Annotated in this window: 49 protein-coding genes, 3 tRNA genes and 1 pseudogene (1 of these 53 running past the window's edge); 14 read left to right on the top strand and 39 right to left on the bottom strand. The window is 40.0% G+C overall.

Going from position 1 to position 57,671, the window contains the following annotated elements:
• Both EAH57_RS07290 and EAH57_RS07285 read right to left on the bottom strand, forming a co-directional pair.
• On the bottom strand, nucleotides 1–6,402 hold the 5' portion of the coding sequence (locus EAH57_RS07290; RefSeq protein ID WP_121929485.1) for a DUF637 domain-containing protein. The gene continues 729 nt to the left of window position 1, outside the view; 6,402 of the gene's 7,131 nt are visible here — the first part of the coding sequence; the start codon lies at nucleotides 6,400–6,402; its stop codon lies off the left edge, out of view.
• 45 nt (nucleotides 6,403–6,447) lie between these two features.
• Complete coding sequence (locus EAH57_RS07285; RefSeq protein WP_121929484.1) at nucleotides 6,448–8,211, bottom strand: ShlB/FhaC/HecB family hemolysin secretion/activation protein; 1,764 nt, start codon at nucleotides 8,209–8,211, stop codon at nucleotides 6,448–6,450.
• A 369-nt stretch (nucleotides 8,212–8,580) separates the two neighbouring features.
• Between EAH57_RS07285 and EAH57_RS07280 the strand changes: the two genes are divergently transcribed.
• Nucleotides 8,581–10,770 (top strand): TonB-dependent siderophore receptor, encoded by a 2,190-nt coding sequence (locus EAH57_RS07280; protein ID WP_121929483.1) that lies wholly within the window; start codon nucleotides 8,581–8,583, stop codon nucleotides 10,768–10,770.
• A gap of 45 nt (nucleotides 10,771–10,815) precedes the next feature.
• Here the strand turns inward: EAH57_RS07280 and glpD are convergent, their stop codons facing one another.
• From glpD to glpK, 3 genes are all read right to left on the bottom strand, one after another.
• Nucleotides 10,816–12,336 carry a glycerol-3-phosphate dehydrogenase gene (gene glpD / locus EAH57_RS07275; RefSeq protein WP_121929482.1) on the bottom strand — a complete coding sequence of 507 codons (1,521 nt, stop codon included), beginning with the start codon at nucleotides 12,334–12,336 and terminating at the stop codon, nucleotides 10,816–10,818.
• Nucleotides 12,337–12,595: 259 nt separating this feature from the next.
• Nucleotides 12,596–13,354 (bottom strand): DeoR/GlpR family DNA-binding transcription regulator, encoded by a 759-nt coding sequence (locus EAH57_RS07270; RefSeq protein WP_004670322.1) that lies wholly within the window; start codon nucleotides 13,352–13,354, stop codon nucleotides 12,596–12,598.
• 53 nt (nucleotides 13,355–13,407) lie between these two features.
• Nucleotides 13,408–14,922, bottom strand: coding sequence for a glycerol kinase GlpK (gene glpK, locus EAH57_RS07265; protein ID WP_121929481.1), 1,515 nt, complete (start codon nucleotides 14,920–14,922; stop codon nucleotides 13,408–13,410).
• A 261-nt stretch (nucleotides 14,923–15,183) separates the two neighbouring features.
• Between glpK and EAH57_RS07260 the strand changes: the two genes are divergently transcribed.
• Nucleotides 15,184–15,606, top strand: a complete 423-nt coding sequence (locus EAH57_RS07260; protein ID WP_121929480.1) for a hypothetical protein — start codon at nucleotides 15,184–15,186, stop codon at nucleotides 15,604–15,606.
• Between the two features lie 58 nt (nucleotides 15,607–15,664).
• On the opposite strand, the gene EAH57_RS07255 is transcribed toward EAH57_RS07260, so the two are convergent.
• The 3 genes from EAH57_RS07255 to folD all read right to left on the bottom strand — a co-directional run bounded on the left by EAH57_RS07255 (nucleotide 15,665) and on the right by folD (nucleotide 17,683).
• Nucleotides 15,665–15,949: a GNAT family N-acetyltransferase gene (locus EAH57_RS07255; protein WP_121929479.1), complete on the bottom strand. Its 285-nt coding sequence runs from the start codon at nucleotides 15,947–15,949 to the stop codon at nucleotides 15,665–15,667.
• Nucleotides 15,950–16,106: 157 nt separating this feature from the next.
• Nucleotides 16,107–16,775 carry a class I SAM-dependent methyltransferase gene (locus tag EAH57_RS07250; protein ID WP_121929478.1) on the bottom strand — a complete coding sequence of 223 codons (669 nt, stop codon included), beginning with the start codon at nucleotides 16,773–16,775 and terminating at the stop codon, nucleotides 16,107–16,109.
• Between the two features lie 59 nt (nucleotides 16,776–16,834).
• Entirely contained in the window at nucleotides 16,835–17,683 is an 849-nt protein-coding gene (gene folD, locus EAH57_RS07245) for a bifunctional methylenetetrahydrofolate dehydrogenase/methenyltetrahydrofolate cyclohydrolase FolD (protein WP_121929477.1), read from the bottom strand.
• Nucleotides 17,684–17,835: 152 nt separating this feature from the next.
• Between folD and EAH57_RS07240 the strand changes: the two genes are divergently transcribed.
• Both EAH57_RS07240 and EAH57_RS07235 read left to right on the top strand, forming a co-directional pair.
• Nucleotides 17,836–17,909 (top strand) — tRNA-Cys (locus EAH57_RS07240).
• Between the two features lie 8 nt (nucleotides 17,910–17,917).
• Nucleotides 17,918–18,003, top strand: a tRNA-Leu gene (locus tag EAH57_RS07235).
• Nucleotides 18,004–18,125: 122 nt separating this feature from the next.
• On the opposite strand, the gene EAH57_RS07230 is transcribed toward EAH57_RS07235, so the two are convergent.
• On the bottom strand, nucleotides 18,126–19,889 hold the full coding sequence (locus tag EAH57_RS07230; protein ID WP_121929476.1) for an alkaline phosphatase D family protein: 1,764 nt from the start codon (nucleotides 19,887–19,889) through the stop codon (nucleotides 18,126–18,128).
• A 208-nt stretch (nucleotides 19,890–20,097) separates the two neighbouring features.
• Between EAH57_RS07230 and EAH57_RS07225 the strand changes: the two genes are divergently transcribed.
• A tRNA-Leu gene (locus EAH57_RS07225) sits at nucleotides 20,098–20,183 on the top strand.
• Nucleotides 20,184–20,258: 75 nt separating this feature from the next.
• Here EAH57_RS07225 and EAH57_RS07220 read toward each other — a convergent pair.
• The 4 genes from EAH57_RS07220 to EAH57_RS07205 all read right to left on the bottom strand — a co-directional run bounded on the left by EAH57_RS07220 (nucleotide 20,259) and on the right by EAH57_RS07205 (nucleotide 23,060).
• Nucleotides 20,259–20,654: a hypothetical protein gene (locus EAH57_RS07220; RefSeq protein WP_121929475.1), complete on the bottom strand. Its 396-nt coding sequence runs from the start codon at nucleotides 20,652–20,654 to the stop codon at nucleotides 20,259–20,261.
• Between the two features lie 369 nt (nucleotides 20,655–21,023).
• The gene (locus EAH57_RS07215; protein WP_121929474.1) at nucleotides 21,024–21,365 is read right to left on the bottom strand and encodes an FKBP-type peptidyl-prolyl cis-trans isomerase; all 342 of its coding nucleotides are present in this window, start codon (nucleotides 21,363–21,365) and stop codon (nucleotides 21,024–21,026) included.
• Between the two features lie 92 nt (nucleotides 21,366–21,457).
• The gene (locus EAH57_RS07210) at nucleotides 21,458–21,988 is read right to left on the bottom strand and encodes a YaeQ family protein (RefSeq protein WP_121929473.1); all 531 of its coding nucleotides are present in this window, start codon (nucleotides 21,986–21,988) and stop codon (nucleotides 21,458–21,460) included.
• Between the two features lie 67 nt (nucleotides 21,989–22,055).
• Nucleotides 22,056–23,060: a CobW family GTP-binding protein gene (locus EAH57_RS07205; protein WP_121929472.1), complete on the bottom strand. Its 1,005-nt coding sequence runs from the start codon at nucleotides 23,058–23,060 to the stop codon at nucleotides 22,056–22,058.
• A 471-nt stretch (nucleotides 23,061–23,531) separates the two neighbouring features.
• Here EAH57_RS07205 and EAH57_RS07200 point away from each other — a divergent pair, with 471 nt between their 5' ends.
• Nucleotides 23,532–23,720 carry a hypothetical protein gene (locus EAH57_RS07200; protein WP_121929471.1) on the top strand — a complete coding sequence of 63 codons (189 nt, stop codon included), beginning with the start codon at nucleotides 23,532–23,534 and terminating at the stop codon, nucleotides 23,718–23,720.
• 126 nt (nucleotides 23,721–23,846) lie between these two features.
• On the opposite strand, the gene EAH57_RS07195 is transcribed toward EAH57_RS07200, so the two are convergent.
• From EAH57_RS07195 to EAH57_RS07175, 4 genes are all read right to left on the bottom strand, one after another.
• Entirely contained in the window at nucleotides 23,847–24,362 is a 516-nt protein-coding gene (locus EAH57_RS07195; protein WP_121929470.1) for an acyl-CoA thioesterase, read from the bottom strand.
• A gap of 132 nt (nucleotides 24,363–24,494) precedes the next feature.
• A complete protein-coding gene (locus EAH57_RS07190) occupies nucleotides 24,495–25,118 on the bottom strand; it encodes a MarC family protein (RefSeq protein ID WP_121929469.1) in 624 nt (207 codons plus the stop codon).
• Between the two features lie 643 nt (nucleotides 25,119–25,761).
• On the bottom strand, nucleotides 25,762–27,462 hold the full coding sequence (locus EAH57_RS07180) for an NAD-dependent malic enzyme (RefSeq protein ID WP_121929467.1): 1,701 nt from the start codon (nucleotides 27,460–27,462) through the stop codon (nucleotides 25,762–25,764).
• 350 nt (nucleotides 27,463–27,812) lie between these two features.
• Nucleotides 27,813–28,865: a fatty acid desaturase gene (locus tag EAH57_RS07175; protein ID WP_121929466.1), complete on the bottom strand. Its 1,053-nt coding sequence runs from the start codon at nucleotides 28,863–28,865 to the stop codon at nucleotides 27,813–27,815.
• Between the two features lie 188 nt (nucleotides 28,866–29,053).
• On the opposite strand from EAH57_RS07175, the gene EAH57_RS07170 reads away from it, so the two are divergent.
• Complete coding sequence (locus tag EAH57_RS07170) at nucleotides 29,054–30,073, top strand: AraC family transcriptional regulator (RefSeq protein WP_121929465.1); 1,020 nt, start codon at nucleotides 29,054–29,056, stop codon at nucleotides 30,071–30,073.
• Between the two features lie 61 nt (nucleotides 30,074–30,134).
• Here the strand turns inward: EAH57_RS07170 and EAH57_RS07165 are convergent, their stop codons facing one another.
• From EAH57_RS07165 to EAH57_RS07120, 10 genes are all read right to left on the bottom strand, one after another.
• Nucleotides 30,135–31,508, bottom strand: coding sequence for an amidohydrolase (locus tag EAH57_RS07165; RefSeq protein ID WP_121929464.1), 1,374 nt, complete (start codon nucleotides 31,506–31,508; stop codon nucleotides 30,135–30,137).
• A gap of 27 nt (nucleotides 31,509–31,535) precedes the next feature.
• Nucleotides 31,536–32,432, bottom strand: coding sequence for a bile acid:sodium symporter family protein (locus EAH57_RS07160; protein WP_121929463.1), 897 nt, complete (start codon nucleotides 32,430–32,432; stop codon nucleotides 31,536–31,538).
• Nucleotides 32,433–32,475: 43 nt separating this feature from the next.
• Complete coding sequence (locus tag EAH57_RS07155; protein WP_121929462.1) at nucleotides 32,476–33,858, bottom strand: long-chain fatty acid transporter; 1,383 nt, start codon at nucleotides 33,856–33,858, stop codon at nucleotides 32,476–32,478.
• A 239-nt stretch (nucleotides 33,859–34,097) separates the two neighbouring features.
• The gene (locus tag EAH57_RS07150; protein WP_121929461.1) at nucleotides 34,098–35,582 is read right to left on the bottom strand and encodes an amino acid permease; all 1,485 of its coding nucleotides are present in this window, start codon (nucleotides 35,580–35,582) and stop codon (nucleotides 34,098–34,100) included.
• Nucleotides 35,583–35,754: 172 nt separating this feature from the next.
• Nucleotides 35,755–36,729, bottom strand: coding sequence for a succinylglutamate desuccinylase (gene astE / locus EAH57_RS07145; RefSeq protein ID WP_121929460.1), 975 nt, complete (start codon nucleotides 36,727–36,729; stop codon nucleotides 35,755–35,757).
• 91 nt (nucleotides 36,730–36,820) lie between these two features.
• Nucleotides 36,821–38,161, bottom strand: a complete 1,341-nt coding sequence (gene astB / locus EAH57_RS07140) for an N-succinylarginine dihydrolase (protein WP_121929459.1) — start codon at nucleotides 38,159–38,161, stop codon at nucleotides 36,821–36,823.
• A gap of 33 nt (nucleotides 38,162–38,194) precedes the next feature.
• Complete coding sequence (gene astD, locus EAH57_RS07135; protein ID WP_121929458.1) at nucleotides 38,195–39,664, bottom strand: succinylglutamate-semialdehyde dehydrogenase; 1,470 nt, start codon at nucleotides 39,662–39,664, stop codon at nucleotides 38,195–38,197.
• A complete protein-coding gene (gene astA / locus EAH57_RS07130; protein WP_121929457.1) occupies nucleotides 39,661–40,707 on the bottom strand; it encodes an arginine N-succinyltransferase in 1,047 nt (348 codons plus the stop codon). The genes astD and astA overlap by 4 nt, the downstream gene beginning before the upstream one ends.
• A gap of 21 nt (nucleotides 40,708–40,728) precedes the next feature.
• On the bottom strand, nucleotides 40,729–41,934 hold the full coding sequence (locus tag EAH57_RS07125) for an aspartate aminotransferase family protein (protein WP_121929456.1): 1,206 nt from the start codon (nucleotides 41,932–41,934) through the stop codon (nucleotides 40,729–40,731).
• Nucleotides 41,935–42,037: 103 nt separating this feature from the next.
• Entirely contained in the window at nucleotides 42,038–43,312 is a 1,275-nt protein-coding gene (locus EAH57_RS07120) for a Glu/Leu/Phe/Val family dehydrogenase (protein WP_171407409.1), read from the bottom strand.
• Nucleotides 43,313–43,538: 226 nt separating this feature from the next.
• Between EAH57_RS07120 and EAH57_RS07115 the strand changes: the two genes are divergently transcribed.
• On the top strand, nucleotides 43,539–43,961 hold the full coding sequence (locus tag EAH57_RS07115) for an Lrp/AsnC family transcriptional regulator (protein WP_004670267.1): 423 nt from the start codon (nucleotides 43,539–43,541) through the stop codon (nucleotides 43,959–43,961).
• Here the strand turns inward: EAH57_RS07115 and EAH57_RS07110 are convergent.
• The 5 genes from EAH57_RS07110 to EAH57_RS07090 form a co-directional block, all read right to left on the bottom strand.
• Complete coding sequence (locus EAH57_RS07110; protein ID WP_121929454.1) at nucleotides 43,958–44,650, bottom strand: oxidoreductase; 693 nt, start codon at nucleotides 44,648–44,650, stop codon at nucleotides 43,958–43,960. The genes EAH57_RS07115 and EAH57_RS07110 overlap by 4 nt on opposite strands.
• Nucleotide 44,651: 1 nt before the next feature.
• Entirely contained in the window at nucleotides 44,652–45,392 is a 741-nt protein-coding gene (locus tag EAH57_RS07105; protein WP_121929453.1) for an SDR family NAD(P)-dependent oxidoreductase, read from the bottom strand.
• A complete protein-coding gene (locus EAH57_RS07100; RefSeq protein WP_121929452.1) occupies nucleotides 45,389–46,072 on the bottom strand; it encodes a glutathione S-transferase family protein in 684 nt (227 codons plus the stop codon). Before EAH57_RS07100 ends, EAH57_RS07105 begins: the two co-directional genes overlap by 4 nt.
• Before the next feature lie 120 nt (nucleotides 46,073–46,192).
• Entirely contained in the window at nucleotides 46,193–46,630 is a 438-nt protein-coding gene (locus EAH57_RS07095; RefSeq protein ID WP_121929451.1) for a PaaI family thioesterase, read from the bottom strand.
• Nucleotides 46,631–46,668: 38 nt separating this feature from the next.
• The gene (locus EAH57_RS07090) at nucleotides 46,669–47,535 is read right to left on the bottom strand and encodes a metal-dependent hydrolase (RefSeq protein WP_121929450.1); all 867 of its coding nucleotides are present in this window, start codon (nucleotides 47,533–47,535) and stop codon (nucleotides 46,669–46,671) included.
• Between the two features lie 167 nt (nucleotides 47,536–47,702).
• Between EAH57_RS07090 and EAH57_RS07085 the strand changes: the two genes are divergently transcribed.
• The gene (locus EAH57_RS07085; RefSeq protein ID WP_121929449.1) at nucleotides 47,703–48,173 is read left to right on the top strand and encodes a winged helix-turn-helix transcriptional regulator; all 471 of its coding nucleotides are present in this window, start codon (nucleotides 47,703–47,705) and stop codon (nucleotides 48,171–48,173) included.
• 163 nt (nucleotides 48,174–48,336) lie between these two features.
• Here the strand turns inward: EAH57_RS07085 and EAH57_RS07080 are convergent, their stop codons facing one another.
• Nucleotides 48,337–49,554, bottom strand: a complete 1,218-nt coding sequence (locus EAH57_RS07080; protein ID WP_121929448.1) for an alpha/beta fold hydrolase — start codon at nucleotides 49,552–49,554, stop codon at nucleotides 48,337–48,339.
• Between the two features lie 102 nt (nucleotides 49,555–49,656).
• Between EAH57_RS07080 and EAH57_RS07075 the strand changes: the two genes are divergently transcribed.
• From EAH57_RS07075 to EAH57_RS07055, 5 genes are all read left to right on the top strand, one after another.
• Nucleotides 49,657–50,505 carry a LysR family transcriptional regulator gene (locus EAH57_RS07075; protein ID WP_121929447.1) on the top strand — a complete coding sequence of 283 codons (849 nt, stop codon included), beginning with the start codon at nucleotides 49,657–49,659 and terminating at the stop codon, nucleotides 50,503–50,505.
• Between the two features lie 209 nt (nucleotides 50,506–50,714).
• Nucleotides 50,715–51,533, top strand: coding sequence for an isocitrate lyase/PEP mutase family protein (locus EAH57_RS07070; protein WP_121929446.1), 819 nt, complete (start codon nucleotides 50,715–50,717; stop codon nucleotides 51,531–51,533).
• A 519-nt stretch (nucleotides 51,534–52,052) separates the two neighbouring features.
• A complete protein-coding gene (locus tag EAH57_RS07065) occupies nucleotides 52,053–52,697 on the top strand; it encodes an SOS response-associated peptidase (protein WP_121929445.1) in 645 nt (214 codons plus the stop codon).
• A 110-nt stretch (nucleotides 52,698–52,807) separates the two neighbouring features.
• Complete coding sequence (locus EAH57_RS07060) at nucleotides 52,808–54,100, top strand: Y-family DNA polymerase (protein ID WP_121929444.1); 1,293 nt, start codon at nucleotides 52,808–52,810, stop codon at nucleotides 54,098–54,100.
• 36 nt (nucleotides 54,101–54,136) lie between these two features.
• Nucleotides 54,137–54,556 carry a hypothetical protein gene (locus EAH57_RS07055; protein ID WP_121929443.1) on the top strand — a complete coding sequence of 140 codons (420 nt, stop codon included), beginning with the start codon at nucleotides 54,137–54,139 and terminating at the stop codon, nucleotides 54,554–54,556.
• 9 nt (nucleotides 54,557–54,565) lie between these two features.
• Here the strand turns inward: EAH57_RS07055 and EAH57_RS07050 are convergent, their stop codons facing one another.
• From EAH57_RS07050 to EAH57_RS15940, 6 genes and pseudogenes are all read right to left on the bottom strand, one after another.
• A complete protein-coding gene (locus EAH57_RS07050; RefSeq protein WP_322899085.1) occupies nucleotides 54,566–54,703 on the bottom strand; it encodes a hypothetical protein in 138 nt (45 codons plus the stop codon).
• A gap of 1 nt (nucleotide 54,704) precedes the next feature.
• Nucleotides 54,705–55,073: a hypothetical protein gene (locus EAH57_RS07045; RefSeq protein ID WP_121929441.1), complete on the bottom strand. Its 369-nt coding sequence runs from the start codon at nucleotides 55,071–55,073 to the stop codon at nucleotides 54,705–54,707.
• On the bottom strand, nucleotides 55,073–55,624 hold the full coding sequence (locus EAH57_RS07040) for a glycoside hydrolase family protein (RefSeq protein ID WP_121929440.1): 552 nt from the start codon (nucleotides 55,622–55,624) through the stop codon (nucleotides 55,073–55,075). Before EAH57_RS07040 ends, EAH57_RS07045 begins: the two co-directional genes overlap by 1 nt.
• Entirely contained in the window at nucleotides 55,614–55,880 is a 267-nt protein-coding gene (locus EAH57_RS07035; RefSeq protein ID WP_121929439.1) for a holin, read from the bottom strand. Before EAH57_RS07035 ends, EAH57_RS07040 begins: the two co-directional genes overlap by 11 nt.
• A gap of 56 nt (nucleotides 55,881–55,936) precedes the next feature.
• Nucleotides 55,937–56,113 (bottom strand): hypothetical protein, encoded by a 177-nt coding sequence (locus tag EAH57_RS15945; protein ID WP_171407408.1) that lies wholly within the window; start codon nucleotides 56,111–56,113, stop codon nucleotides 55,937–55,939.
• Nucleotides 56,113–57,671: pseudogene (locus tag EAH57_RS15940) on the bottom strand (phage tail protein); the annotation flags it as partial. The pseudogene EAH57_RS15940 and the gene EAH57_RS15945, both read right to left, overlap by 1 nt.

The raw sequence follows: 57,671 nt of genomic DNA, 5'->3' as shown, positions 1-57,671 counted from the left end.
ATCTTCTTTTATTGCATTACTGATTTTACCCAGTGCATTTTCACTACTGATCACATCTTTGAGTGCTTTATACGTTTCTATTGGGCTGAGGGCCATTTGGACTAATCCGACCACCGACTCTACAACAGATACAGGAATACCAGCAGCAAAGCCTGCTGCATAGCTCGCATCTTGTCCTGCATCAATCGCCGCCCATTTGACGATTAACCCACCACAAGTCACGACATTACAATTATTCAGCTCCTGTTTCTTTAGTTTTTCTTGTGCATGACTCAGATAGTTGTTTTTAACTGCCGTTTCAGCAGCATTGGCAGCAGCAGTCACATCGTTACCAGTGTAGGCAGCAACAATCCCTGTCGTTAGTTTACTAATATTAAGAATTTTTTGTTCTTCTGCCGCTGTATATTCAACACCATTCGCTGGCTTAAACATATTTTCTGCAATAACTTCACCCAAAGCCGCACCAAGTGCTCGTGATTGACACTCTTTATCAACCAGACCTGTAGCGCAACCTGCTGCTGCATGAGCTGCGATGGCAACAACTTTGCTCACAAATGCATTATTACTCATGCCCAATGTATCGCCAATTGTACCTGCTAATGGAGCTTGCAATGAATTTGCTAATCCTGATAACAAGGCTTTTTCCAACCCTTCACTCAGACTTGTACCATTAACAGTAGAGTCAATGAGCGTACTACCTACGCCTTGTATCATGCCATTTGCCATTCTGTTAGCAACGTCATTGATCGCCGCATTGCTGCTAATATTTAAGTTAGTCGCAACTCCATGCAACAATCCCGCAGTCACCACACTTGTTGCCAAACTTTTAACAGAATCTTTGCTGCCCAGATCTTTCAAGGTCTGACTTAGATCACCACCATTGTTTATGGTACTAATACTTGCTTGTGTCAGTAATGAAGTAACAGCAGCATTTGCCATTGCACCCAGTGCGGATACACTGACAGTGGTTACTCCCGCAACAGTGGTCGTTGTGATACCTGCCGCACCAATCATACTAGCACCTAAACCAACAGTCGTTCCGCCTGCGGCAGCCCCTCCTGCTGCTCCAGCCGCAGCTGCAGTACCTGTCCCCATAGTCGCTATCGTTACAATAATCACAATGAGCGCAGCTCCAGCACCTGTCAACCCTTGAGACTTATAATCCCAACTCTCTTGTGCCAGCTTAACCGCTTCCCAATTCACATCTTTACGGTTAACCAAATCTTTTAGGTAAGCATTGCCAGGTTGGTTCGCAAGTTTTAAAACTTCTGCTCGGACATCATTATCTTTACCTGATACAACTGGAACTTGAACAGTTAAGCCACCTTTTGCTTCAAACTTCGGTGCAACAGGTCCATTAAAGGTAGGTAACTTTGATGTTTCAGTAATCGAACCTTGGTCTTGCATTGATTGCCAAACCACACTATTACTTGTTTTATTCAGTGTTTCTTCTACAAGTTCCGATGCACCAAGGAGATAAATTTCCTGACCAGCCTTTATATCTGCACCTTCCAAATAATTAAACTCAGTACCTTTTAAAACAATATTGCCATCGGCTTGAGCACCGATATAACTTGCTTCTAAAACAGCAGGTAACTCTGATTTGATATTTCGTGTGCTGGTATATTTGGACTTATTAAGTTTAATACCGATCCATGAACTACTCTTACTGATATCAAGGGTATTATTAGAGATATTATCAGCAGTTAAAAGGTTGATATCACCGCCCGCTAAAATCGTAACTTTACCACCATGTGCCGTTAACTGACTTGAATACATATCGATACTGGTACGATGTGGTCCAGTTTCTTTATCATCAGCCTTTTTCGGCTCTCCACTTTTGACATTGATGTTTTTTGCATCAATATCGACCGATACACCACCAACACGTTCAGCCGTTTTTATCGTGGTTGTGGTCTTTTTCTTCCCATACCATTTTCGTTTGGTTTCTGTTTTCTTACTCTTATCGTAGCTATTTTCAACAGCCACATCAAAAATAATATTTTTATAGGCTTCAATATCGACATTACCATTATTCGATGTGATTCCTACGCCTTGTAAGATCAAATTATCTGTGGCACTTTTGCCAGTGGCTTTGATTGTAACGCCTTTATCGCCGTTGATTGTGGTCGCATTTACAGGGCTACGCCAATTATAATTATCATTAGTCACCTGACCAATTTCATAGGAGTCTTGGGTGGCATCGATAATGATGCTTCCCTTAATTTTTCCTTGTTTGACACTATTTTTTATATTGCTCTTAAATTCACCTTGAATTAAATACTCCTCATCAGCCAATGTACCTGCTGCTTCAAGAAGAACCGAACCCTTTTTAGCATCAATAGTTGAACCACTAATACTTAGACCTTGTTTAGAGATCAAATTAATATTGCCCGTATTACTCGTCAGGGTTGCACCTTGATGCTCGTAGCCATTTAAGTTCTTACTTAAAATTGCAATTGTCTGTTTGGTATCATCAGACTCTTGCGTATATGGTTGAGCAACGGTCACATCAGTATAATATCTTGTCCCTGTTGAAGCACTATACTTCGTAGTAAGACCATCGCCATAAGGTGTCACCGTAATTTGATACTTTTCGTTTAATTTTCCTACCAACAATTTTATTTCGTTTAATGCACCAATCACTCCATTTTTTGTGGTGTAATTATGATTTACTAAATACATCATTCTTTTATAATTTTCATCGTTAATCAATGCAGCATATTCTTGGTCTAAATAAATCTTTCTCGTATTTAAATCATTGATATGTTTTGTTGATGGTTGATTTATCAACGTATTCCTCACACCATCCACAATTAAATCACCACCATTTGATACAATCGAAATATCTTTAGCCGCAGTTAATTGTGTTCCCTGTAACTCCACTTTTTGACCAACAAGCTTAATCCCACCAGTGGTTGTGTCGAGCTTAACGACTTGCTCACTGCCGTAGCCAGTTAAGTTTTTGCTTAAAGTTGTTATTGTCTGTTTGGTATTATCTGACTCTTGCGTATATGGTTGAGCAACGGTCACATCAGCATAATACCTCGTCCCTGTTGAAAAATCAGACTTCGTAGTAAACCCGTCACCATAAGGTGTAACCGTAATTTGGTACCTTTCGTTTAATTTTTCTACCAACAATTTTATTTCGTTTAATGCACCAATGACTCCATTTTTTGTAGTGTAATTATGATTCACCAAATACATCATTCTTTTATAATTTTCATCGTTAAGCAACGCAGCATATTCTTGGTCTAGATAATCCTTTCTTGCATGTAAATCATTGATATCTTTTATCAGCTTATTCTCTACGCTATCCAAAATTAAACCACCGCCATTCGATATAATCGAAATATCTTTAGTAGCGTTTAATCGTGTTCCTTGCAACTCTACTGATTTACCTGCAAGACTGATTCCACCATTGGCGGTGTTAAGCTTAACCACTTGCTCACTACCACTCCCTTTGGTTTCACCATAACCAATAAGTTTTAAGTCACCATTTTCACTCATCAGATCATAATCACCCACCGCACTCAGTGTCAGTAACTTAGGATCGATGGTTAAATTATTGTTGGTTTGAATACTTAAATTACCATTAAGTTTGTTTAAGTCCTTGTCATTATTCAATAGCGGCGAACCTGTAGCTGTCACCTTGACATTCTTATTCACATCAAAGCCAGCACCGCTTTCAATCAGTACAGCCCCACCTTTAATATCTGTATTTTGTAGATACTGACCAGCACCACTGACCAATGAAAGCACACCATCAGCTTGTAGCTTGACAGTATTACCCACCCCCCAGTTTGTCGTACCATCTGCTACTACAATACTCGAACTCAAGTGCAGCCTATCTTTAGTGCTCAATGCTGTATGCCCAGCAGACTGAGCTGTAACATGATGCAAGGTTTGACGACCATCAGCATGTAAAGTTGTGTTTGCACCACTCTTAAGGTTCATACCATATAAGAACTGTGTGCCTTTTGCTTGCGCTTGGATGTTCCCTGTGGCGTTTAAATTACCCCAATTTAGGCTATTATTCGCACCACCATTGATCAGGATATTTTTACCGTTTAACTCACTCCATAAATAAGTTTTGTTAGGACTAAAACTTCCATCTGCCTTTTGTTGTTGGGTAATTACATCTGAGCGTACTAAACTAATATTGCCTTTTGCATCTAACTGAATATCACCATTTTTAGCATCTAAATTAATGGTATTTAAACGTAGATATCCGTTATCAATTGATGCGATCTGAATACCTTTCTCTGCTGTGATTTTACTTGGAGTATAGGTGACATTTTTGGCATCTGTGCCCGTTACAACAGTTTCAACTTTGTTTGCAGCTAAGATGACATTTTTACTGGCTAATAACGATGCTTTACCTAAAGTCGTCGCTTGCAAGCTATTTGCAGTAATACTGCCATTTGAAGCATTAACGTTGATATTGCCTGTATTTGCCCATAACCCCGTACCTTGATCTAACAGGATATTGCCACCATTACTCACAATATCGAGATCATTAGCACTTGAACCCGCAAGTTGGATATTTTTAGTGGTTACACTTTTACCGGATAGACTCAATCCACCGCCACCTTTTAAGGTTGAACGCGTACCTGTCCCTTGTACGGTAAGGGCATTTCCCGCCCCAAGTTGAATCTTCCCTGCGGTATATGGAAATAGTTGATTCGCAGTAGTAAAGCTTAAGTTACCCCCTGCATAAACATTCAAGCTGTTGATCTGTGCCAAAGTACTATTGGTTTTCTTTACAAAATCAATGTTATTTAGAATAACGTCTTTATCTGCATAAATTGCAAGCTCTTTTGCTGCGCTAACACTTCCACCTTGAACCGTGATTTTATTTAACGCCGTTTCTTTTGAGCTGGACTGTAATTGGATATTGCCTGTTGATGCATGTAAGCGTGTATCGGTAAGATTGAGGTGATTATTCGCACTGACCGTCAAATCTTTAGCCGCAACCAATCCTGCTTTGTTTGAAGTGAAGTCCTTTTGTGCTTGGATGTGTGCTGATCCTCGATTACTTCTCAATTCGGCATTTGCAGCTAAATTGATATTTGTAGCATCAATATAGAGGTCGCCAGTTGCCCCCATATTTCTGATCTTGGCTGAATCAGCTAGGTTGACATTGCCTTTGGCACTGATGATCAAAGGTGAAGATGCAACACCTTCATAATTCAAAGTCACATCTTTAGCTTTAATATTGATATCATTTCCAGAGTCTAGACTTAGCAAACCAAAGCTACTAATCGTCCCTGCTGAATTAATATCAGCGGCTGTCCCCGTGCCTGTAGTCGAGACACTGACCAAACCTTGAGTTTTACTGGTTGAGCTGATGCTTCCTGTATGCTCAATCTTTCCTGCACTGGTGACCACAAGATTATTTACCGCTTGTAGGGTGCCCGCATTATTAACCCCTAGTCCTTTTTCTGTACCTACAAGATAGATGTTATTGGCATACATGCCACCCAATGCTTTGACATCGATGGCAACGGTTGGTGCCGCCGCAGTTGAGGTTTTATCCTGAATTTGTGTGAGATCTGCACTAATGGTATTAGCACCTGTCACCACCTGAATGTCTTGTTCAGCATGGAGTTGTGCATTGAGTTCTAAAGCTCTGGTATAAATATCAAGATAGTTGGCGTTGTTATTTGCCCCACCCAAGCCGAACTGTGAGCCTGTATTTGCAGAAATGGTGATCTTACCCTGGTCGATCACAAATTGTTTGATCGAACCATCCGCATTGAACTGCGGCTTACCAGTCGTTAAAGTGGCTCGATTGGCATTAATAAAACCACCACCTTTAACATTGATCCCCGATGGGTTTGCAATAATCAAATCAGCGCGTTGACCTGCAATTTCAAGGTTACCTTCAAATTGGCTCGCTCGTGCTGAATTGACTTCATTTAAAATTAGACGAGCTTCACCTGTTTGTAAGTATGGATTAGCTCCTACACTGCCAACGATACTTGAGGCAGCACCTGTACGACTGTTATTGAGTACTGCCCCCTGCGTTGGGACATCAAACTCTTTATAAATGTTGTGTGATACACCGCTTTTATTCGGTGTTTGAATATTAATGACAGGTACATTTTGTTTTTGTGAGTTTTGTCCAACCCCAATTACAGGTCGATTTGCAGCCGGTGCGCCAGTGTCTGCCACCATGCCTGCATAAACCGTTGAAAGTGGCATCCACATACTCATACTGGCAACCAAGGCCTTGACGTGCCAAAGCTGATGGAATGATTCATCATCAGCACTGGTCGTTGCTGTGGTTGAACCACTACTTTGACCTGATGCTTTACTTTGGCTTTTTGCATTTTCTGCAACAGCCATAAACATTTGACGAGCTTTGTTATAAATAATACGGTAACGATTCTTGTTCATATCGGTTCTGCTATAAGTTGAATATTCAAAAATTAAAAATATGGTTTAGTACGAATAACTGAGGCTAAAGCCTGTAACCCAATCTTTTTCTAAGGTTTTTGGTGCAACTAGCCCATGTCCTGCAAAGGCATCTAAATACACCCCTCGGGAATAGCTACGCAGTCCAAATACACTGCCTATGAGGTGTCGTTTACTGGCAATGCTATTGCGTCCGTTGACCCAGCCTTGATCAATACCCAAATAAAATTGGGTATTAGGGATCGCTGTTCCAAAGCTCATTTCCTGTTGTAGGTAATGTCCGTTATCTCCTGAGAGCATGACATCACCATCAAAGCCTCTAACACTGTATCGACCACCAATATAGAAGCGATCCTGGGGGACTAAAATCTTAGGCGCATATTGCCCTTTCCAGCTCAAACGGTATTGGGCGGGATGTTCTAAAATCAGTAAGGGATAGTTAAGGCGTAGGTCCGCACTCCACAATGGTGCTCTTGAATACCCTTCTGAAGGAAGCAATACACCATTGACGCGGATTTGTTCTTCTGAGGCGAGTTTGGCATTAAAAGCACCAGTTCCATGTCGATAGTCCAGCCCTACATCTACAGTGCCATCCCCCACATATTGACGGTGTTGTAATCCTGCATTCCAACCTGAAGTTTGACGTCGTTGTACGCCTACCTCAATGTCGTCAATAAAGTTTTGGCTACGCTTATGATAGACTTTGCTATATACACTGGTCTTATAGTGACTACCACGGCTTAAAAGACGTGAAATGGTCAAATTACTTTGTTGGTTTTTACCGCTATATAAAATTGGTTCGTTATAGCCTGCAACATATTGTTCGTATTCTGACTGGTTAAAGCTAATACTCAGATCATAGTTACGAAATGGGAGTTGATAGCTCGCAAAGTAATTTTGGTTACGATCACGATGCAAGTTATCTAATGAATGACTAAAGTTTAGATTGAATGCATCGTTAAGATGAAATGGGCTATTTACCCCAATCCCGACATTGCCAATATATTTCCCCGTACTTTTACTGCCCGAGTCATCAACGCCAACATTGAAATTCAGCTTTTGTAAGGATTCAGCAGAAATCAATACATCACTATAGCCGCGATGTTCATGGTGCTCATCAGTTGTTGGTACTATTTGAAGGTCTAAACGTCGATTGGTTGCTCGTTTTAAATTTTCTAAGCCTTGATCAAACTGCCGCAGATTAAGGACATCATTTTCCTTAAAAGGTAACGCAGCCGAAAGTTCTAATTGCGAGGGTTCTGCTTTTTGCCGAATCACTTGATGCAATCGCCCTAGTTCAAGCTGTAATTCTAAAATGCCCGTATTTAAGTCTTGTTGAGGAGCAATGACTTGCGTTGTGAGGTAGCCTTTCTTAAGCACTTCATTCTGTGCAAATTTCACCAAGTTTTGTAGGCTTTGCGTGCCAATACATTGCCCCAAAATTCCTTTTTTGGGATCACTTAATGCTTTGATGACAAAGTCGAAGTCTTTTGAGCTGTATCTCTGATCCTGATTGTTTGTAATATCTAAACTGAGTTGGTTGATTTTAAAACATGGGTTTTCTGCAACAACAATCGATTGTAAGCTTTGATGATCCTTGGCTGGTTTTGGTGTGAGCTGAATGTTTTGCTCAAGTAATTGTTGCTTTAATTCATTTAAACGCTGGTCCTGCCGAACGACTTCCAATGTAGAGATTTGTTCTGGACTCGGGGGAGACTTTAAGTCAGCAGCGATCGCAGAGAGAGGGATAGATGCTACACATGCAGCATAAAAACGAATTGTTTTATTCATATTCAAATATACAGAATGTTATGTGATGTTACAAACTGAAACGGAATATACATTATTCACTCAACCTTAACAAGAATTGTTATCATCAATATATTTAAAAAATTAATAATAAATTCTAATTTGCTGATTATTATATTTATTTAATTTTTTAAGCATCCCTCATATTGTTAAGACATATTTAATATTAATTACTTATATTTAACTTTTAATAAAAATTAATATCATGTATTCAACTTTTCCATCTTCTATATCTTGTAAATCCCAACTTAATATTTAGATTTCACCCGTGTATCCCAAAACTTCATAACAAAAAAATTGCAAAACAAAACATTTTTAACGATAATTGTAATAATAATATTTCTCATTTACATGGTTGTAAATATGAGCTCGACTCTCTCCTTCAAACGAAACTCACTTTTTCTTGCACTATCAAGCTTAGTCAGCATTAGCCCCTATAGCTTTGCAGCAGAAGAAGTGTCACAGCAACTCCCAACCATTCAAGTCAAAGCGACTCAGAATGAAATTTCAGATTCTGAAAGCACCAAAGCCTATACGATTAAAAATAGCTCAAGTGCGACCAAGCTCAATATCGAAGCCAAAGAAACCCCTCAAACTATCAATGTTGTGACACGCCAACAGATCGAAGACTTTGGTTTAACCTCAACACGAGATATTTTAAATAATACCCCTGGCGTGACAGTCAATGCGCTTGAAACGGAACGAGCCGTATATATGGCACGTGGATTTGAAATTTCTAACATATTAATTGATGGTGTGGGATTTCCACTAACCAATTGGAATACCACAGATATCAATCCTGACAGCTATTTTTATGATCGAGTTGAAGTCGTAAAAGGTGCAAATGCATTAACCAATGCCTTTGGTGATCCAAGTGCAACCATCAATTATGTTCGGAAACGTCCAACAAAAGAATTTCAAGCCAGCAGCTCTCTTAGCTATGGTTCGTGGGACACGCAACGCTATGAAGCGGATGCTTCTGGTCGTTTAAATGATCGTATACGTGCAAGATTGGCTGGCTTCCAACAAACAGGTGACTCACATCTCGATCGTTATTCCTCAGAAAAAAATGGAATTGTAGGCGTTATAGAAGCAGATATTACTGACTCTACCCTTCTCACCATTGGTGCCAGTCAAGAAAAAAATAAGCCAAATGCCAACAACTGGGGTGCGATTCCACTCATGGATAGTTCTGGCAAACAACTCAGTTATGATCGCTCATTTAACCCCAATCCAGATTGGGCATATTGGGACAACACTTCTAGAAATGCATTTATTGAACTAAAACAAAAATTCCTAGATACATGGTCTGCTAACCTAAGCTATAACTACAATGAAAAAGATCGTGAAAGCCAGCTTTTATACTATTACGGCTATCCAAACGCAGACGGCTCAGGAGTTTCATTAACACCAAATGGTTATTTAGAGAATAATAAACTACACACTGCTGATTTTAATCTTCAAGGCAAATTTGACCTATTTAATCGAGAGCATGAAGCAATCATTGGTTATACCTTTTCTAAAAGTGATCAAGTTGACCACCAAAAGCAAGGTACGCTACATGACAGCAATATCAATCATGTAAGCTCTGAATACAACGGACAAATCTCAGTTACACCTTATACAACCAATTGGGCAAGCTGGACACCAAAGCATGTCACTTGGTCAGATTTCGTCAAACAAGCTGACTACAGCCAACGTAATGAATCTATTTATGCCGCCACACGTCTTCACCTCAATGATGATCTCAAAGTGACACTTGGCGCCAACTACGTTAAAGCAAAAAGTGAGGGTTATAGCTACACTTCACCAATGAATTACGATGAAAGTAAGCTTTCGCCTTATGCAGGGATTAGCTATAACTTTAGCCCTGAATATATAGGTTATATGAGTTACACCTCGATCTTTCGCCCTCAAACTTCTGTGAATGAAGCCACAGGAAAAGTTGCCGATCCAATCGAAGGTAAAAGCTATGAGGTTGGGATTAAAAGTGCTTGGTTAGATGACAAACTAACAGGAACCTTGGCAATCTTTAGAACAGAAGAAAATAATTATCCTCTGCGCTCAAGTGACGGACATCCTTTAAATCGAAAAGTTGGCATTAGTGATTTACGCTCACAAGGTGTCGAAGTTGGTTTGGCAGGACAATTAACCGATCAAGTCAACGTCTCTCTTGGTTATGCTCAATTTAGTTTACAAGATCTAAAAAATGGTGGGGCTGCGAGAACTTATAATCCGACTCAAACCTTTAATCTACTGACCACCTATACACCTGCTCAACTACCAAAACTCAAAGTTGGCGCAGGACTGCAATGGCAAGGGAAAACCTCGATTTTTGACAATGTGAAATCGGCGTATTTGAAACAAAGTGATTATGCTTTACTTAATCTAATGGCAAGCTATGAAGTGAACCAACATTTCACCGTTCAGGCCAATGCAAATAATGTCACCGATAAAAATTATTTAAATAGCTTCACTTATAGTCAAGCATTCTACGGAGAACCTGCAAACTATAGCGTTGCGCTTAAGTTTAAATATTAATAAATTTAACCCCTTATCTTAATACTAGGATAAGGGGTCAATATTTTAAGCTGCGTTAGGTGCCTGATTTTTAGTTTTTAAATATACATCCAATGATGCGACCTCATCATTACTCATGCCTAAACCAAGCTTAGAGCGTCTCCAAAGAAGATCTTCACTGGTCGTTACCCATTCGAAACGCCACAAATAGTCCACTTCTCTGACATATAAGCCCTGACCAAAATGCTGCCCAAGCTGCGCGACAGAAGTGGCTTCCCCCAGAATATTCCACACACGTGTACCATAAGCAGATGCCCAACGTTTAGCTAAGGACTCTGGTGCATCAGTCACTTGTAGAAGAATTTCCTGAACCAACTGCTCAACAGTATCCATCTTCTCACCACCTGGCAAGACTTCTTTTGCCGTCCAGCGTCCCTGCATTTCTGGGAAGAATGCTTTGAGCTGCTGCATCGCAGATTCGGCCAACTTACGGTAAGTTGTTAATTTTCCGCCAAATACAGAAAGCAATGGTGCTTCGCCGACTGCTTGCTTTGACAATGCCAAGGTATAATCACGTGTCACCGCAGAAGGATTATCCGACTCGTCATCACACAACGGACGCACACCAGCAAAAGTCGAAATAATTTGGTCTTGAGTTAATTGCTTTTTAAAATGTTCATTACTCACCTTAACCAAATAGTCAATTTCCCCTTGAGTAATTTTCACCTGAGCTGGATCACCTTTGTATTCATGATCCGTTGTTCCAATCATGGTGTATTGATCCAAATAAGGAATCGCAAACACGATACGACGGTCATCATTTTGCATAATAAAGGCCTTATCACCTTCATAAAGCTTCGGCACAATAATATGACTGCCTTGAATTAAACGGATCCCATACGGTGATTTAAGTTGTAAATCTTGTTTGATAAACTGAGCAACCCATGGACCTGCGGCATTGACCAAAGCCTTCGCTTTGATTTGAAATGCCCCCTGTGCATTTTCCAAATCAACTATCCAGTACTCCCCGTCACGCTTGGCGGATAAGCAACGGGTCCGTGTCACAATATCAGCACCTTTTTCACGCGCATGCATCGCATTCAGCACCACTAAACGTGAGTCATCTACCGCACAATCAGAATATTCAAAACCACGGGTAATCGCCGAGTTTAATGGGCTATCTTCTTTAAAATAAACGTTATTTGAACCCAGTAATTTCTCGCGCTTTCCAAGGTGATCATAGAAAAATAGTCCTGTACGAATCAGCCAAGCTGGGCGTAAATGTGGACGATGTGGCATGATGAAGCGCATCGGACGAATAATATGTGGCGCTTTATTCAATAACACTTCACGCTCAGCCAACGCCTCTCGCACTAAGCGAAACTCTTTGTGTTCTAAATAGCGCAAACCACCATGAATGAGCTTACTGCTTGCGGAAGAAGTATGACTCGCTAAATCATCCTTTTCACATAAAAACACCGATAATCCGCGACCAGCCGCATCGACTGCGATACCTACACCATTGATACCACCACCAATGATCGCAAGATCATAAATTTTATTCGTTAGCTGAGGAGAATTTGGCATACATCACCGCAAATTTTCGATATTGTTCAATAATGAAAATTTAAACATATAAAATGAAAATAGACAATAAAAATACACGATAAAAATGTCAATTTATCGACATTTTTAGACTGATGGTAAAAAACTGAAAGAAAGGGGGAAATAATGATAAGCTTATTAAATACAATATTTATAAAGAATAAAAAATAATTTTATATAAAGTGAACGAAGCAAAAAACAGCTCATTCAAAAAAAGTAACATATTTTCGAAAATGAATATTTATTTTGCAACGATCAATCCAATATCCAAATCTCGTATGGTTTTCATATATTGATCATTGGGTTGTTGGTCAGTAAAAATACAATCCACTTGTTTAAGCGAACCTAAACGAATCATCGCATTACGCCCAAACTTACTGCTATCAGCCGCTAAAAAAACCTGACGTGCACTAGAAATAATTTCTTGGGAAACACAAACCTCTTGAAAATCGAAATCCAATAACGTGCCATCTTCGTCGATACCACTAATCCCAACCAACGCATAATCTGCTTTAAATTGCTTAAAGAAATCAGCCGTTGCCTGCCCGATCACCCCACCATCAGGGCGAACGCGTCCACTGGCGATCAGTACTTCAAAATCTTCTTTGGTACTCAAAATTTTAGCAACATTTAAATTATTGGTAATAATTTTTAGGCCCGTATGATTTAACAAGGCATGCGCGATAGCTTCAGTTGAAGTACCGATATTGATGAACAATGAAGCATGATCAGGTACTGCTGCGGCAACAGCTTCCGCAATAGAACGCTTTTGTTCAAGCATGTGGCCGACACGCATTGTGTACTCTGTGTTTTCAACACTCGAATCATGTGCTGCGCCGCCATGATAGCGACGCAATAAGCCTTCATCTGCCAACTGATTAATATCACGTCGAATCGTCTGAGGTGTAACATCAAAATATTGGGCAAGTTCTTCAATACTAATATAGCCACGCTCGCGTACTAATTCGAGGGTCTTTTGTTGGCGTAATATCAAACTCATGCTCATCCATCCTATGTTATTTCAACTCATCCGATACAGGCACTCAGTCGAACTTAATCCTCATCCCAATCCCGAGTACGACCGACCGCTTTTAACCAGCCTTTGTAGAGCTTCTCAGTTCTATCTCGACTACTTTCAGGCGTAAAAGTGCGCTCGATGGTCATTCTACTCTTCAATTCATTCAGATCCGACCAAAAACCGACAGCCAAACCAGCAAGAAATGCCGCACCCATACCTGTGGTTTCTTTCATTGCAGGACGTTCAACTGAAGTACCTAAGATATCAGCTTGGAACTGCATCAAGAAATTATTGGCTGTGACGCCACCATCAACACGGAGCGTACGTAACTTCTCACCTGAATCTTGCTGCATTGCATCTAAAACATCACGCGTTTGATACGCAATCGATTCCAAAGTCGCACGAATAATATGCTCGATACTGACCCCTCTTGTAATTCCCAAGATTGCACCACGTGCGGTCGGGTCCCAATAAGGAGCTCCAAGTCCGGTAAAGGCAGGAACAACATAGACACCATTACTATCTTTGACTTTGGTTGCGTAATATTCAGAATCATGCGAATCATTAATCGCTTTCATTTCATCTCGTAACCATTGCACACACGAGCCGCCATTAAACACAGCACCCTCAAGTGCATAGTTCACTTCGCCTTTTGCACCACATGCGATGGTGGTCAACAAGCCATGGTCCGACTGAACAATGCGCTTTCCTGTATTCATTAACAAGAAACAGCCTGTGCCGTAGGTATTTTTTGCTTGTCCTACTTCAACACACATTTGACCAAATAATGCGGCTTGTTGATCCCCTGCGATACCAGCGATCGGAATGCCTATTTCTTGTCCACTGATAGTATGCGTGTATCCATAAACCTCTGAAGAGCTACGCACTTCAGGCAACATTGCTTTAGGGATGTTTAAAGCTTCAAGTAGCTTATCGTCCCATTCCAATGTTTCAATGTTAAATAACATGGTCCGAGAGGCATTGGTATAATCCGTCACATGAGCTTGACCATTGGTGAGTTTCCAAATAAGCCATGTATCAATTGTACCGAATAGAAGCTCGCCACGTTCAGCGCGCTCACGACTGCCTTCGACCCGATCGAGAATCCATTTAATTTTTGTCGCAGAGAAGTATGGGTCAACCACTAAACCCGTAACTTTTCGCACATAGTCTTGCCAGCCATCTTGACGAAGCTGATTACAAATTTCATTGCTTTGGCGACTTTGCCAAACAATGGCATTGTAAATAGGTTTGCCCGTTTTTTTGTCCCAAATCACCGTAGTTTCGCGTTGGTTGGTAATCCCAATCGCAGCAATTTGATCACTAGAAATACTCGCTTGCGCTAACGCTTCAACCCATACTGCACTTTGGGTCGCCCAGATTTCCATTGGATCATGCTCAACCCAACCTGGTTGTGGGTAAATTTGGGTAAATTCGCGCTGAGCTATGGTGATGACATTCGCATCGTGATCCAATACGATCGCACGTGAACTCGTTGTACCTTGATCAAATGCAACCACATATTTTTTTTGACTATCTGTAGAGATCATGACATACCTATCCAGACTGGCCTGATGTATTAGAGCAATGAATTAAACACCCGAAAAAAACGGAGCGTAATACTGCAATAAAGCAACGACTTCTGTATTAAATTAAAAACTTGGGCGATTATATGCAAAATTGTTCGCAAACGAAAATTCTTTCTTTATTTTTGAATACAAAAGTGACGAAAAAACCATTTTTAAAAGATTACACACAATTCAAAAATCATTTTATGCGATACTTAAAGTATAAATAACAGGATCATTGATATGAAAAAAACCAATTTATTCTTTATTGTAAGCGGTACACTTTTGATTGCTGCATGTCAGACAAGCTCACATCAATATAATGGTGCAAAGGGCTATCAAATTGAAGATAAAACAGCAACTTCGGCGACGATTGCCTATACACTTTCTGCACGTGGCAATGCAAATGTGGATGAGAAAAAATTGCAGCATGCATGTAAACAAGTGCTCGGTGCAGAAAAAAATTATAAAATTTCAATTCTAAGCACCAATGAAATCATGAACCCTGCTACACAAGAAAAATACGGTGTTCAGCTTGGCACCAGTCGCACAACTTTTGGTCTATCCAACTCCCCTGATTTAAATAACAGCGAAGGTTATGCCACTCGTCAAGCACTTGAGACTCGACCAACCACACTTACTGTCGTTCGTTATACATGTTCTTAATCACATAAATATAGAATGGATGTATGCAGATATTGATGATGAATACATCCAACCAAATTTATTTTTTTAGCACATCATGAATGGATGAATCTTTATCAAACACTGATTTTGCAAAAGGACATAAAGGAATCACCTTCACATGACGTTGTCGTACAAATTCAACCAAGGCATCTAATAATTGACGACCAACGCCTTTCCCACGAAATTGATCACTAACATCGGTATGGTCAATAATGAGCATCTCATCTCCAGCCCATGTATAAGCCATTTCGCCTGCCAATACATCACCGTCTAAAAGCTTAAAAGCACCATGTTTGCCATCATCAACGTGTTGAATATTCATATCATATTCCTTTTTTTAGTCAACTTTATTGAACGAAATTTAAATCGATTATCTTTTTATTCCATTGAATGTTTTAACATGATGTTAAACGATGCTGTGTTATGATTTTATATCTTTGAAATAGACAATAAACCTTATTTTTAGACCAGCAAGAGACTTATTTCGTTCGATAGAAACTCACATTTTTAAACTCTTTCGCTTCATCTAAATCAGGCCAAGTTGTTGCACTTCGCTCATCAATCTTTATATATTTTGGGTGGCTAAAATTTTTAACCCGACTGTCAGCAACCCAAACCTCAGGTGCGAATTTCAAAAATTCATCTAAAAAGAAGCGATTGCACTGATCATAAAGTACATCAGCAGCAAGCAAGACATCCACTTGTTCTGATTTATAGAGATCATCGAGATATTCAAGCTCTACATCATTTAAGAGCGCATTTTCACGGCATGATTCAAGACTAATGGGGTCAATATCACAACAAATAACGCGTTTCGCACCTGCCATTTTTGCAGCTATTGCAACCACACCAGAACCAGCACCAAAATCTAGAACAACTTTATCTTTAACATGATGCGGTTCTGCCAATAACCATTGTGCCATTGCTAAGCCAGATGCCCAGCAAAAAATCCAATACGGCGTTTCATTCCAAATACGTCGAATGACTTCATCATCCAAACGATCTGTAGGAAATACTGGCGGTATCAGCCATAAAGAAATCGGCGTTTCAGGTAATTGTTGTGCCAATAAGTCAGTATTTGGAATCACATCATGCAATGCTTTAAGTAACTGTTCAGGCGCTTTAGCAAATTGAAAAGTACAGCTCATATCGTTTCTTTAATTCTTTTAAGTCCCCCTCTTTTATAAAGAGGGGGTTAGGGGGAGATTTAGCCTAATGCTTGTTCAGCAGCTTCAACTGTTTGACGAATCAAAGTGGTAATCGTCATAGGACCTACTCCACCTGGTACTGGTGTGTAGGCAGACGCAATCTCTTCAATACCGACTAATTGGATATCACCAACACCACCGCCATCACGTGGATGGAAACCAGCATCAACCACAACAGCACCTTGCTTAATCCAATCTTTTTGAATCAATTCGGCTTTACCTACTGCACCCACGATAATGTCGGCTTGTTTAACCAACTCAGCAAGATTTTGTGTACGTGAATGACAGATCGTAACGGTTGCATTGGCTTGTAATAGCATCATTGCCATTGGTTTACCTAAAATCGCAGAGCGACCAACCACAACGGCATGTTTGCCTGCAATCTCAATCTTGTTTTCTTGCAAAATGGTCATGATACCTGCTGGAGTCGCTGAACCATAAGCAGACTCGCCCATCGCCATACGACCAAAACCTAAGCAAGTCACACCATCGACATCTTTTGCCAATGAAATTGCATCAAAACAAGCTCTTTCATCAATTTGCTCTGGCACTGGGTGTTGCAACAAAATCCCGTGTACATCAGGATTTGCATTTAACTTTTCAATTTCTGCAAGCAATTGTTCAGTTGTCGTCTCTTTCGGAAGCTCAACTTTAAGCGAATCCATTCCTACACGACGGCAAGCATTACCTTTCATACGCACATAAGTTGCCGATGCACCATCATCACCAACTAAGATTGTCGCCAAAATTGGGGTACGCCCCGATTTTGCTTTTAATGCTTCTACACGTACCAATAAATCTGCTTCGATTTGTGTTGCCAATGCACGACCGTCTAAAACCAATGCCACAGCGCATCTCCAAAATGGGTATGAATCAATTGCGTAAATAATACATGATAATTTGAGCAATATTCTTTTAGATGTTGTTTTTATGTGCATATTCGCGACAAACACTATTGTTTTTTTTCTAAAGATTGCTAATATGTGCATCACCAAGAGATGGCGGGGTGGCAGAGTGGTCATGCAGCGGACTGCAACTCCGTGTACGCCGGTTCGATTCCGACCTCCGCCTCCATTGGTAAAGCCCGAGTGGTGAAATCGGTAGACACAGGGGATTTAAAATCCCCCGCCCACAAAGCGTGCCAGTTCGAGTCTGGCCTCGGGCACCATTTTTCAGCTAATGAAATATGGTGCAAATAAAAATCCAGCGTAAGCTGGTTTTTTTATGTCTGAAATTTAACGAAGCATAAAAAAGCCAAGTACAACGACTTGGCTATATTAAGAGTTTAATTTACGCGACTTGCTGAGCCGTTTTCATAGCTAATAAATTCTTATCTAAAATCAATTGATAACCTCGTGCTTGATCTATCATATATTCAGGCTTCTTAATCGAATCAACGAATACCCATTGAGATTCAACTTGAGTTTCATCAAATTGAACCATCAAATAACCTCGTTGATTCAAATTGCAGTAATTTAATTCATCAATCAACGCCGTAAATGCAAACTCGAATTGTTGAAGCTGTGCCGTAGGGATATTAAGGTATTTTTCCATCCCTGGCGAAGACACTGAACAGGTTGCCAGCTCAACGCCGACAAAAGCACCATCTTTGCTATATAAATTAGACGACCATGCGTTATGCGTATCCCCTGCAAGGACCACGACTTTCTTTTTTAACTGCGCCAAAGTGCCATATAGAATCTCACGTTCAGCAAAATAGCCATCCCAAGCATCTAGGTTATAAGGAGCAACCGTCAGCACACGCGCTTTTTCTTGCTCAGTGAGGCTTGGATCACCTTGTTTAAGACGCATTTTCAGAGTCACTAACTCAGTAATCTGAGTCGTCATTTGATTTAATGTGTCTGTGCTCGGATTGCCTGAAGTAATTTCTGCAAGCGACAATAATAATTCAGCTGGAATTAGCATTTTGGTCATAAGAATCTGCTGACCCAATACATTCCATGTTGCGGTAGATTGTTGTAATTTCCCCAGCAACCAATCACGTTGGGTATAGCCCATCAAAGTGCGTGCAGGATTGGTTAAATCTTGTTGAAACTTTTGAATATCCAAACCTGAAGCAGTCAAATAGTCTGCATAATCAAGTTGTTTATCTCGTGCTAAAATTCGGGTATCCAGCATGGTCAGTTGTACCAGATTGCCAAAATCAAACTGACGATAAATATTTAAATGATCTGTCTCAGATACTGGACGAATCGGCATCCATTCAAAATAGGCTTGTAATGCTGCAAGTTTACGCTCAAGGAAACTACCTTCGTTTTCTTGATGATTCTCCGCACCCTCTTTCCAAGTATCATTGGCCAACTCATGATCATCCCAAACGACAATAAAAGGATGACGTTGATGCAGTGCTTGTAGATCTTTATCGTTACGATACAGCGCATAACGCTTGCGATAATCATCTAATTTAATAATTTCTTGATCATTATCAGCTGCCAAGGTTCTTCCGAGCTTAGCCGCATCTTCTGTGGCATAACCATCCGCACCGTATTCATAAATATAGTCGCCTAAATGAATCACCACATCGACATTTTGCTTTGCGATTTCACGATACACGTAGAAATAGCCAGCGGGATAATTCGAACAAGAACAAACTGCGAAACTGACTTTTGAAGTACTGGTCGGCAGTGTTTTGGTTTGTCCAACAGGAGACTTTTTATCACCAAAAATAAAGCGATAGAAATAGTTTTGATTCGGTGTCAAACCTGTTGCATCGACCTTAACCGTAAAATCTTGTGCTGCTGCGGTTGTCACCTTATCCGTCTTAACGATTTGCTTAAATTGATCATCTAATGCAATTTCCCAAGTGACTTGCAAACGAGCACTTGCCTCGTTTGGACTAAGACGTGTCCAAAGAATCACTCGATCCTGCAATGGATCACCGCTCGCTACACCATGATCAAAACTGACTTTCAGCGCATTGCTTTCTTTATCTGAACTGTTATTACACCCTGTAAAACCTGCGGATAAAGACAAAGCCCCAAAACCAAATAAACTCTTTTGAATCAGTTCCCGTCGTGAAATTTTTGCTGTCATTAGATGGCTACCTTGGTTTTTATTACTTTAAACAACTAAAACTAAAGTAGGTTGATGAAGGTTTGATCTCAATTTAATGAAAAATTTATGAAAGTCAGTTCATTTAATCTATTTTTTATTCGAGAAAGACATAAGTTGATTGAAAAGAAAGCAAATAATCCTTTTTACTCTTGCCAAGTTTTAAAGTGTCCTCTATTATTGCGCACATGCCCGAGTGGTGAAATCGGTAGACACAGGGGATTTAAAATCCCCCGCCCACAAAGCGTGCCAGTTCGAGTCTGGCCTCGGGCACCATTTTCAGATAGTGAAATATGGTGCTAATAAAAAACCAGCCTAAGCTGGTTTTTTTATGCCTAAAATTTAGTGACCTTAATACTGAATCAGTTGGAAATTTGGGTGATCAGCGAGTTGCTGTAAATAATAACGTTCTTTTTGATAAAAATATTTGTACATTCGATTGACCCACTCACCACGTCGAAAAGTGAGTACTTTTTTATTCACACCATCGTAGCTCAGCAAAACAACATCACCACCTTCTTGGTTCAATAACGTAATTCGATAACTATGCGGTGCATGTAGATGAGAAGCACTGAGTTCTCTGACGATCTCTACCTTATGCTCACCATCAAGCCAGTATTGTTTATCAACCAATGCTTTTTCATTGACCCAAAAACCCGTTTCTGCACCATCATATGTATCAATCATAAAAAAATGATGTAACTCTTTTAGTAACTCAGAAGCAGTGATATCCAAATAATCATTCATATAGACCTCTATTTAAATTTTTATTGCTTGTTTGCAGTTCGGTATTTTTATAGTCAATACCACTATTTTCGTGGCATAACCTCACCATTCGATAGCGATCTGATGAGCAAAATTTTAAAAGATTACAAAATGATTATTCTATTCAAGTTATTGTCATTTAAAGAAAATTGCTCTTTAATCTCAAAGATATATAGAGAGATTTAGAGAATCAAGATTTTTCTCTTGGGCTGTTATAAAAATCAGATAAAAAGAAAATGATTTAAAATGAAAATTAATTTCAACTCAAAAAAATCTATTTATATTTATGATTTCAAAGTGATTTAGCTTAAAACAGCTAAATCACTTTAGCGATTCTGTGTCGTCTTATTTCTATTCGTCGCGTGTTTTTACATCAAAAAGTTCAATTTCAAAAGTCAGATTTGAATTTGCAGGGATAATTTTCCCCATCTTACGTTCACCGTAAGCTAAATGTGCAGGTACGATGAGTTTACGCTTTCCACCCACACGCATACCCATAATGCCTTGATCCCATCCTTTAATTACACGCCCTGTACCAATCACAGTTTCGAAGTAATTACCGCGATCAAGCGAAGAATCGAACTGAGTTCCATCTTCTAACCAACCTGTATAATGTGTGGTGATTAAAGCGCCTTTCACAGCCTCTTTGCCTTCACCCACTTTTAAATCAATAATCTGTAACTCTGCGCTCATGTATGCCTCTCTAAACTCAGCTCAATTCAGGTTTTATATCACTTTTACCTGTCATGTCATTCATGGATATGAATATCCAACAGCCTCTCTCATTATTGCAATTGTTGCCACTGAATGTCGACTTGACCTTTGTCACTCAACAATGTCCATTCACCATCCATAATATTTAACTGCAATTGCATAGTTCGCTCACACAACTGCTCAATCGCTTGAGTGGTTTGAGGAGAAAGCTGCCAAACCTCAACATTACTCAATGTTTTAATTTTAGTACTTTTCTGCCACCAATCATTTGCTTGTGCGCCATAGGTCACTACGGCAACATGTTTACATCGCGCACTGGCCTTTTTCACTTTATCTTCAGATGGACAGCCCACTTCGATCCATTTTTCTAACAAGCCCGTCAGATCTTTTTGCCATAAAGCAGGCTCATCCGTTTCAAATAGATCTTTAGTGAAATCCAAATGCTCATCTGCATAGCGTGCATAAGCAAGAATACGCACCATTAAGCGTTCAATCGTTTCAGATGGATGTTGAGCAAGTATCAGTTGATAATCCGCATAAATATGCTGATCCATATTGGCAATATTCAGGTCTGCCTTATATATCGTTGCTTTTAACGCCATTGAATCATGTCCTCAAATTTGGCGCTAAGCATACTCTATTTTGTTAAAAAATGGTGCGATTTGCGAATCAACTGACCTCATCTAGGCGACATGCCAAGAGTTGTTTTTCAAACTCAAACCAGTCCTGTTGCACCTGACAAATAATTTCAATTCGATTATCAATACTTGCTTCTGCCGACTTATAGTTAAACTGTTGCGGATTAAAATTAAAACTTTTCCATCCTTGATCGGTATTAAATATTCCTTTGATCCGAACCCAATCCTGCTGTGCGCATAATAGATCCAATAAATCATAAAATTTGAATTGCCAACGTTTGGAAAACTTCCAACCTGCGACCGTAAATCCTTGCGCAGTTTCAATATAATGATAGGGCAACTGTTTAATTTCTTGTTCCGCAGCATCACCGAGCTGTGTTTTTTGCAATCGGAGTAAAGGTTGGATTTTTCGTTGCAAAGGCTGCTGAATAAGATCAAGCTGCCCCAGCTCTACTCGTCCATGCTCCGCCTCTATCCAATGCTGTACATAGGTTTTATATTCTTGTTTTAAAGCTAAATATGCTTGTTGGTCGGCTTCGGTCATACGATCAATATGGGACAATACAACAATTTGTGCCGCTTTGAGCTGATCGGTATATAGGTTCTGCTGTACCCAATTCTCGTCATGCAAACGACTGCCATCAATCACAATCACCAGTGCCCGCACCTCTAGACTACTCTGCCAATGTGGCTCAGTCAGTTGTTCGAGTAATTGCGTCGGATGTCCCAAACCAGTTGGTTCGATGAATAATCGATCAGGTTTCGTTTCACTTAATAACCGCGCCAATGCAATTTGCATCGGCAGTTGACTACTACAACACAAGCAACCGCCCAACAATTCTTTGACGGTATAACCATCTTGTTGGGTAATCAGTTGTTGATCGACCCCAATCTGCCCGAATTCATTCATCAGAATCGCCCAAACTTCATGCTCAGGCTTTTGTGCTAATAAATGCTGTAATAATGTGGTCTTCCCTGCCCCTAAAAAGCCAGAAATAATATGCGTTGGAACTGCTTTGGGCGAGATAAATTTCACGACATACTCAGGAACAAGAATTCACTGCATTGTAATGCGAAAAAATAAGGAAAAGAAATAATCAGTGTTCAAACGACTAAACATTAATAAAGACCCATTTAAAAATATTAATGAGACATCTATCACATAGTTAATCTAATATACTTATTTAAAATACAAATATAAATGGTTTATTCAATTAAGTAATTCTAATGAATTCACAGGTAATGTTTAATCTGCGTAAATAGTAAGTTTATTTTTTATCCAAAAAAACACATTTGCATACATTTTAAAGCCAAATCAATGGTCTAAAATTTACATTGCTACCACATAAAGCACATCAATATTTCAAATTGTTAAGCTTGGCGTAATAGATTGTTAAGGTTATTGCCGTAAATAGATTTGGCACATAGCATGGGCACATGTCTTAATTTGTGGCTTAACTACAAATTGGGCTGTTTTTAAATGAAACTGAAATTAAGGATGCCAACAATGAAACTTATCAAAACACTTCTAGCTACGACTCTTACGCTTGCTGCTGCGACTACTTTTGCTGCGTCAGCTAACGAAGTTCAAACTGAAGCGCAAACTGATGACCGCGTAGTTGTTTCTACTCAAGAACAACCAGCGACTGATGCGCCAAGCGAAGCGGCTCCAGCATCAGAACCAGTTGCAAACTAATATAGATTTTAAAAGCTACCTCTGCTTATTTAAATCGATTTATTATGATTTGACCCTATTTCATAATAAATAAAAAAAAAGATCGAACCATGCTGCGGTTCGATCTTTTTTATGGACTGTATAAAATTAAAGCGAAGACTTAAAGATACTGCATGAAGGCTGATGAACTTCTTGTAGGCGCATTTCTTTACGTTGCTCCGCTGCTTCAAAACGACAACGCTTCCAATCAGTGTCTAATTTTAAAGATGGAACTGGTTTCGGTTGGCGCTGTTCATCGACAGCAACCATAGTGAAATAACAGGTGTTGGTATGTCTGATGCTACGTTTTTGAATATTTTGAGCTTCGACGCGAATCCCAATTTCCATTGAGGTACGTCCAACATGATTGACACTCGCCAAGAATGTCACCAATTCACCAACATAAATAGGCTCTTTAAAATTGACTTTATCAACAGAGAGCGTAACCACATAACTGCCTGAATAACGACTGGCACAAGCATAAGCGACTTGGTCAAGCAGTTTTAAAATCGCGCCTCCATGTACATTACCAGAAAAGTTAGCCATATCTGGTGTCATCAAAACCGACATTGTAAGCTCTGATTGATCATCAGGCGTCTGATGGAATTGATCTAATTGATCCATGTTTGGGACTCATAGCGGAAAGCAGCACCACTATTATCACTCATTCATGATCGCAAACATATATCTAAATCAATCAAACACCGTTGCTTGCTCGAGGAGCGATTGTTCTTTACCTATCAAGAGAACGTATTTCTAACTTAAATTTGCGGAATTCATGAGACCAAATACCCCATTGACGATCATATCAACCGCAATCGTCCCGATGAGTAATGCAGCTAAGCGCCCCACAATATCAAAATAACGGTCAATGTATTTTGCATGTTTATAGCGTAAATGATCATGCCCATATTTCATTAAAATCAAAATACTACAGGTCAAGAACAACGTGACAGCAATCACAGCGACTGCTGCTGTAAAAGGTAAGGTTACCCCCGTGACCACTGCCGCACTAATCGTTCCTGGCCCAATCATAAATGGCATCGCAATCGTTCCAGCTAAGTGCTCAGGTGCACCACGCATTTCACCGATGGTATCAGCCCCCTGAAATACATAACGATAGCCAATCACTAAGAAAATTAAGCCACCAAAAATTTGAAAAGACTCAAAACGGACATTCAAATATCGACTAAAAATATTCTCGCCGCCCCACGCGAATAAAACAAAAACAATGAAGGCAATCAAGCTTCCCTGAATAAGGGCTTTATTAAATACCTTAACCTCAGTGTTTCGGATAATCCCAACCATATAGACACTCATAAGGAAGGGATTTAACAATGAGAAAAACAACGCAAATGCATGAATATAAGAAGAAAACATAAAATACTCGTACACATCACTAATGATGTTCTTAGAAAATTAATTTGAGAATGAAATAAGCTATTTATGAAGGATCTGTTTACAGCGCATGCTAGAGTTTCTTTATTACTAGCCAGCTTTTGTTAAGGTAAAATTAGCCCCTACCTAACATATGAATCTGTAAACTTACGATTTGATTATCTAAGGTTTTAATCATAAATTTAACCCCTTGATCAGGATGAAGTTTAATAGTTACTTCATGTCATGAATCGTATGTTGGTTATGCTTGTCCACATAAAACTGAAAGTACTGCTCAATTGAGTTTCGAAGTAGCACCATCCCCATAGCCCCCAACCAATATCCGTAAAGATAACATCTGAATTGAGGTCAACAAAATGCCTTCACTTAAATTTGAATCTGCATTGCTTATAATTTTTGCACATAGGAGCTTACTTTGATTTGGGTAGCATGTATAAGTATAGTATTGAAAATGTAGATATATTTGAAAAATTAGATTCTTAGTATTATTCATTTTTTTGAATAATACCTTCTTTAAATTTATTGCTGTGGCAGCGTCTTCGTGGTTCTCTAACAAAAACTCATCGTTCCTGACATTTATTAAAGAACCACTTTCATCAAAAGATTTTTTAACACTTACAGTAGACTAAAACGTTACCCTCGAATACTGACGATAGGCTGGTGTCCAGAAATTATCATCAATCACCGTTTTAAGCACATCGTTACTCATCGGCATCGCTAAGCCATCTGCCATCGCAGCTTTTGCAACCTTAAATGCAATAAACTTAGAAACTTGTTGAATATCATTGATGCTCGGCAGTAAGTCAGCTGCTGGATTTTTCAATCGTGGTGAACAATCTGCTAAAGCGGTGCTAGCCGCCATGAGCATTGAATCACTGATATGTGTCGCGCCACAAGCAATCACACCTAAGCCAATACCCGGAAAAATATAAGAGTTATTACACTGAGCGATTGGGTACGCTTTGCCTTGGAAAAATACAGGGGCAAAAGGACTACCAGTCGCGACAATCGCCGCACCTTGTGTCCATTCGATAATATCTTTTGGCTGTGCTTCGACTTGAGAAGTTGGATTCGACAGCGGTAAAACAATCGGATGTTTATAATATTTGGCTAAGGTTTTAATCACTTCTTCACTAAACAATCCCGCCTGCCCTGACACGCCAATCAAAATACTCGGTTTGGCATTTTGCACCACATCTAACAAGGCTATGTTTTTACCCTGTCCTTCCCATGACTGAATTGCAGCAACTGGCGTTGCCAATTTTTGTTGGAAGTCCAACAGGTTTGCTTGTTGATCAGTCATTAAGCCAAAGCGATCTACCATAAAGATACGTGAACGTGCCTCATGATCACTCAAGCCTTCATCAATCATTTGTCTCACTATATGTTCAGCAATACCACAACCAGCCGAACCAGCACCAACAAAAGTAATAGTCTGATCTTTAAGTTGTTTGCCCTGCGAACGTGATGCCGCGATCAAAGTCGCAACAGTCACCGCTGCCGTGCCTTGGATATCATCATTAAAACAGCAAATTTTGTCACGGTATTGAGTCAGTAAAGGCATGGCATTATGTTGAGCAAAATCCTCAAACTGGATCAATACATCAGGCCAACGCTGGCGAATGGCGGTAATAATCTGCTCAACAAATTGATAATATTGTTCACCTGTTATCCGAGGCTGTTTCAAGCCCATATAGATCGGGTCATTGAGTAACTGTTGATTATTAGTGCCCACATCAATGGTAATTGGCAATGTATAAGCAGGACTAATACCACCACAAGCGGTATATAAGGATAATTTCCCAATTGGAATCCCCATACCACCAATGCCTTGATCGCCGAGACCGAGGATGCGCTCACCATCTGTAATCACGATCACTTTGACGTTTTTCTTGTTGACGTTGTGAATGATTTGGTCGATATAATTACGCTCGCCATAAGAGATAAAGATACCACGGTGACGACGATAAATATCCGAGAAACGCTGGCACGCCTCTCCCACAGTTGGGGTATAGATAATCGGCAGCATTTCATCTAAATGCTGACTCAATAAACTATAAAACAGCGTTTCATTGGTATCTTGAATATTTCGCAAATAAATATGCTTATTCATATCACTCCCAAAAGAAAGATATTGCTGATAAGAACGTTGGGTTTGTTCTTCAATATTTTCGATATTGTTGGGAATGAGACCATGCAAATTAAATCTTTCGCGTTCTTCTTCAGAAAAAGCAGATCCTTTATTTAACAAAGGTAATTCTAAAAGTGCGTTTCCAGCATAAGGGATATATAAAGGTTTTTTGGTTTTAATTTGGTTCACTGTCATACCGCGCTCTTCAACCTATCCGTCAAATATAAAAATTTCTTCGCTCAAGTTCCTATAATACTGAACTTTGGCGTAGTGAATAATTTACACCAATAGCGACACAAAACTGTATTTATCTGGTTGCATGAAAAGCGATAAGATATTTAGGAGCTAAATGATTGCTTCAAAAGAATCATTGGTATTGAGGAAATAAAATTGTGCTCAGTGGTGTATGTACGCTCATTTTCTAATTAAAAAATAATACAAAATAAAGAAGGTCTAATGAAAACGAGAATTTAGCACCATACATATAAACAGATTAAAAGAGAAACTCAGGTCTCTTTTAATCTGTTTTTCAATACGAAGCTGCTTTAACTTTGCTCAGAAAGGACTTTCGTTTCCCAACGATTGGCACGTTTGAACGTTCCTAGATCATTAAATCGAACCCCCATGTCACGCATGACTTTGTGCGCAACAGGAGCCGTCATTTGACGGAGATAAAATGGCTCTTTAACCACAAAGTGATGAATCGCATGAGTAGAACCAAAATTAAAACAAAATAGCTGGAATGGCATCATCCACCATGGCTTGAGGACTTGAGTTTGCTGAATCACATTGCCCAACTCAACATCGCCGTAGTAATGCATATTACTGGTCACAAAATGTAAGCAGAAAGTACGTAATACATTCGGTGCAATCCAAACAACCGTTAAGATATTTACTACATGCATCACTTGTAACGTGGTAGCCGACCATAAAATTGAAGTGTCTGCCAACATTGCGACCAAGTTAACTGCATGGTAGCCCAAAAACACATACCAAAGAGACCAGTGAATGATACCTAATGGGAAATAGGCTTTGAAACTACGCTTCAAAATCATTTTGCGTACAGTCCAGTTATTCGCAGAAATGACTCGGAATAACACGGCTAGCCCATTATCACCTGTCGCAAAGAAACGGCGGATCCCCCAGACATCGCCATTACCTAAAGCTCTTTCTTCAATATCATGTTCGGTACCAGACATTTTATGATGATTAAAATGTAACTCTCGGCGCGCCCATGGGTTAATCGTGCTTGGACGAGCCAACCACACCAACCCCATCATCAAATGATGTGCCCATGGTTTTTTACGGAAATACATCCAGTGAATCAAATCATGTTCTAATTCATGAGTTAAAGAAGCAAAAAAAGCAATCAGTGGAATCGTCCACCAGACAGAGAGTTGATGTACGATATAAAAGTAAGCTGTTACGCCCATACCAGCTAAAGAAAAAGCCAAAATCAGGGCACCTATTGCATTTTGATGCTTCAAAATAGAATATTTTTTGCGTAAGGCAACGCCTTCTGCGTTTACCACTTTTTTAATATATTCTGTTTTTTCTGCGTCCGTCCAACCTGATGGATCTTGGTAAGTGTAACTCATAAACTTTTCCTTGGTTTTTCCTATACCCTTACTTTATTTATATCGCCCTGAATATGCTTAACTCAGAATGCCAAACTCTTGGCTGTTGACGCCAACTTATTGTTATTCACAAAAATAAGCAGAAAAACTTTGATTAAAACCTTTTATACTTGTCATCGGAATCTGATTTATACGTTATAGGATATGACATGTCACAGACAGCAACAGCACTGACCAGTTGGGTGAAAGCGATTCAAAAAGCCCTTGAAAAAGCAGGCTGTGATAGTCAAGAATTATTGAAGCAAGCAGGCTTGGACATTCAAGTATTAAATGATCCCAATGCCAGATATTCATTAGAGCAGACTGCACATTTATGGCGTTTATCCGTTGAAGCCACGCAGGACTCATGTTTTGGACTTAAAGTTGCCAGTCAGGTCAATCACCATACCTTTCATGTTCTTGGGAACTCACTGAATACCAGTGTGACTCTAAAAGAAATGTTTGGGCGAATCATTCGTTATTTCCGTTTGGTGACCAATATTCCAGAGCTTGAATTTTTTAGCAAAGGCAGCAATCACTATTTCTTAATCCATGTGCCTGAACAAGTACAACCTGAAGCAATCGACGCTTTTATTTCTGTATTCATTCGGGCTTCTCGGGCGTTACAAGGTTCTGATTTCTCACCACTACGCATCGAACTACGTCGTTCAGAACCAGCAGATCTTGAGACCTATCAAAGTATTCTAAAAACGCCTATCGTTTTTAATGCGCCAAAGGACATGATGGTGTTTGATACAGCCAGCATCGAACAGCCCTTAGACGGTGCAAACCCTGAGCTGACGCAAGAATATGATGAAATCATCATGCGTTATCTCGCTCGTTTTGATAAAGAAAATATACTTGCCCGAGTGAAGCTAAAACTCATTGAACGCTTATCTACTGGGGAAATACACCAACAAGAAATCGCCAAGAGTCTAGGCTTGAGCATTCGTAGTTTGCAACGGAAACTGTCTGAGGAAAAAACAACTTTTAGCGAGTTATTGGATAACACAAGGCAAGAGTTGGCCATGTCGTATATCAAAAACATTGCTTATAGTATTACTGAAATTGCTTATATTCTCGGGTTTACTGATGTGAGTAGTTTCTCTCGCGCTTTTCGACGTTGGACCAATTCCTCGCCAGTAAAATATCGTGATAATAATATTTCCAATCCATTGTCCAATCACTAAAAATAAAATAGATAAAAAACGGATACATCTGATTGGATGTATCCGTTTTTAAATGAATCAATTATTGCTTATTTAATAATTCCAACATTGAAACGGTGATCACTTTCACCCCTACTGGCAATGCTTTCAAGTCCACCATAAATTCTGAACTATGCGGAACATATGGCATTTGTTTACCTTGTTTAATCGCATTGGCGAACACAACAGGATCTGCTACACCGACAAACATGAAATTAAATGGAACATCGTTGTGCTCACCTAATAAATGATGCACATCTTCTGAACCCATAAATGCGGGGTAGTCTGTTAATACTTTTTTATCCCCTAACAATGCTTTCAATGGCCCATTTAGGCGTGTTGAAAACTCTTTATTGTTCACTACAGGTGTGGTTGAACCTTTCAATGTAATCTGAGGAAGCTGCTCTTTTGGCATTCCTTGCATTTGAGCAACACCTTCACTCACTGCATGAATACGATTCACCATAGCCTCACGTGCTTTTGGATCAAACCAGCGAAGATTCATTTTGACCACAGCAGATGAAGGAACGACGTTATTCACGCTACCAGCCTGAATTGAACCTACAGATAAAGCGGCTGGCTGTTGTGCACTTACTACATTGCCCACAATCCCTTGATATTGAGTAATCGCATTGGTGGCCATATAGATTGGGTTGTTGCTGAGGTGAGGCATAGATCCATGCCCTGGGACGCCTTTGAATAAAACATCGACTTGATCTGTCCCCGCCATTCGTGGCCCCGGCGCATTTATCACCACGCCCACTGGTGCAGGAACAGTATGAACAGCAAAGAAGTAATCTGGTTTAGGCAAATTATATTTACTCCATAAGCCCTCTGTGACCATCGCTTTAGCGCCAGTCACTTCTTCCTCAGCAGGCTGTGCGACCAAAATAATTGTGCCACGCCACTCTTTTTTGAGTGCCACCATGGTTCTCGCCATACCGAGCATCCACGTCACATGTGCATCATGACCACACATATGGGCAACAGGCGTTTCTGTTCCATCCTTCAACTTGACCCGAACTTTACTGGCGTATGGCAAACCCGTCGCCTCTTCAACGGCATTGGCATCCATATCTGCGCGGTACATGATGGTTGGACCTTCTCCATTTTTGAGAACCCCGACCACGCCAGTCTCTGCAATACCTGTTTTGACATCAAAGCCCAATGACTTAAGCTCTTTGGCCACAATGGCTGCTGTTCGCGTTTCCATAAAAGCCAATTCAGGATGTTGATGAATATCTTTATAGACTTTACTAAGCCAATCTGTTTGCCCATCAATCAGTAAGACAGCTTTGACTGAGACAGCAGGTAAACTATGTGGTGCGTTCGCGGTACTTTGAGCGTTCACCACGCCGCTCAAGGCAAGTGCGGAAAACCCAACCAACTGACATAAATGTTTGGCTATACGCTTCATGAAATTATTCCTTTATTACATATACCGTTAAGCTCGATTCACAACATTATTGACGCTTTGTTGTAACTCTCTCTTTTCTAGTTTATTCAACAACATGCCAAATAAAGCGGCCATGATATACATGAATATTGAGTAGATTGCGGCAGGCATCGCAGCCATTGAACTTGCCATCACCGTAAGTGCAATTGTTAATGCTAATGTCCCGTTGTGAATACCGATTTCAAAGGCACAAGCCTTGGCTTGAAAGCGGTTAATACCAAATAAACGCGGTACAAAATAACCCACTGCTAAACTACAAATACAGAAAACAAAGGTTGCGCCACCGACTTGTCCGATGTAAGTCATCAGCTTTTGATAATCTTTAGCGATCGCTAAGGTGACAATAAACAGTAAAAATACGATTGCAAAAATACGCACAGGTTTATGCAGTTTCTCTGAGAAATTTGGCGCAAGATGACGGATAAACATCCCAATAATGACAGGCACTAAGATCAACGCAAACACTTGAACAATCTTAGAAAATTGTAAACCCACCTCTTGGGAACTGGTCATGAAATGTTGCAATGAAAAGTTTACAATCAACGGCAATGTAAAGGCAGCAATGATTGAATTCACCGCAGTCAATGTCACATTGAGTGCCACATCACCTTTAAATAAATAGCTATACAAGTTTGCTGTAGGGCCACCAGGTGATGCAGCAAGCAACATGAGCCCCACAGAAATCATCGGTGGTAAAACAAATATTTTACAGATCATAAATGCGATACCCACCAAAACAATCAATTGGCAGAATAAAGCAATAAATACAGCCTTCGGGTGCTGACGAACGCGTTTAAAATCATTCGGTGTAAGTTCTAACCCAAGACCAACCATCACAATGGCAAGTGCCATCGGCAAAAATACGGTAATTAATACTGAATCCATGAGCGAAATTCCATTCGTTAAAATAATAGTTAAGGTATTTTATTTAAAATTTATAGCCAATCTTGAGGCCATACCCAATCGAATGATTGTCCTTAAATTCTGAAACATAGTAATCACTGCCCGCCTGTGCACCGAGCTGACCTTTGGCATCTCCTAACCAAAAATACTTCATTCCACCAGAAATAAAATACTGTGGGGTTGGGCTGTATTGCGCACCTAGCCCGATGTTGTAATATCCCTTAGACGGCCCACCTGTTGAAACTTTCTCGCCAGCCCCAGAGTCCCACCCTACGGAAGCTGAACCAAACAATTTCGGAGACAAGCGCTGTCCAATACCGAGATTTCCAGACCATTGATCTTCAAAGTAATGCACTAGACCAAAACCTTCAGGGCTACTTGGGGTTGCCAAAACACCAATCGCTTTAGAAATCTCTCCAAAACGATAAGGTTGGTACTTAAAACCACTCCAATGTACCCAACGGACATTACCAAATAACAAAGTTCCTGGGCGCAAACCTGTTTGGAAATCAAAATTGACTGAATCTGGGGATCTAAACTTGGTTGTGCCTGAGTTTTTAGTTTCAGGCAAATCATCAAAAGCTTCATTCAATTGTGCTTTTTTCTCTTGCGTCATCATTCCCATCGATATCAAATGATCTAAATGTTGATCAACAAAATCCCGTCCTTGGGTTGTATTTAACATATCAATGATGGGCGCATTCTCAGTTGCATTGACTTTATGAACAATCGCAGAACGATAGGTTAAAGAGGTTTTGATGGCTTTTTCTGGAATTTGATAGGCGAAACCAGCAAGCCAGCCCCAATCGCCAATGATATCTGTATGCGCGTCATAACCGTTATAAAGGCTATATACATCGCCCCTTAACTCAACACGACTTTTAAAGGTTTGATAAGTTGGGCCAGCATAAAAATTCCAGTTCTTATTCGGTTGATAACCAAAGATCAGACTTAAATTTTGCATATTAAATCTGGCATTAGAGTTACCCGTTGGAATCTTGCCACCCGTTGCTTCAGCAAATTTGGTGGTGGTCATGCCCGGTATCACATTATCATTCGCTGACGCAACAAAACTATTTTTTCCTGAATATGCAGTATCAGAACCAAAGGGCTGGTCATACAGTAAACCAAAGGAAAATTCTGGAGAAAGCTGTAATTTTAATGCAGTAGAAGGTCGATAATCCGTATTTGCAATATCAGACATTGAAGCACGAGCTTTGTTTAAACCAGCTTCCTGACCTTGCAGGGATGCATCCGATATCGTTAAGCCAGCCTCATAATAATTGCCCGGTTGAAGAAATGGGGCAATCGATTGTCCTGTTCTATCAAAAGCTGCGGCATGAAGTGAGCCTGAACACAGTAAAGCGATGGCGGTCGCCAGTGCTTTCTTTTTCGTCATATGATTCATTGATCCGTCCTGGACTTTTCTTTTCATCTGTTACTTTATTTATATTTATATTTATGCGCTTAACTCCAAACGCCAAATACTTGTCTGCTGATGCCAATCTCCTTTTCAATCCATCCACACATAACAGACATCAAGATCGAGGGAAATAAACAGAAGATAAATAACAAAATTACATAGCAATAGACTGAAAAAAGCCAACCACGCATCTGCTGCTTTGGTTGGCTTAGAGTGTATTTTAATTATTTATTTTTATAAAAAAGATAGTAGCTCGCATAACACGCCGTAATAAATAAGATACAGCAGACAAAACCCACTTGCATCGAAGGATCAGTCACCATACTGATACAAGTAATGGTACAAAATACGCCGCCTAAAATTGGCGTCAATGGGAATAAAGGCGCTGCAAACTTGAGATCTTTTACTGTATGACCTGATTTGATCCATTGGCGACGGAAATTAAACTGACTAATACAAATCGTAATCCACACCACCACCATGGTAAATGCGGCGACACCCAACAGATTCTTAAAAATCGTTTCAGGCGCGAAATGTTCTGATAATAGTCCCGGAATTGCGCCAAACATCGTCACCACGATCGCAACAATCGGAGTTCCTGAAGCAGTCAAGGTAGAAAATACTTTCGGCAACTGTTTTTTGATTGAAAGTGACCACATCATTCGAGAAGCTGCAAACAACCCTGAGTTGGCCGCTGAAAGTAATGCAGTAATGATCACAAAACGAATAATATCTTCTGCGTACGGAATCCCAATATAATTAAACACCGTCACGAATGGGCTATTGCTGATGCCACTTGAATTGAGCCCTGCCATTTCATAAGGAAGCAATGCGCAAATCACCACGATGGTACCCACAAAGAAAATGAGTAAGCGCCAAATGGCGGCATTAATTGCTTTAGGTACGGTTTTAGATGGGTTTTCTGCTTCACCCGCTGCAACCCCGATCAATTCGGTGCCAGAAAAGGCGAAGTTCACAATCAGCATGGTCGCAAAAATTGGAAAGATCCCTTGTGGAAACCAGCCGTGCTCAGTGAGTTTGCTAAATAGTGGTGCAGATTCATGTCCTTGATAAGGGATGAATCCAAAAATAGTGACTAAACCTAAACCGATAAAACAGATAATCGCCAGCACTTTGACCAGCGACAACCAAAACTCAGATTCAGCAAAAAGCCGTGTTGAACTAATGTTCAGTGTAAAGACTAAACCCGCAAATAAAAGCGTCCATGTCCACATGGACACCGAAGGAAACCATTCCTGCATCAACAATGCAGCCGCCGTAAACTCTGTGCCGAGTGTCGCGGTCCATGTCAACCAATATAACCACGTCACCATATAGCCAGTACCGGGTCCAATATAGGTTGTTGCATATTCCCCAAAAGAACCTGAAACAGGCATATGTACCGCTAACTCACCTAGGCATAACATCACCATGTATGCAATCACCCCACCAAGTAAGTAAGCTAAAATAGCGCCTACCGGACCTGCCTGAGAAATAACATCTCCCGAACCCAAAAATAATCCTGTACCAATCGCACCACCCAATGAAAGCATGACTAAATGACGCTTGGTCATGGCACGTTTTAAGGGCTGACCGACCACTATTTCTGATGAAGAAATATTTGATGGATTGGATGTGTCTTGCTGGGGCACATACTGCCCCTCCAAAACATCTCCCGATAGAAATGTCTTTTCATTATTGTTACTCATACACGATCACTCCAACGATATTCTTATGACAACCTGTCCTTGCTGTTTCAATTTCTTACACTTATATCCAACGGATATTTTCTTTCTGCTTTTTTCTTACTGATCGTGCATTTTTAAACTCCATGTATGCTTATTCCTTAACAACATCTAAGCGATGTCTAAGCGTTCAATCCTATTCAATTTCTTTTAAAATTAGCCCTGCTCTCAATCCAATTTTCACATTTGGATTTGGAAATAAAATCCACACCTGTTGGTCATCAACCACCGTATTTCCAGCGTGTTGAGTTGCAATCAATTCGCCTTTCTCAAAACGAGAAAAATTCGGCGCATCTGCATTTAACTTGAGTTGGAAGTCTTCACTTTGCTTTAAAATCGAATCCACCACTTTAAACTGACGGATGCTTGGCTTCTGCCTCACAGGCAATGCCTCACCTGACAGCACTGCACGTAATACCTGATCAATAGCAGCAAATTCTGATAACTCATTTTGACCGAAGGGTTTTGCCTTGCCTAACTCCAAAGTGCTACTGGCTGCCTGAAAAGTTTCAGCGGTGAAGTGAGTAAAGGTTTTACCTGCTGCATTGTGATAGACCAAGGCATCAAGGTCAGCAGCATTGAGACTTTGAATCAAGAAATCATCGTAAGCTTGAACTTGATAGGGAAATAAAACGAAAACTGGCAATAAAGAACTACGAATTGCAGTATGCAAATCATAATGATAACGCGCAGCATCTGGGTGACTTTGAGCAAAAAACTGCGCCGTCATCTGCTCAAGTTGTGCTGCTCGATACGTTTCTCGATCTGGTGTGAGATGCTGATAAGCCCCACAAAACATCCGATTCATATCATTTTCAAGATAACGAACACCTTGGCGAATCGCTTCAGGATTGCCCAATACAAACAGCACCCGAGCCCCTAAAGTGAGGCGTTGGGTAAATAGGTCTTTGATGATGTTTGCGAGCAACTCGATCGGTGCAGTTTCATTGCCATGAATCCCAGCAGACAACACCATAGTCTTGCTATAGCTTGATTTTGGTGTGCATTGCAAAAGCCCTTCAGCAAGCCACTGCCATGTAAAGCCTGCTGTCTCACCCTGAGTTTGCTCAGGTGTTTGTTGTTCTAAGGTCAGTGTCAATAAATCAAGCATGTCCTTTCATTTCCTTATCTAAATCTCCCCTAACCCCTCTTTGTAAAGAGGGGAAAACTCAAAGGAAAGATTTTTATTCCTATACTTCTCTTTATCTTTGAAAGTGATAAACCGAACCTAATGCTAATATTTTGGTCAATTCATCTAGCGCGGTACGGCTCTCGATCAATAAACTTGGGTCTGCTAGATCATCCTGAGTCAACTCATCACGATAATGCTGATCAACCCACTGATTCAGAGTTTTAAACAAAGCATCATTCATAAATAAGTTCGGATTCACGGCAGCAAGCTCAGCTTCATTGACCGCGACACGCAATCTTAAACACGCAGGTCCACCGCCGTTGCGCATACTTTCACGCAAATCAAAAACTTTCAGATCATCAATCGGCGTCCCCATCTGAATCATGTCATTCAAATAGCTCCACACTGCTTTGTTCTGGCGCGACTCCTCTGGCACAACGATACACATTCCACCATCTGCACGCGTCAAAATTTGACTATTGAACAAGTAAGTCGCGACAGCATCCTCAACCGTGACACGATTTTCGGGTACTTCAATCGAAATGAACTCTTGCTCAATCCCTGCCATTTTTTGACGAATTACATTCAATGCTTCGGCTTGATTTAAAAAAGCCTGTTCATGATGAAATAGCACCTGTTGATTACTCACGGCAATGACATCGTTATGAAACACGCCTTTATCAATCACCTCAGGATTTTGCTGAATGAATACCGTGCGTTTTGCATCTAGACGATGTAAACGCGCGATTGCTTCACTAGCTTCACGAGTTTGACGAGCAGGGAATTTTTGTGGTGCAACCACACCGCCGAATTGTTGCTGCCCATACACAAAAACTTGCACACCCTTTTGGTCATACCCACCACCCAAACGATTATGGTTGGCCGCACCCTCATCGCCAAATAAAGCGGCTTCTGGCAATGCTTCATGATGCGTGAAATATACATCATTATTGAACATCGCTTGAAGGATACGTGTGGTCGTATGATGCTCAATTGATCGATGGAACTTATTATTTAAATTAGCGGCGGTAAAATGTACACGTCCATCGGCACTATCCGCAGATGGAGAAACCGTACACGCATTTGCGGTCCACATCGATGATGCTGAACTTAAGGATGACAATAACGCAGGTGCGGTGCGCATCGCCTGTGTTATAACCTCAATATCGCTACCAGTAAAACCGAGACGGCGTAAAGTGGGTACATGTGGACGTTCTTGTGGCGCAAACACACCTTGCTTAAGCCCTAAATCTGCAAGGGCTTTCATTTTCATTAAGCCTTGCTTGGCAGCTAATTTAGGATTTGAGGCATTATTACGGTTTTTGGTCGATGCAACATTACCAAAGGATAAGCCCGCATAGTGGTGAGTTGGCCCAACTAAACCATCAAAATTGATTTCATAACCTGACATTTTTTTCTCCATATCGTCACGGCACGATTTAACTTAGAGCACAATGCCCGGTGATAATTTTGAAGGAAGTGTGACGCTGTCACTTTCCATTGATGCCATTGGCCACGCGCTATAATCAGCGGCATAGAATGCACTGGCACGATGGTTTCCAGATGCACCAACACCACCAAAAGGTGCTGCACTCGATGCGCCGGTTAGTGGTTTATTCCAGTTCACGATACCTGCACGTGCTTCAATCAATACACGCTCAAATAAGTGACGTTGTGGTGAGACCAAACCAACAGCCAAACCAAATCGGGTGTTATTGGCAATGTTTAAAGCTTCATCAAAATCGTGATATCGATAAATCGTGGTGAGCGGACCAAAGTATTCATCATCAGGGGTGTCTGCGACATCGCTGACCTCTAAAATCCCAGCTGTCAGTAATGAGTTATCGGCTTGTGGACGTGTCATTTCCAAGAGTGGTTTTGCACCTAGAGCCATCAATTTGCTTTGCGCTGCTAACATTTGTTCAGCGGCATGAGCAGAAATCACACCGCCCATGAACGGTTGCGGTTCAGCATTCCATGCACCCACTACCAAGTTTTTCGCCACTTCGACAAAACGCTGAATAAAGGCATCACCATTGGCACCTTGCTTGACGATGATACGTCTAGCACAAGTACAGCGTTGACCTGCGGAGACAAATGCAGACTGAATCGCTAAATTCACCACTGCATCAATATCGCTTGCTTCATCAATAATGAGGGCATTATTGCCACCCATTTCAAGCGCAAGAATTTTTTCAGGTGTACCCGCCATTTGTTTATGTAGGTGATAGCCAGTGTTGGCACTGCCTGTAAACAGCAAACCGTCAATTTGCTCAGCAGCAGCTAAGGCTTCGCCAGTGTGACGTCCGCCTTGTACAACATTAAGTACACCTTTTGGTAGACCCGCCTGTTGCCATAATTTTGCGGTTTCTTCTGCTGTCCAAGGTGTAAGTTCACTTGGTTTAAACACCACTGTATTCCCAGCAATCAATGCAGGAACGATATGACCATTTGGCAAGTGTCCCGGGAAGTTATACGGACCAAATACTGCCAAAACGCCATGCGGACGATGGCGCAAAGAAGCAACGCCATCAGGCATTTCTGTTTCGCTAAAACCAGTCCGTTGATGATAGGCGCGAATTGAAATCGCCACTTTGCCAATCATCGCTTGAACTTCGGTCAAGGTTTCCCAAAATGGTTTACTGGTTTCTTGGCTAATCACTTCTGCCAAATGATTTTTATTTTGCTCAAGTAAAGCTGCAAAACGTTCAACAACAGCAATACGTTGTTCTAATGCCAAACGTGCCCATGCTGGAAATGCTTGGCGTGCAGCATCACATGCTTGCTCAACATCCGCAGCGCAGGCTTCGTGCCCTGCCCAGATTTTTTGATTGGTAACAGGATCTGTTTTGCTCAAAGTGCTACCGTGTCCTTGTACCCAAGCGCCATCAATGAGTAATGCACCTTGTGTCATTTTTGATTCTCCATATTTTCTAATGCTAAAACGCGCACTTGATCTTGTTGTTGCACATTGAGTGCCTGCGCCTGTTCTGCGCTCATCAACAAAATATCGTCATCAGATACATGGTTATTGATGAGCAAAACGCGGTAATCGGTATATTGGTCATTTGCAACCAAGTAATAAATCTCTGCCGTCTCTATCTGTTCGGCAATTTTGACCGTCAACACACGGCTATGTTTAACAGCGCGTAAATCGGCAATATTGGCTTCTAGCGTTGGACCTGCGTCAAAAATATCAACATAACCCTGATATCTAAGCCCTTCCGACATGAGTACTTTGGCGGCAGGTAGCGTATGTGGATGAACTTCGGCAATCACTGTTCGTGCCTCTTGCGGAAGTAAATCAACATAGACAGGGAATCTTGGCATCAATTCAGCAATGAAAACCTTTTGCCCAATACCGCTTAAATAATCCGCAGTAGCAAAATCCATATTAAAAAAGTGATAGCCCAATGCATTCCAAAATGGTGAATAACCGTTTTGATCTGAGAAACCACGCATTTCAGCAATCAATCTTTCTTCAAAATACGACCGAAACGCCGCAATAAATAGAAAACGAACCTTAGATAAAAATTTGCCGTTTTGATTTTTACGATAGTCAGGATCAAGGAACAGAGTGCAAAGCTCACTGCAACCGGTATGATCATTACTTAAAAATAAAGTCTCTAAAGTTTTATACACATTTAAAGTTTTAGAGGCATGTACCTGTTTAGCAACACGAAAATTATAGAAAGGTTCATTTAACCCCACCGCAACCTCAATCGCGCTGACACCCACAATTTTTTTCAGGCTGCTATCTTCAAGCACAAACAAATAACTCGCATCACCCTTTGGAGATATGCCCTCTAAAGTATGCGTGGTACGGGTAATCCGCTCAGCCAAAATCTCTTTATTTTGTGGCAAGGAAGTCAAGCCAATGCCTGACTCCCCAGCTCGTTGCGCCAAACGATAAATATCATCTAAGTCCCGATGCGCTGCATGTCTAACAATCATCATGGTTAGATGCTCACTAAAGATTTAGAGGCGTGCTAAAGCACGAGCAAAACGATTTAGACCTTCATCAATATCTTCTTTTGGAATAATCAGTGAAGGGGTAAAACGCACCACGTCAGCACCTGCAACCAAGGCTAAAAGACCTTCTTCACCTGCTAAAGTGACGATATTTTTGGCTTTGCCAGCATATTCATCTTTGAGTACACAACCAATCAGTAAGCCCTGCCCACGAATTTCTTTAAATAGATTAAATTCAGCATTGATTTTATTTAAAGCATCGACAAAGTACTGATGACGCTGTTTAACTCCGTCTAAAACCTCAGGTGTATTGATAAATCCAAATACCGCTGCGGCCACCGCAGATGCCAATGGATTGCCACCATAAGTTGTGCCGTGATCACCCACCGCAAACATGTTGGCGTATTTATCCGTGGTGATCATGGCACCTATAGGGAAACCACCACCGAGTGCTTTTGCTGTAGTCAAAATATCTGGTGTAACACCTGTATTCATATAAGCGTAGAGCGAACCTGTACGCCCCACACCTGTTTGTACTTCATCAAAAATCAGCACTGCGCCTTTTTCATCACACAGCGCACGTAAACCTTTTAAGAACTCAAGATCAGCTGGAACAACCCCACCCTCACCTTGGATCGGTTCAACAATTACCGCGCAAGTATCTTCAGTGATGACCGCTTTTGCAGCCTCTAAATCATTGAACGCGGTATGTTCAATACCTTCTGGTAGTGGCGCAAAATCTTGAGAGTATTTCGGTTGACCGCCAGCAGTCACGGTAAACAAAGTACGACCATGAAAGGCATTTTTGAATGCAACGATATGATTCTTTTTCGGGTTGCCGCTTAATAGCCCGACTTTACGCGCCAGTTTTAACGCAGCTTCATTGGCTTCTGCACCAGAATTACAGAAAAATACTTTGTCAGCAAAAGTACTATCGACCAATTGCTTTGCAAGACCCAATACAGGCTCATTGGTATAACCATTACCAATATGCCAAAGCTTTTGTGCTTGTTCTGTCAGCGCATTGACCGCAACTGGATGGGCATGACCTAGCGCATTGACTGCAATTCCGCCTGCAAAATCAATATATTCTTTTTCATTTTGATCCCACAGACGAGAGCCTTCACCACGCACTAAAATGAAATTTGCTGGCGCAAAAACGGGAACCATCCAATCATTAAAATTGCTACGTGTAATCGCGACATTGCTCATTTTATTTACTCACTTCCTGTTTGATCGTCGGGCTGTTTAAATATTTAACAGCCCAGTTTTAAACTGATGTACAAGGGTCTATGAATGTCAACAGACCCTAAACTTAACCGGGGAAAATACCGCGTTCTTTACGCGCTTTTAAAATACGTTCGCACGCCAAGATATATGCAGCAGTACGCAGGCTACATGCTTTATGCTGGGCAATTTCCCAAACATCTGCTGTCGCTTGAATCATTAATTTGTCGAGACGTTCATTGATCTCATCTTCTGTCCAGAAGTAACTCGCCATATCTTGAACCCATTCAAAATAACTGACCGTCACACCACCAGCGTTACAAATTACATCTGGGACAACAACGATATTTCGATCAATAAAGACATCATCTGCCTCTGGATAAGTTGGACCATTTGCACCTTCAAGTACGATTTTGGCCTTTAACTTTTGCGCACGTTCAACGGTAATCTGACCTTCTAATGCCGCAGGAATCAGAATATCCATATCGACATCCCAGAACGCTTCATCTGCAATCACTGTGGCATCGGCATAACCCATCACGCCACCCTGTTCTGTAACATGGTTTTGCAATGCTTTTACGTTTAAACCTTCAGCATTAAAAATGGTGCCTGTATGGTCTTGTACACAAACCACTTTTGCACCTGCATGACTAAATAAATATGCGGCTTCGTTACCTACATTACCAAAACCCTGAACCGCAACTTTACTGCCTTCGACAACAAGATTTATTTTTTTGGCAACTTCTAAGCCTGTAACGAATACACCACGACCTGTTGCACGAACACGCCCCAACGAACCACCTAAATGTACAGGTTTACCCGTTACTACGCCGGTTACAGTATGACCTTTGATACTTGAGTAGGTATCCATCATCCAACCCATAATATCGGCATTTGTACCCACATCTGGTGCAGGAATATCAATTTGAGGACCGATAATTGGGCTGATTTCGCTGGTAAAACGACGGGTTAAACGCTCTAATTCACGTGGTGAAAGTTCTTTAGGATTGACACGGATACCACCTTTGGCGCCACCAAATGGCAGATTGAGTACGGCTGTTTTGATGGTCATCCAAGCAGATAATGCCATGACTTCATTCAATTCAACATCATGATGATAGCGGATACCGCCTTTACCTGGACCACGCGACAAGTTGTGCTGTACGCGGTACCCTTCAAAATGACGGATACTTCCATCATCCATCACAATCGGAACATCCACGATTAAAGTACGTTTTGGGCGTTTCAGCGTATTCACAAAATTACTGAGGTCTGCATCTAAATATGGTGTCACTCGATCAATTTGAGTGAGATAAGTTTGCCAAGCACCGCTATTTTGATCCGTATATGATAAAGACATCATCTGTTCCTTAATTAATCAATTATCCCTGTTATCTACAGATTCCCTTTTTATTCAGGGTCTCCTTTTCACCCCATCCTCCCTGATCCACATTCAGCTTCATAAAATTGAGTGAAATGTTTGGGGCTTCGTATAATCATTATTATTAAGAATCAAAATGATTCATAAAATTTGTTTTTATGACTAAAATGAATTATTTTTTAGCAATCTGCTCATAGTAAATAGCAAAATGAACAATATTGATCATATTCTCTTAGGATTACTGAAAGACAATGCACGGATGTCGATTACAGATTTGGCTGCCAAGACACGCGTATCCAGAGCAACGGTGCAGAAGCGTATTGAATACATGGAATCGACTGGTGTTATTACTGGATATACGGTGCGTTTCCGTCCAAATGCAGAAAAAAATATCATTCGGGCATGGATGAGCATTATGGTTGAAGGAACCAAAGCACAAGCCGTCATTCGAGAATTACGCTTAGAATCTGCGGTGGAGCGCCTGCATACCACCAATGGGAAATGGGATATTTTGGTGGAATTACAATCAGATAGTTTAGAGAATTTTGATAAGGCCCTAGAAAGGATTCGAAATATTTCAGGGATTTATAATAGTGAGACCAGTATTTTGCTATCGACTTATAAAATTTAAAGCCCTCTTATACTCACTTCCTGACTCCAAGTGGAGTTAGGTTGTTTGTGAATATGCCAGCATAGTTGATGAATAGATTTCATTAATAGCTGGTTCTGGCGATCCCATGTTTCTAGCTCACAATAGGCAATATGAATCCCTTTAGGATGAAACTCTCTTGATAATGACTGTGATAATGCCCGAATACTCGCAAACATACTTTGAGCGAGAAGATCAGCATTTGATATTATTTTATTTTGCATACCAAGAAAAATGAATGTGCCTTTTCTCTGTGCAAGCATATGCTTAATCATTATTTGTGAAATACTGACCGCACTTAGCCCTGTGTTTTTCCACTGGAACTCAACTTGTTGAGTGGAAAGCATATCTTCTTCATTCAACACTTTAAAACTGGGTTGAAATATACAAAGTTCAATGTGATGTGCTTGCTGTCGAATGTGCTGCATCAAGTTTTTTAATGCAACAGGATTGACTAAATTTAAATAGATCGTCGTAAGTTCTGGATTCTGGCATTCTATGTGTATTGAAGGGTGTTTAGCATCAATCAAGACTTGATAAACATGCAACTTTTTTTGCTTACTCTGTTCCACACAAACATGGCTAAGATGATGTATTTCATCACCAACCACAACGATACAGCCCTGTGCTTCTAAGTCTTGGCGAAAGAAGTAATTAAGGATCCTTTTCATCTTAAAACCGCTCCCGATAAGGACGTAAATCTAATTCATGTGTCCACAAATCATTGCTTTGTTGATATAGCATTAAATAATTGTCTGCAATTGCCTCAATATTTAAACCGCCTGTGCCACGCGTCAATCTCGCTAAGCGACCAAGACCAAACAATGCATGATTGACCCGATCTCCATCGACCATGCCATCAACCACAACATGCGCAATATGTATATTTTTCGGCTCATAAAAACTTGCTAAATTAAGCGCATAAGCCCGTAACGCCGATTTTCCCATGGTAAATGCTGCGAAAAATGGTTTGCCGCGCATAGATGCACTCGCACCTGTGAAAATCAAGGTTCCTTTTTGTTGCTGCTCAAAAATCTTGAGGCACGATTGTGAAACCAAATAGGCAGATAAAAAGGTAGACCGCCACATGTTTGAAAAGAATGAAAGCTTGGTTGTTAAAAACAGGGATGGAATATTGCCACCGACATTATGTGCAACCACTGCAAGCTGTTCATTCTGAGCAATGATTGCCTCAAATAAAGACTGAATCTGTTCAGGATTTTCTGCATCTAGTTTATAAGCAACAGCATTTCCACCGTGCTGAGTAATGGTTTGAGTCACTTCTTGCAACTTACTGAGGGTTCGACCAACCACATAAACTTTTAAACCGACTTGAGCAAAACGCCGTGATATGGCTGCACCGATGCCTTGCTCTGCTCCCACCCCAATAACGACAGCGACTCGCATACTCATATCAATACGATCCAAGCCGCGATGTTTGGATAACTATTAATTTTCGGTCCCCAAATTTTACTGGTGCGTATAATTTCTAAAAGCTGAGAACCCACTGCAATGTCGGCAACCGTTTTACGATCACTAACCAACCAACCTGTAGCACCGAGCATCAGTTCAATACGTTCTAGATGACGAATAAACTCAGCTTCGATATCTGACTTTGACATACGACCTGTGCCCTGCATTTTGAGCTGAAAATTCAAAGCCGATCTCAACAAAGGTTTCATCAAAAATGCTTCATGCTTAGGACGACCTTCGGCACTAATGGCAACAGCTTGGTTTAAAGCATCAGCATCACTGACGCGAAAATGAACCTCATAGAAATACAATAATTCGTCTGCCCAGTCCTCCCAAAGTTCGACGTAAGCCTTTTGTAATGGGTCAGTTGGATAAAGTCTTGGGGAATCTGGATATGCTTCATCGAGATAACGTGCGATTCGCGTACTATCTTGGATACGTTGATCATTAATATCTAATACAGGTACTTTACCGACTTTGCTGAGCATGGGTACTTTTGCACTAAAAACACCATTGTAGTTTACAGTTTCAAATGGAATTTCTTTGAACCTCAACATTCTGGCTACTTTCTGGCAGAAAGGTGAAATTTCCCATTGATGTAACACCGCTGATTTTTTCATTCTTTTCCCTATAAAATTATTATGTTGCTTGTACTGAATGAGATTTGTAAGAGGCACAAATAAAAGTAATATGCTCCCAATGAAGCATATCACTTAGAGGCTATACACCTTACACTTCAACTAAGCACGAATAATCATATTGGTGGCAGTGGCATGAGCATACAACTTTCCGTCTTCATCACGAAGATAACCTTCAGAAATCACTAAGTTTTTCCCAACATTGATGACCTTGCCTTCAGCAATCAACTTTTTATTAAAGGGCATAGGACGACACATTTTAATGGCTAAATCGGTTGTTCCGTATCCCTCACCTGCCGCAAGCACAGTATGTGTTGCACAGCCTGTCACAGAGTCCAAAACTGTCGCTGCGAAACCGCCATGCACGCCGCCTAGTGGATTGGTATGACGCTCATCTGCAACCGCAATAAAGACGATACGACCATATTCAACCTCTCCGACACCTTCCATCCCCATTGTTTTCGCAATACCTGGAGCTGGTACTAAGCCTTGCTGAAATGCTTGCATGAGTTCTAAACCAGTCATATTTGATGGATTCATACCTGTTACCTATCTGATGAAAAAACTAAAAATATTTTTTAATGAATAAAGGTCGATTGTTCTGGAGACAAACCAATTTTTATTTTGGTTTGCGCCACGATTTCAGATTCATCCGTATCATTTGGATGAAAGTTAAAACGATAATAAGAGAAAAATTGTGGCACTAACTTTTGATATGCCTGTACCGTAAACCCAGCAAATTTTGCCCAAGATTTTAGATTCAACATTTGTTTATCTCTAGACATTAACATCACTTGATAAACATTTGACATCAGGGTGATCAAAGCAATGCTAAACGTAAAAATCGCAACTCTAGGAATATACGCAGACAGTCCTTGACCATACAAATATTGATACATATCGTAAGCAACAGCTTTATGTTCTGTCTCCTCAACACTATGCCATAACCAAAGGTTACGAATGGTTTCATCTGTCATTAATTCATTGACGTTTTTCATCATTTCCACCACCAGTACTGCGGTGTAATGTTCTAGTCCGACTGTGACTAATAAATTCCATTTTTTTGGGAAAGTTTTTTCAATCGCTTTGAGCATAGTGCCTGTGATCTTTTCTAATGATTCAGGGTCTAAACCATATTGTTGAGCACTAAGGTGAAATGCGTGGTGCTCTTTGGAATGCATGGCTTCTTGACCGATAAATGCACCAATATCACGATCTAATTGCTCATTCTCTTTTACCTGTCCGCGCAAAGCACGAACTGATCGTACAAAATAGGATTCGCCCTCAGGAAATAACGTGGATAAACCTGTGAAATAATGAGTAAAAGTAGGTTCATTATTACACCAATACTTTGGCATATCTGCAAACTCATAATCCATACGGCGTACAGGAAATGATGCAGGTGTTTTTTGCTTTGTTTTTTCTTTCAACACGGATACAGACATGACTCACCTCAAAAAGTTTATCTCAAATTTATAAGTTCCAAAAAAGAACTTATACAATCAAAATAACGATGCTAAGATATATTGTCAATAAAGCGGATGTCTTAATGGCTCAAGTTGTCCTAAAATGACAGTCTTGTTCCTGTAAAGATAAATAGATGGGGTATTCAATGAAATGGCATGAACTCGGTGAAATGAACTGCCCAATCGCAAGGACGTTGTCTATCTTTGGGGATCGTTGGACCTTACTTATTATTCGTAATGCCTTTATGAAAACTCGACGTTTTGATGACTTTCAAAAGCAGTTGGGTATCACTCGTCATTTATTAACTGAACGGATTAATCGTTTGGTAGATAACAATATTTTTGAAAAAGTGCTTTATCATGAAGCACCAAAACGGTATGAATATAGACTGACAGAAAAAGGACTGGCACTTTACCCAATCCTTGTCACCATGAGTGGTTGGGGAAATCTTTGGCAAAATGAAAATAAAGAATTCCCAGAACTTCGCTATCTACATAAAAGCTGTGGCAATGTCACCAAGCCTACGCTTACATGTGACTGCTGCGGTGAGGAACTCGATGCCAGACAAATGTCCCCTGTGTATATATCAGAAGAAATGAAGAAGATTAATATATAAGCACTACAATAAAATCATAAAAATTGCGTTTAAATGATAAAAATGACCTGCTGAAGAAGCAGGTCAAAAAAATTACTTTTGCCTTGAATGTACAATAGAATCATCAAAATGCTACTTACCTAAACTTCTTTTCGAACACAATTATTTGATGAAGATGAATAGTCTAATCAACTAGATTAAGAATAATATTCAATACTTCATCAGGGGCTTCGATTGGAATCGAATGCGAAACATTAAATATTTTCTTATGGACGGCACCTGGAATAAGATCAGCAATCTCTTGCCCTAGTTCAGATGGAGTTGCTTGATCCTGCTCACCAGATAATACAACCGTTTTTGCTCTAATTCTTTGAATAATATCTCTTATATCAGTTCGATTTATAACTGTCGATTTTAATGAATTAGCTAAGTTTCCAGGTTGATGTTTCATCATTTTTACCAACTCTTCTTCAGCTATTTCAGGATTATTTTCCAACCATTCAGGCGCAAATTTCATGGCTTGAACTTCTTTAAAAACTTGTAATCTATTTGCATTTGTAGACAAAAGTAGCTCACTCCTCTCAGCCCATAGAGGCATTCGATCCTCATATTCTTTCTGAGCGGATGTATTAACTAAAACAAGCCGATCAATCATTTCTGGATACTTCGCTGCTATACGCATCGCAATCATTCCGCCTTGACTATGACCGACCAAAGTTACTTTTTCAATCTGGTATTCTTTCATCCAAATCACGATGTCTTCTGCTATACCATCAAGATCAAGAAAATCACGCCACCCACTATTTGCATGTCCAGGCATATCAAAGGTAATGCAACGATAATCCGAAATTTGCTTCACGATAAGATCCCAAAACGTCCTATCTAGAAATAGACCATGTAAAAAAATAATGGATGGACCATTACCTACATCATCCCAGCTATAAGTTGTACCATTGATATCCACTTTTCTACTAGAAGATTGACTCCTATGTGTTTGGGAAACTAATAGTGAATCTTCAAAAATCTGATAACGAATGATTTTTTGATCCGCTATAGTAAATTTAATGATGTAATCACTATCAACAATGGTGTCTGTTTTTAGAACCAAATGTCTAAACCTCCCCGTAACAAAAACATCCTGTTCTATATTCACCACTCTCTCAATAGAGAAATTAAGTGGCTTGAAAGCCGTGGGGAAATTCAGTAACCATTTCATGATTGCATTATGCCCTTTTATAATACCAACAGTTTTTACGACTGAGTCACCATCGATATGCCAGATTGCATCCTCATGAATGCAATCAAGTGCTTCTTGTATATTATTCTCACCAAATGCTGTGAGATAACGTCGTACGATATTGATCTCGTAGGTATGATTTTCTAAAGTTAGCAGAGTGTTCATTAAAAGAGAGTCACAATAGATATGATTGACACATATTAGGTCTTTATTATCTATCCATATATGAAGCAAACTAGATAACTATTTTCCACAAATGGAAAGACTATGAACTGGGATGACATTCGTTACTTCAATGCAGTATTTCAATGCCAGAATATTAGCCATGCGGCAAAACTACTTAGCGTAAGTCCTCAAACAGTGGCACGAAAAATAACAGCTCTGGAATCGAAGTTAAAATCTGTTTTATTTATTCGACATCCTCGTGGCTATAACCCAACAGCGGATGCCATGGTTCTTGCTATAGAAGTTGAAAAAGCAGAACAAGTACTAACTGCTTTACAAAATAATTTTGTAAGTAAGTCTAACAAATTTAGTGGAATTGTACGGATTGCCACGCCAGAATTAATTGCTACTGAAATTTTACTACCCGCCTTCAAGCCTTTTTTAAATGAATATCCTGATCTTAAAATTGAACTAGTCACAGGAATAAATACGATTGGAATTGCAAAAGGTGAAGCTGATATTGCCCTTCGTTTAATTCAACCAGAACAAGGTGATCTCACAATCAAACAAGTTGGAACAATGTCCAGTGCATTGTATTCTCTGACGGAAAGTAAAACTGATCTTAAGAACTCAAAACTAATCGGCTGGGATTCACATATTGATTTACCATCTTCCCGCTGGTTAAAAAGAATTACAGGCAGAGAGCCTGATCTAAAATTAAATAGCCTCGCTACGCAAAAAGCAGCTATTCAAGCAGGATTAGGTATAGGGATTCTTCCATGTTTCATTGCAAAAGATTTGAATCGCATCAAACAGCCCTATCTTTTTGAAGAACCTTTATGGCTAGTAACGCACGCTTCTGCTAAAGCCTCACCACGAATTAGACTTGTATACGATGAAATCTCGGAAATAATGCAACGGAATCAATTGAACCTTCATCAAAAATTTTAAAATGTTTAATTTATATCTGTAAAATTGGATGCTTAAAAAATCACTGGGCTGATCTTTCCTTGATGGTTCGGTAATTCACCTAGCTTGCATCAATTTTCTAAGCGAGCATGATCATCCATAAATCAAACCAACTTCATCTCACCAACGATGTATCAATATAATATAGACATTGGCTTTATCTTGTTCTTATCCTTAAGGAGCTACCTATAATGGAATATAGTATTTCTGAAAAAAGAAAGATATTTCGTAATCTGCATCTTACTGGTTGTTTTGTTTTACCAAATCCGTGGGATGCTGGTAGTGCAAAAATTCTAGAACAATTAGGCTTTAAGGCTTTAGCAACAACGAGTTCAGGCTATGCATGGTCGTGTGGTAAGCCTGATGGACTATCATCAAGAGATGAGGTTCTTGCACATCTCCGCTATATGGTTCAATCAACGAATCTGCCTATTAATGCAGATTTTGAAAATGGATTCTCAGATACGATAGATGGAGTTATTGAAAATGTCAGAATGGCAATTGAAACAGGTGTTGCAGGTATTTCGATTGAAGACTCAACAGGGAATCCTGAAAAACCATTACGAGACATGGAAGATGCAGTAGAAAGAATACGTGCGGCTCGTATAGCAATTAATGAAAATGGTGGTGATACTTTCTTAATTGGTCGTGCTGAAAACTTCTTTGTTGGTGTCCACGATTTGGAGGATACTATTGTCAGACTTAAAGCGTATTCAGAAGCTGGGGCAGATTGTCTTTACGCACCTGGTTTAAAAACACGCGAACAAATTCTTGCAGTTGTTCAAGCGGTTGCTCCCAAACCTGTCAATGTATTAATGACTTCGGATAGCAAGTTAAATCATCAGGAGCTCGCAGATTTAGGTGTAAGGCGAATCAGTGTAGGCGGAGCATTGGCACGTACGGCATGGGATGGCTTTATTAAAGCTGCAACTTCAATAATTGAACAGGGTGATTTTAATTGTTTTAGTGACGTTATATCTGGACAGGAACTCAATGAGAAATTTAGATAGGAATTTTTTTATATCCTGAATCACTATGAAATCATATCAAGGTACTTGAATGACTTTTCTATGTTTAAAAAATATGTTTCTTATTAATTCTTAAGTCAATGATGGGAAACGAGCCCCTATTGGGTTAAGTAAGAAAATGTAGCAATAAAAAAGCCACTTATGATAAGTGGCTTTTTTATATAGAGAATTTTGGTGGAGATGGCGGGAGTTGAACCCGAAACCGTGTCACTCTATCAAATTCAATCAAACTCAAACGTTGAAAATACAAGCCTTTGCCCATTTCATTTTTGATAGTGAATGATGGTTTTACATGTAAGCCTGTCAAAAAACCTGTCAAGGTGGTTCTTACAAGCTGTATCACTATCCAAAAGAAATCTGTACTTGCATACTTATACAACAATATATCATTAAGACATTGTTGCTGCGACATAAACGAAATGATCGCTCAACAATTAGGTTATAGAATGTCTGAATACTGCTAATTACAAGAAAAAGCTAAATGAATAAAAGGAGAATGATATGTGCGCAAATTATGAACCTATAGTGCGAAGCCGTGCTCAACTCTTAAATTTATTTGAGCCTACATTCGAGTATAAAGCGGATCTATTCCCTGGTTACGATGGACCAATCATTATTGCTACTGATCAGGGTCTCGAGTGGCGATCCGCCAGATTCGGTCTGGTACCAAACTGGGCAGATGATCTAAAAAAAGTAAAAAACACATATAACGCTAGATCTGAGACAGTCGCCACTAAGCCAAGTTTTAGGCATGCGTGGAAGAATAACCAGTTTTGTTTGATTCCAGTAGAAACTATTTTTGAGCCCAAATATATTGACGATAAACCCCATTGGTATGGTATCTATCGTCATGATGAAATGCCATTCACTGTAGCTGGTATTTATGAGCATGCAACAATTAACGGCGAGTCTGTTATATCAATGAGTATGTTGACGATCAATGCTGATACTCATCCATTCATGAATCAGTTTCATGCTCCAGATGATGAGAAGAGGTCGATTGTGGTAATCCCAAAAGGTCATCGCAAAGATTGGCTTACATGTGATCATGAACAAGCAAAAGTTTTTTTAGTTGATATGCCAGCTGACGAATACACTGCTGCACCTAAATCAGACATGCACAAATTCCGACCAAATACCCTTTAAGTAACGACATTTAATGTCGCCCTATTGTTTATCCACAGTTTTTTAAATTTGAATTCTAATCGACTCATCTCTACCATTTAACTTGAATTTGTTACATATTCAAAATCGAAATGAAAGAGAAGATTTTCGCCCTCGTTGATGTCAATAACTGCTATGTCAGTTGTGAACGTGTATTCAATCCTAAACTAAATAATAAGCCTGTCATTGTCTTATCAAACAATGACGGATGCGCTGTAGCACGCAGCCAAGAGGCGAAGGATTTAGGAATTAAAATGGGTGTCCCTCTTTTCCAGATTAGAGACGTTGTTCAAAAAAACAATGTCATCGTAATGTCTAGCAATTACGCAATGTATGAAGAAATGAGTAAGCGTTTTTATAATATTCTTTCTGGATTCGTCGCCAATTCTGAAATTGAGCGTTATTCAATTGATGAGGTGTTCTGTGATTTAACGGCATTTGAAAATTACAGAGATTTAGTCACATATGGTCACGAGATGAAAGATACACTTCAGCAGTGGTTAGGTTTACCTGTCTGCGTTGGAATCGGCAGAACCAAAACGGAAGCTAAAATTGCAAATCATATAGCTAAAAAAAATAAACAGTTTAATGGTGTATGTGATCTAGTGCGCATGGATCCATGCAATAAGGAAGATTATCTGGCATGTATTGACGTATCAGAAGTTTGGGGAGTCGGCAGGAAGCATACTAAAAAGCTGCAAGGTATGGGTATTAACACAGTATTTGACTTAGCTTGCAGCAATCCAATTCAAATGCAGAAGCTATTTAGTATTGTGATGGCAAGGACTGTGAACGAGTTACAAGGCATATCGTGCATTGAAATTGAACATACCCCTCCAAGCAAGAAGCAGATCATTTCAAGCCGATCATTTGGTCAAAAAGTCACTGAGATTCAAGACCTAAAAGAAGCTATTGCTATGCACTCACAGGATGCTTGCAAGCGATTGAGAACAGATAAGTCGTTGTGTGGGTGTCTTATTGTTTTTGTTCAATCTAATCCATTTGATGCTTCAGTACCCTATTATAATCGCTCTGTTTCTTATGCTTTTCCACAGCCAACTGATTGCGTGACTGACTTTGTGAAAGCTGCAACAGTTATGATTCATCATGTTTTCAAGGCTGGAATAAAATACAAAAAATGTGGAGTACTGCTGACTTGCTTAGAACCAAAATCATCACACATCTATGATCTATTAACTGATATGTCTGAAATTGAAGAGAAGGAAAAACTAATGAAGACGTATGAAGCTATACAAGAAAAATTTGGGAAAAAGAAAATAGGCATCGGACCATGTTTTTTACCAAACCGTGGTTGGTCTATGAGTAGAGACAAATTAAGTAAAAATCCCTTTACTTGGAGTGGTTTATTAACTATTAATAATTAAATTTTTTTGAAACTTTCATTTGAAGTAGATTTATATATGTCAAATCATCAAAACGGTGTAGAACTGTCAAAAATACTAATAGATCTATCAGGTAAAGTTGTTTTTATGCTAATTACTGCATCAACTGCATCAATTGCCTACATATTGACACAAATTAAAAATGACACCTGGTCTGATATTTTACATTTTCCCATTTACTCACTAATACTTTTAGCCATTAGCTTTTTGTTTGGTTATATCTATCTTAATAAAAGACTTCATGTAATTCATTGTAATAGTATAATTCTACAAACCTCAAAAGATACACACTTGTTAAATGAAAGAGAAAAATTGTTTGACGATTTAGAAAAAAATAGCCCCAAATTAAGATTATATGCAAGCCTGCAATTCATAACTTTTATTTTTGGGGCTTTTGTTTACGCACTATATGTATTTATAAGTATTTATTTAAAATGATTTGAATTTTCATTTTAAACTTTTAACTAAGGCTGCATGCCGTGCTGCACATTCATTCCCTTTAGCCACTGTATCAACTGCCCACAACATTACGCCTTTACCTGTACCATCTTCTATAAAGTTAAATCGTGGGCATGGTTCAAGCAAATTAGCTGGAATCACTGGTTTTAATAAGACTGTTGATTTCTGACAGCCCATCATCATCAAAACAACGATTGAGATAAATAGGACGCTCAACGATCTTTTGCACTTCATGTGTAACACGTTCGACTTTGACACGGTGTTCTGATTTGAGTTTCTCATAGTCTTCACTCACTTCATTGACTTTATTTTGGGCTTCAGTAAGTGCTTTGACTTGCTTCCGCTCAATATCTTGAATTTGTGTAAAACACTTCTGATCTGCTTCTTTGAGTTGACCGGTTTTGTAATTAAGTACAGCCAAAGTACTCAGCAATAAAAAAGCGAGAAAACCAATAATGATTTCTCGCCAGAATTTTGCTGCAACAACTATCAACATTATTGTGCTCCTATGCATTTTTTATAGCGTTCTTTCTGTCTTGTCCAAACACCAGCACAACGTTTATTGCCGGGTGTAGAGCAGTCATATCCAGCCGCATATTTGTACTTAAGCAGCGAATCACAAGCTTGCTTGTATTTCCCTTGCTTTAAATTGCGAAGCATTGATGATTTCTGCCAATTACCCATGCCATATTGATAAGTGAAATCAATGAATGCGTCATACTCATACTGATAGATCGGCACATTCAAAATAGTTTTATTAAATCGATCGGCATCTTTATTCATGTGATAGCGTAAAAAGTACATCCCTTTTTCGCGAGAGATTGCAGGATCAGACATTCTTACACGTACACCATTTGGGTATACCGTTGTGCCATGTCCGATCGTTGGCACATCCCCCTTCGTAGGGATAATTGGTTTTGCCGTAAACCCCTCTTTTTTAGCCGTTTCTATCGCTTGTTTTTCACTAGGGCCAGATATAAAAAAACCGCCAATTAAGGCGGCAGAAACAGTTGAACCAACAACAAATAATCTAGTTTTATTCTGCATTACAATCCCCCTTTAAGTTTTGAATACGCAACTGATATTCGGCTTTACGCATTTCATGCTCAATTTTTTCTCGGCGATTTTTTTGCACCGCAAAGTACATTTGAATTCCAAGACCAACTGCGGCAATGATTAGGCCACCCCAAGCGAAAACATCAACTTTTGCTAGAAACCCCAAAAACGACACTCCCCCACTACTCACAGTAATTTTCTGACTAATCGCTACAGCACTGGCCTCAACAGCCGATGTATCAGACATTTCATCTCTCCAGACAATAAAAAAGCGCCTAAAGGCGCATTCTCTTCAAAACCAAATTAACTTTGAATCAGTTCATTATTCTTAACCAAATAATTCGCTTGAACTATCTGCCCTTCAATTTTTAATACATCTTGACCTTGATCAAGATGTATCCGATCTTGTAAAAATTCAGGACATTCAACAATATTTTGAATGACACCTGTTTCTGATTCATATACTGCAAAATATGCCATTACTTCCTCATCGTCATTGCATGAATATATCGCTGTGACACATTCACATTTCCACCTTGAGCAGCACGCAACTGAAGTTTAAAAGTACCCGCAATCAATGTTGAATCATGACGAGAAATATTTAAGGTTCCAGCGCCACGTGCAGATCCTCTAACATTTACATTATGAGAGTGAATACCATCCAAACCCATTGATGCTGATGAACTAAGATTTAAATTATGCTCATGTGATCCATTGCTCCCAGTACTACTATTAAAGCTGTGATTATGACTACCAGCATTTTGAGTTGAACCTCCACCACTAATATTGTGACTATGGCTTCCATCATTTCCCGTATTGCCGCTAAAGTTGTGATTGTGACTACCAGCGCTACTCATTGTTCCTGTTGTTGTCACTGATACATTGTGCCCATGTTGCCCACTATTACTTGATGTAACGCCAACCGCCTCATAATCAGTAAAGTAGACCTCAAGATCATCAAAGACAACGACATCATTTTTAAGGACACGGCATAAAATCTGCTGTGTAGAAGCATACGATGCAAAACTAAATACTGCTCCAAAAGTCAAAATGGTATGCCCCATATCAGAAGGAACCACCAGCGTCTGTACTGTCGTATATTCGGCACCAATCGTGAAATTAGCCTCAGCAAAAGCAGAAACAGGAACTGTGACCGCATTGTCTTGGATTTTAAGCGTATCAACCGCCAAGTCCGCAATCTTTGCTCCTGTTACAGCTAGATTATCAATTTTCCCTGTTGTGACTGCCAAGGTATCAATCTTGCCTGTCTTAACTGATAAATCCTCAATATGCGAAGTTTTTACAGACTGATAGTCCATAAATGCAGTTTTAAGGTAAGCAGCAACTGGGAATACGGTTCCTGTTTCTGGATCAGTGTATGGAGTAGTTCTGAAAATAAATGGATATGAAACTGTTCCATTATCTCCATTGCCGATTGCAAGCGAATCAAAGTTAAAAATAAACTGTGACTCAACACCATCATTCGCCCCACCCCATCCAGCAATTTTTCCGTTAACATCTAACTTGATGTACTTCTGTGTATATAAACCATCTACACTTTCTGACACATCTTGAATTGATGCTGTATTCCCATTAACAGTGGTCTGAATTGTTGCAACATTGCTTGCAGTAGCACTTTGCGCTGTTGAAACTGCATTTATTTGCTGTTGAACAGTTGCAAGATTGTCATCAACTTCAGTCTGCACAGTATCAATCCGTTGACCTAAAGCAGTATCAGCCGTTGTTCTTGCGGTCTCCTCTGATTTAATCAATGCAGTATTTGACCCGACTTGTGCAGTCACTGTATCAATACGTTGACCCAATGCGCTGTCAGCAGTAGATCTTGCCGTTACCTCCTCTTGAATTGCAGCCTGATTCACACCGACTTGCGCATTCACCGTATCGATACGCTGACCTAAAGCACTGTCTGCATCTGCAAATGCTGATTGAATCGTCCAAGACGATGCTTGGTTACTGCCTGAATCTGCCGTCCAGTTGTTCTGGTCAGCAGTCAAAGGCGTAACCTTGGCAAAGACTC

Source organism: Acinetobacter sp. 2JN-4, from assembly GCF_003687745.1.
Lineage (GTDB): Bacteria > Pseudomonadota > Gammaproteobacteria > Pseudomonadales > Moraxellaceae > Acinetobacter > Acinetobacter halotolerans.
The sequence above is the reverse complement of the archived record's forward strand: the minus strand, read 5'-3'. Positions and strand labels throughout refer to the sequence as shown.

Excerpts from the sequence above, each read along its gene's own strand:
- EAH57_RS07285 (WP_121929484.1), bottom strand. The coding sequence starts at position 8,211 with ATGAATAAAACAATTCGTTTTTATGCTGCATGTGTAGCATCTATCCCT.
- EAH57_RS07280 (WP_121929483.1), top strand. The coding sequence starts at position 8,581 with ATGGTTGTAAATATGAGCTCGACTCTCTCCTTCAAACGAAACTCACTT.
- glpD (WP_121929482.1), bottom strand. The coding sequence starts at position 12,336 with ATGCCAAATTCTCCTCAGCTAACGAATAAAATTTATGATCTTGCGATC.
- EAH57_RS07270 (WP_004670322.1), bottom strand. The coding sequence starts at position 13,354 with ATGAGTTTGATATTACGCCAACAAAAGACCCTCGAATTAGTACGCGAG.
- glpK (WP_121929481.1), bottom strand. The coding sequence starts at position 14,922 with ATGATCTCTACAGATAGTCAAAAAAAATATGTGGTTGCATTTGATCAA.
- EAH57_RS07260 (WP_121929480.1), top strand. The coding sequence starts at position 15,184 with ATGAAAAAAACCAATTTATTCTTTATTGTAAGCGGTACACTTTTGATT.
- EAH57_RS07255 (WP_121929479.1), bottom strand. The coding sequence starts at position 15,949 with ATGAATATTCAACACGTTGATGATGGCAAACATGGTGCTTTTAAGCTT.
- EAH57_RS07250 (WP_121929478.1), bottom strand. The coding sequence starts at position 16,775 with ATGAGCTGTACTTTTCAATTTGCTAAAGCGCCTGAACAGTTACTTAAA.
- EAH57_RS07230 (WP_121929476.1), bottom strand. The coding sequence starts at position 19,889 with ATGACAGCAAAAATTTCACGACGGGAACTGATTCAAAAGAGTTTATTT.
- EAH57_RS07220 (WP_121929475.1), bottom strand. The coding sequence starts at position 20,654 with ATGAATGATTATTTGGATATCACTGCTTCTGAGTTACTAAAAGAGTTA.
- EAH57_RS07215 (WP_121929474.1), bottom strand. The coding sequence starts at position 21,365 with ATGAGCGCAGAGTTACAGATTATTGATTTAAAAGTGGGTGAAGGCAAA.
- EAH57_RS07210 (WP_121929473.1), bottom strand. The coding sequence starts at position 21,988 with ATGGCGTTAAAAGCAACGATATATAAGGCAGACCTGAATATTGCCAAT.
- EAH57_RS07200 (WP_121929471.1), top strand. The coding sequence starts at position 23,532 with ATGAAACTTATCAAAACACTTCTAGCTACGACTCTTACGCTTGCTGCT.
- EAH57_RS07195 (WP_121929470.1), bottom strand. The coding sequence starts at position 24,362 with ATGGATCAATTAGATCAATTCCATCAGACGCCTGATGATCAATCAGAG.
- EAH57_RS07190 (WP_121929469.1), bottom strand. The coding sequence starts at position 25,118 with ATGTTTTCTTCTTATATTCATGCATTTGCGTTGTTTTTCTCATTGTTA.
- EAH57_RS07180 (WP_121929467.1), bottom strand. The coding sequence starts at position 27,462 with ATGACAGTGAACCAAATTAAAACCAAAAAACCTTTATATATCCCTTAT.
- EAH57_RS07175 (WP_121929466.1), bottom strand. The coding sequence starts at position 28,865 with ATGAGTTACACTTACCAAGATCCATCAGGTTGGACGGACGCAGAAAAA.
- EAH57_RS07170 (WP_121929465.1), top strand. The coding sequence starts at position 29,054 with ATGTCACAGACAGCAACAGCACTGACCAGTTGGGTGAAAGCGATTCAA.
- EAH57_RS07165 (WP_121929464.1), bottom strand. The coding sequence starts at position 31,508 with ATGAAGCGTATAGCCAAACATTTATGTCAGTTGGTTGGGTTTTCCGCA.
- EAH57_RS07160 (WP_121929463.1), bottom strand. The coding sequence starts at position 32,432 with ATGGATTCAGTATTAATTACCGTATTTTTGCCGATGGCACTTGCCATT.
- EAH57_RS07155 (WP_121929462.1), bottom strand. The coding sequence starts at position 33,858 with ATGAATCATATGACGAAAAAGAAAGCACTGGCGACCGCCATCGCTTTA.
- EAH57_RS07150 (WP_121929461.1), bottom strand. The coding sequence starts at position 35,582 with ATGAGTAACAATAATGAAAAGACATTTCTATCGGGAGATGTTTTGGAG.
- astE (WP_121929460.1), bottom strand. The coding sequence starts at position 36,729 with ATGCTTGATTTATTGACACTGACCTTAGAACAACAAACACCTGAGCAA.
- astB (WP_121929459.1), bottom strand. The coding sequence starts at position 38,161 with ATGTCAGGTTATGAAATCAATTTTGATGGTTTAGTTGGGCCAACTCAC.
- astD (WP_121929458.1), bottom strand. The coding sequence starts at position 39,664 with ATGACACAAGGTGCATTACTCATTGATGGCGCTTGGGTACAAGGACAC.
- astA (WP_121929457.1), bottom strand. The coding sequence starts at position 40,707 with ATGATGATTGTTAGACATGCAGCGCATCGGGACTTAGATGATATTTAT.
- EAH57_RS07125 (WP_121929456.1), bottom strand. The coding sequence starts at position 41,934 with ATGAGCAATGTCGCGATTACACGTAGCAATTTTAATGATTGGATGGTT.
- EAH57_RS07120 (WP_171407409.1), bottom strand. The coding sequence starts at position 43,312 with ATGATGTCTTTATCATATACGGATCAAAATAGCGGTGCTTGGCAAACT.
- EAH57_RS07115 (WP_004670267.1), top strand. The coding sequence starts at position 43,539 with ATGAACAATATTGATCATATTCTCTTAGGATTACTGAAAGACAATGCA.
- EAH57_RS07110 (WP_121929454.1), bottom strand. The coding sequence starts at position 44,650 with ATGAAAAGGATCCTTAATTACTTCTTTCGCCAAGACTTAGAAGCACAG.
- EAH57_RS07105 (WP_121929453.1), bottom strand. The coding sequence starts at position 45,392 with ATGAGTATGCGAGTCGCTGTCGTTATTGGGGTGGGAGCAGAGCAAGGC.
- EAH57_RS07100 (WP_121929452.1), bottom strand. The coding sequence starts at position 46,072 with ATGAAAAAATCAGCGGTGTTACATCAATGGGAAATTTCACCTTTCTGC.
- EAH57_RS07095 (WP_121929451.1), bottom strand. The coding sequence starts at position 46,630 with ATGAATCCATCAAATATGACTGGTTTAGAACTCATGCAAGCATTTCAG.
- EAH57_RS07090 (WP_121929450.1), bottom strand. The coding sequence starts at position 47,535 with ATGTCTGTATCCGTGTTGAAAGAAAAAACAAAGCAAAAAACACCTGCA.
- EAH57_RS07085 (WP_121929449.1), top strand. The coding sequence starts at position 47,703 with ATGAAATGGCATGAACTCGGTGAAATGAACTGCCCAATCGCAAGGACG.
- EAH57_RS07080 (WP_121929448.1), bottom strand. The coding sequence starts at position 49,554 with ATGAACACTCTGCTAACTTTAGAAAATCATACCTACGAGATCAATATC.
- EAH57_RS07075 (WP_121929447.1), top strand. The coding sequence starts at position 49,657 with ATGAACTGGGATGACATTCGTTACTTCAATGCAGTATTTCAATGCCAG.
- EAH57_RS07070 (WP_121929446.1), top strand. The coding sequence starts at position 50,715 with ATGGAATATAGTATTTCTGAAAAAAGAAAGATATTTCGTAATCTGCAT.
- EAH57_RS07065 (WP_121929445.1), top strand. The coding sequence starts at position 52,053 with ATGTGCGCAAATTATGAACCTATAGTGCGAAGCCGTGCTCAACTCTTA.
- EAH57_RS07060 (WP_121929444.1), top strand. The coding sequence starts at position 52,808 with ATGAAAGAGAAGATTTTCGCCCTCGTTGATGTCAATAACTGCTATGTC.
- EAH57_RS07055 (WP_121929443.1), top strand. The coding sequence starts at position 54,137 with ATGTCAAATCATCAAAACGGTGTAGAACTGTCAAAAATACTAATAGAT.
- EAH57_RS07045 (WP_121929441.1), bottom strand. The coding sequence starts at position 55,073 with ATGTTGATAGTTGTTGCAGCAAAATTCTGGCGAGAAATCATTATTGGT.
- EAH57_RS07040 (WP_121929440.1), bottom strand. The coding sequence starts at position 55,624 with ATGCAGAATAAAACTAGATTATTTGTTGTTGGTTCAACTGTTTCTGCC.
- EAH57_RS07035 (WP_121929439.1), bottom strand. The coding sequence starts at position 55,880 with ATGTCTGATACATCGGCTGTTGAGGCCAGTGCTGTAGCGATTAGTCAG.
- EAH57_RS15945 (WP_171407408.1), bottom strand. The coding sequence starts at position 56,113 with ATGGCATATTTTGCAGTATATGAATCAGAAACAGGTGTCATTCAAAAT.